Source organism: Proteus genomosp. 4 str. ATCC 51469 (assembly GCF_003144375.1).
In the GTDB taxonomy this organism is placed as follows: domain Bacteria; phylum Pseudomonadota; class Gammaproteobacteria; order Enterobacterales; family Enterobacteriaceae; genus Proteus.
The window spans coordinates 55,035-99,076 of record NZ_PENV01000017.1; the positions used below are offsets into that span (position 1 = coordinate 55,035).

Sequence of the window (44,042 nt, forward strand, 5' to 3'; positions counted from 1 at the left end):
CCTTGGTATATTGTCAGTTACCCCGAGGGGGATTTTCGTGAAATTCTTCCTCGAGGCGAACTTCCTCTTATTGGCCGTCCATTTGTGCTTGGTTTTACGGATTGCTGGGGTCTAATAATGAGTTATTTTAAGCAGACACATAATATTGTATTACCTGATTATCGTGTTGATTACCCGTGGTGGGAGCAAGGTGAAGATCGCTATATGGATAATTGGCAAGAAGCGGGGTTTATGAAAGTAGAAGGTGAACCACAAGTAGGCGATATGGTTGTTATGCAGGTTCAATCCAATGTTGCAAATCATGCTGGTATTATTCTGGATGATGGCATGTTATTACATCACCTTTATGGGCGATTAAGCCAGCGAGTTCCTTATGGTGGTTATTGGCGTGATCGCACAGTTATAATATTGAAACATAAAATAGCCATGACAAATTAATTAACCATAGATACCCTTGTTAAGGTATTTCTACTATTGGGATGATGTCATGAAAAATATACTTGTTATTTTTATAGCGTTATTTATTTCGGGTTGTGTGGCAAGACCCACGATGATAGAAGAGCAAAATGCTGATTATGGTGAAAAACCTAGTAAAGAATTTTATGAAGGAAAAATAAAATCATATCAGGAAGGGCGTTTAAAAGATCCCATGTCAGCAATATACTCTTTCACTGAACCAAGAAAAGGATGGTGTATATTCGATGGTAAAGTCAATTTTGGCTGGATTGTTAATTACACGCTAAATGCTAAAAATTCATACGGTGGTTATGTGGGGGCTAAACCTGAATTCACTATAATAGTGGATGATATATCATGGCATATGCCGTATCACTTAAAGAGTAATTGTAGCTACCAGTAATATTATACTGAATAACCCGCCAAGTGCGGGTTTTTTTATGGAGTTTTTATGCAAAAAGAAAAAATGGTAACAATAGAGTTAAGCGGAATATTAGGAAAAACATTTGGTAAAACTCATCAGCGCATAATTACGACAACATCAGAAGCAATCAGAGCACTTTGTTGTACCTTAAATGGATTTGAACAGTATTTAAATACCAGTAAATCACGAGGATTAACATACGCCGTATTTAAAGGGAAAAAGAATATTGGTGTTGATGATCTTAATTTCCCGATATCAGAAGAAATTATTCGTATCGTTCCCATTGTGATGGGGAGCAAAAGAGGGGGTGTTTTTCAGACTATTTTTGGTGCCGTCCTTGTTGCTGCCGCTATATGGCTACCTTGGGGTTCCGCATTATGGGCCAGTAACCTTTTATTTGCTGTTGGCGCATCAGTCGCTATCGGCGGTGTTATCCAAATGCTTTCACCTCAACCGAAAGGTCTTGCAATGCAAGATCAGGGTGAAAACAAACCTTCGTATGCGTTTGGCTCTCCTACTAATACCGTTTCTCAAGGTTACCCTGTGCCAGTGCTTTATGGCGAAAGAACTATTGGTGGCGCCATCATTTCGGCTGGTATCTATGTAGAAGATCAGCAATAAATCTATTTGGAATAATCTAATGAGAAAAACAATTCACGGCCAAAAAGGGGGCGGTGGTAGTCCTCGTGTGCCTGTTGAGCAACTTGATGATTTACAATCTATTGCTAAAGCAAAGTTACTCATTGCCTTGGGTGAGGGAGAATTTGCCGGAGAGTTAACGGCACAAAATATCTTTCTTGATGGTACGCCGTTAGAAGACACTGAAGGAAATGCAAATTTTAGTGGTGTGACGTGGGATTTTAGACCAGGCACACAAGCACAGACTTATATTCAAGGATTACCTAGCGCTGAAAATGAGATCAATGTTGGTTCAACGATTTCGAGTAAAACACCGTGGGTTCACACATTTACCAATTCACAATTATCAGCTATTCGAGTTCGTCTAAAGTGGCCTTCATTATTCAAGCAAGAAGATAATGGGGATTTGGTGGGTAATGAAGTTAAATACGCCATTGATTTACAAACCGACGGTGGTAGCTGGAAAACCGTTATTGATAGTGCCGTAAAAGGAAAAACGACATCAGGTTATGAGCGAGCACACAGAATTGATTTACCTGAATCGACAACATCATGGTCACTACGTGTTAGAAAAGTCTCTAATGATGCTAATAGCAGTAAAATCGGTGATACGGTTGTTTTGCAAAGTTACACTGAAGTCATTGATGCTAAATTCACCTATCCTCATACAGCGTTACTTTATATTGAATTCGACTCTAAACAATTCAACGGCTCTATTCCGCAAATAACGTGCAAACCGAAAGGACGCATAATCCGAATACCTTCAAATTACAATCCTATTGATCGCACCTATGCGGGTGTGTGGGATGGTTCCTTTAAATGGGCATGGACCAATAATCCCGCATGGGTTTTCTACGATATTGTCATCTCCGATAGATTTGGTCTTGGACAACGAATAAATCAACAACAGATTGATAAATGGGAGTTATACCGTATAGCGCAGTATTGTGATCAATTGGTACCCGATGGGAAAGGTGGTGATGGCACCGAACCTCGTTATGTCTGTGATGTTTATGTGCAAGATAGAAATGAAGCGTATAACGTGTTACGTGACTTTGCGGCTATCTTTCGAGGAATGACCTATTGGGGTGGCGGTCAGATTGTGACATTAGCAGATATGCCTCGTGATATTGATTATAGCTATACCCGAGCCAATGTGATTGATGGCAAATTTATTTATTCAAGCAGTAGCAGTAAAGAAAAGTATTCCACGGCATTGGTTTCGTATTCAGATCCGCAAAATGGATATGCTGATGCAATGGAGCCAGTGTTTGAACCTGATTTAGTTTCTCGGTTTGGGTTTAATCAATTAGAAGTTACCGCGATTGGCTGTACTCGACAAAGTGAAGCAAACAGAAAAGGGCGCTGGGGAATACTGACAAACAATAAAGACAGAATGGTGACATTCTCTGTCGGGTTAGATGGGAACATTCCGCAACCCGGTTACATTATCGCTGTTGCTGATGAACTGTTGTCAGGAAAAGTCACTGGTGGTCGAGTGAGTGCCATCGATGGCAGAAATATCACATTAGATCGCGTTGCAAATGCTGTAAGTGGTGATCGCTTAATTCTCAATCTTCCTTCAGGGCAATCGCAAGCAAGAACGATACAAACAGTATCAGGGAAGGTGATCACGGTTACAACGGAGTACAGTGAGACACCAGAGACAGAATGTGTGTGGGTTGTTGAATCAGAAGAACTGTATGCACAACAATATCGCGTTGTTAGTGTTACAGAAAATGAATCTAATCAATTTACTATTACCGCCATTCAGCATGATCCCAATAAATATGAACACGTTGATTCTGGTGCGGTGGTTGATGAAAGGCCTATTAGCGTTATTCCTCCTAATAACCAGCAAGCCCCGAAAAATATTGTCATTAATTCTTACTCAATCGTCAGTCAAGGCGTTAGCTTTGAAACAATGCGAGCACAGTGGCCACAAGTTGAAAACGCAATCTCTTATGAAGCGCAATGGCGTAGAAACGAAGGCAATTGGGTCAATATGCCTCGTAGCTCCATTAACTCTATTGAAGTTCCTAGTGTTTATTCTGGTCGATATTTAGTTCGCGTTCGAGCCATTAATGCCTCTGAGATCTCAAGCGGGTGGGGATATTCTGAAGAAAAAACGTTAACCGGAAAAATGGGTAACCCACCCAAGCCGGTTAACTTTAGAGCGTCACCATTAGTCTTTGGTATTAAGCTAGACTGGGGATTTGGTGAAAACACCAGTGATACATTAAAAACTGAAATTCAGTACAGTAAAACCAATGATGGTGAAGGTCTGATGCTGTTATCTGATGTTCCATATCCATCTAAAACCTATGAAATGGCAGGTTTGTCAGCAGGCGTAGCATTTTATTTTAGAGCAAGGCTGGTGGATAAAACCGGTAATCAATCTGAATGGACTGAGTTTATTCGGGGAGAATCGGAGTTTGATGTAGGTACGATATTGCCAGAGCTAGATGGACATTTCATGTCATCGGAAGCCGGCCAACAACTTAGTAAACGCTTGGATTGGAATGCTGAGACAGCACTTATTCTTAGTAACGCTGACTCTCAACTATCACGTAGTTTGTTAGTGAAACACGGTCAATCTCAAGCTGGAATTAAAGAACTATGGCAAGTTCGAGCAACGGATAACGAAGCATGGGCACAGGAAGTTAAAGAAATTTACTCTGTGGTTGGTGATAACACATCTGCAATTAAAGAGACTCAAACTTCAATTACTGAGCTAAATAAGGCGTTCGGTCAAACAACTACGGAGATCCGCACTGAGTTAAAAACAACTAATGATGCAACAAATAAACGCATTGATGGTACCAATCAAGATTTAGCTAATACTAATCAGAAGTTAGGCAATACAGATAAGGAAATGGGGCGTATTGCTGCGGATGTCGTGACAAATAAGGAGGCTATCAGTAAAACAAACGAAGCAATGGCTAAATCTGAAGAGCAGGTACAGGCTCAATTCGGTAAACAGCAGGGCATGATTAACCAAAAAATGCAGGCCGAGTTTAGTCAAACTGGTGATGGTGTTGTCACGCACTCAATTAATATCACGATTGTTCATGACAAAGTTAAATATAACGCAGCAGGGCAAGTGATTAGTGCTCAAGTTAAGAATGGCAAGCTTGAATCATTCTTTGGTTATAACGCGAATAATTTCGCTTGGTACAACCCCGCAAATGGCAAGATGGAATTATTCATGTATGCCAAAAATGGACAATTCTTTGTTCGAGATTTATTTATCGAAGATGGTTCTATTACAAATGCAAAAATAGGGGATGTCATTCAATCAAATAATTATGTGGCGGGAAAATCAGGCTGGATAATTAATAAAAACGGATACGCTGAATTTGATAATGCAAAATTTAGAGGAGAAATTAAAGCCACTAAAGGCACAATGAATAATGTGATTATTGATAAGGATTGTGAAATTAAGGGCACTTTAAAAGTAGAGAATATCGAAGGCGATATAGTTAAGTTTTATTCTCTTGGTAATGGAGAAACAATTACAATACCAGCACAATCCTTTGACCGTGTTATTCAAGTAGTCACCATAGCGACGACTCATAATAGTAAGTGGTGTCGATTATGGTTAAACGATAATAAGTTCTTTGAAATTAAAAATGGTGGGAATTATGAAGAATTTACTTATTGGAATTCTCCATCAACAACGTTAAAAGCGAATACGCCCGGCGTATTTAGGTATGACAGCGAAGATAGATATTTCAAAATAACACTATTAGCCTGCAAGCAATAAGGAAATAAATCATGATATACACAACAGGCACTGTTAACACAGTGTCAGGGTCTGCTATTGTCAAAGGCACTGGCACTAAATTTAAAAATAATAATCCAGCTATTAATATCGGAATGACTATTTTAATTAAATCGGGAAATACTAATATTCCGTATATGATTAAATCCGTTAATTCCGACACTGAATTAGTATTAGCACAACCTGCATTAGCCACAGCCACTAACACCACATTCTCAATTCATATTACTGAGCCAGATAATAATAGTGATGCAGCAAGAACAATGGTCGCTATTAATAGTTATGTTGAGTATTTCCTCGATGCAATGAACACATGGATGACTCAAACGGGCCAGACAAAAATTGAGATGCCAAATGGTGAGATTGTTACGCTAGATAGTATTAAGAAGATGCAAAGTGATATTGCAAATAAACTAGATCTTAAAACAGGGGGTAACGTTACAGGGAGAGTGTCTGCGAATCCAATCTCGGCAACTAGAGATAGTAAAGATTATTTAAACTTGTACCCTCCACGCTCCACAGACGGTAGTGATTATGGCTTCTTCCAATACAATCTAGGTAACTCATATAATGGGGTTTTAGGCATACCCAGAGTACCTCAAGGTGCTACTGAACATATAATTTATAGTGGAGTCAATGCATTAAGCGGCAGGGTGATGGCTTTTAAAGCACCAGACAATTCAAAAAGTAGCTATATTGAAAGCTTGAAATCTGATAACTCGCTTCGTTGGCGAATGGGATCTATGGATGCTTCCAATGAATTTCAAATAAATACAAATGGAAGCGGTAGAATTCATTTAACTAATACTGGTCTTGCAGTTAATGGGATGGACGTTGTCACAAATGTCACGCCAAATACGGTTAGCAAACAGTCCATAAATAGAAACGGATTTTATCAATGCCAAGATATTGAAGCATATAATGTAATGTTTATGGGTATGGCTTGCACTCATGTTACTAATGATCAGTATGTATTTTCATTATGGGGGCGAGGTAATAGATTTTTATTTAGTACAAAAGATGCAGGCGCATGGTTTGGTACATGGGAAGTTTGGACTACGGCAAATGCAAGATCTGATACAAACGGCTTTATCAAAAAAGCCTCCCCAATCATCGACATCAATCCAGATGGCTCGTTCACAACTAACGACGAATCCGAGGGCGCAACTGTTACTCGAGTAGCGAAAGGTGAGTATCTCATTGAGGGTGTACTTGGTTTTAACTCAGATGCAGGCTGGGGTGGAGTTGATGGCGGTATTGAAATTCCACTCGATGTTAATAAACAGCCACTGATATGGGTTAACTCTAAAGTTAACAAAGATGGTTCGATTCTCGTTAAGACCTATCACCGAACTCACCCTAGCGCACCTAAATTCGCTCGTAATGATATTAACGGTTTCAATGACGGCGACCCGATTGATATTCCTGATGGTCGTTTTATTTCCGTTCGTGTACAGATGCCTGAGCAATCAATCTATAACGTGAGAATGAGAGAGATGGCAGAAGCGCAGAAGGTGGAAGAGGAGCGTAGACAAAAACAAGAGGAAGTTTAATATAATAATTAGAGTGCTACACTAAAATATTATCATGTATAAGTTAGGTGTTTTATGAAGATTAGAGAAAATGATTTTTGGGTTTATTTTTCATCTAAAAATGAAAGTAATAACATAAATAACGACAAAATTGGTAAGTGGATGTATTTTTTTAATGATGCGGAGTTCACAGATAAAATATGTCAAAAAGCAATTTTAAATAGCGTAGTCGAGCATTGTAAATATACGAATAATGCTGAATCTGGAGTTGCGTGTTTTTACTTAAATATTGATGATATTGAAGGGCATAAAAAAGTTATTAAGTTTTTTTTAGATAATAAATTAATTCCCATAAATAAATCAGGTAAATTTAAGAATATATCATTCAAACTAGACATGCAGACAATGAATCGGGAATATGGAGACAAGTTTGAAGGTAAGTTGTCATTAGAGCATTTCATTGATTTGAGCTCTGGTATTTTTAAGTGATATAAAATCAGGACACCAATAAGACACCAGAAATTGATAACTGATTGATTATATAACTCGGTCGGTTCCATCGAGCATCGGCGCTACTCCGTTTTCAAATACTGCACTGAATTTCCGTCCGGCAATCTCTTACTTCTCTCACGATAAAACGCTAATCGTTCATTAAAATACTCGCGCAAATGTGCTGGTTGTTGTCGTTCAACGTCTACGGCAACAACTGGCATATTGAGTTTAGTTTTATATTTTATTGAAATAAAACATGTAACCGCAATTCGGACACAATAAGATTAGGTTTTTCTTAAGTTTATGTTTGTTTTGTTTGGCAACATAAGAACAACTTGGGCAGGTAACTTCTACTAGTGCGTCTTGAAACATTCTTATCACATTAAAAGCTTTCATATCTTTCACCCATTATAGGGATATCGTGATTCAGTGTACGTTACTTTGTACTAAAATGCTCAATTTTTGTTCTTTTATTTGTAGAGTTCAATGTTGATAACTGATTTCTATGACAATGACAGGCATATAGAGCCATTCTCATTTTTAGCATTCCTTATTGTGGGTTACATCTATCCGACAATAAGAAATTTAAATGATATATAAATACTATGCTTCTTTTAGAGACGATAGTTTTTCACACCATGTATCAAGCGTTTCTCGTTTTTCTCTTAAATAATCATATCTATCATAATGCTTTTGAGAAACTCCTGGTCTTTTGTGGTTTTGCACCATATCCCTTAACTCAGAACTTATTCCCATTTCTCCAGCCAATGTTTTGAATGTTCTTCTCACATCTCTAGGTGTAAATTTCTCAAACTCATTTTTCTTACAAAATTTATTTAATTGTTTAGCGTATTCAGACGTTAGCAAGTGTCTTTCTTTAGTATCAGCAGGGAAAAGATAATTTGATGTTGGATACAATAGTTCTTGGATATTAAGAATATCAATAGCAGGCTGTACCAGTGGAATGACATGATAATCGCCTGTTTTTGAAATATGAGGTGGAACCGTTAATGTATTGTTCTTTTTATCCCAATTGTCGCGAGTATTGGCCAGAATTTCCCATGGCCTTTGTCCTGCGGAATAAACGCAAAATAGAAATAGACGCGCATAATCTGAGTTAATAGGGCATTCGATGGTGGGCTTATTGAATAGCTCTAATAATAGCTTCAACTCATCCCATGATAAAAATCTATCTAACGCTTTATCTGCACCTTTTTGTCTAGGAACCACAGTGACAGGATTTCGTTCCAATCCATAAATAACGCGCTCGTTTATTTTTGCTGGATCATTATCGGCAAACAAACCGAAGTTGAATACCGCATGTAGATTTGCTCTTACTTTGTTCGAACCTGCCAAAGCACCTCGGGAGATAAACTCAGAAAGTATTCTTTTTATATGATCTGGAGTCACATCTTTTGCAGGCATAGAGGCATCAATATGCTTACTATCTAGAACCTGATTTAGTCTGTTTTGAGTTTTATCATATGAACGCTTGCCTTGTCGTTTTTGATCTTCAATGTAATCATCAAAAAGCTGTTTTACTGTGGCGTGTTCATATTTAATTCTCTCTGGGGATGATGATTCGGTAGCAGCTGCTACGGATTTTACTGCAGCATCTGCTAGTGATAAATTAGGGTAATCACCAAGCGATATAAATTTCTCTTTTCCATCTTTGAAGTAGCGGTAGACGAAAACTTTTCTTCCAGATGGATATGTTTTTACACCAAGGCGTCCAGTGCCTCTAGTCGCTGATGCTTGCCAAGTATAATACGCAGATTTCTTTGGTTTCAGTCCTCGTATTTTACTATCAGTCAGTAATACGCTAGCCATAACTAATTTCCATTTACGGGTTGTTTGCGGGTCAAGTAACGGGTCAAGTAACGAAGAAATGATATGAAACTAGCTGAAATCATGCAAGGTATATAAATCCTTGTAAATCAAAAAGATGAAATCTCATGAAATTATATAAAACTCAATGAAATCAGTATATAACGCCCTTCTAAGCCGTAGGTCACAGGTTCGAATCCTGTAGGGCGTACCATTTAAAATCAATTAGTTACATTCATTTTAAATTCTCTACTTTTCTCAAGTGGGACGCATTTGGGACGCAAGTGCCAAAAATAGTGTCTATTTGCTTTGCATGTTCAGTTAAATGATTAGGCGCTAGGTGTGCATACCTTCTAACCATATCAACTGATTCCCATCCGCCCATTTCTTGTAATACTGAAAGCGGCACTCCGGACTGAATTAACCAACTTGCCCAAGTATGTCTTAAGTCATGAAAGCGAAAGTTTTCTATACCAGCTCTTTTTAATCCAGCACGCCAGCCACTGTTGTCATCAACTCTCATTTTTCTGATTTGAGGTATCATTGTTCCATCAGGGCGTTTTTTTGACTCTGTATGAACAAAGACATATCTTGAATGCTTTCCTATCTGATCTCTTAAAACTTTACATGCGGTATGTAGTGGTTTAATACATTTGGCCACCCAACTGATTGTGGATCAGAACTATACAGTTGCTGATGTAATTAATGCCATGAATATTGGTATTTCCACTATGACTCGCTGGATAAAACAATTACGGGACGAAAGGGCTGGGAAAACGCCCAAAGCGTCCCTTATTACATCTGAGCAAATTGAAATACGTGAATTAAAGAAAAAACTTCAACGTATTGAAATGGAAAATGAAATATTAAAAAAGGTTACTGGTCCTTGATGTCAGACTCCCTGAACAATTTGCGTTAATCGGAAAACTCAGAGAGCGTTATTCTATAGTCACTTTCTGCCATGAGTTCGGGGTTTATCTCAGTAGCTGTAAATGCTGGAAATGTCGTTGTGTTGAGCCAGATAAAAGACGTATCAAGTTACGGAGCCAAGCTAATAGGAAAGCGTTGGGCATATCTCTCTGTTGTACTTGACTTGTTTGCCCGAAAACCGGTGGGGTGGGCTATGTCGTTTTCACCTGATAGTCGACTGACGATGGCTTGGGAAAGACGGGGACATCCAATGAGAGTCATGTTTCACAGCGATCAGGGTAGTCACTATACCAGTAGACAATTTCGCAGTAGACAATTTCGGCAGTTACTATGGTGTTATCGGATAATATAGAGTATGAGTCGACGAGGAAACTGCTGAGATAATAGTCCGATGGAGTGATTCTTCAGGAGTCTAAAAAACGAGTGGATACCGATGGATTACATAAGCTTTGGTGATGCAGATCGTGATATAACAGATTATATTATCGGATATTACCGTACACTCAGACCTCATGAATATAATGGTGGGTTACCACCAACCAAATCTGAAAAGAGATACTGGAAAAACTCTAAAACGATGACCAGTTTTAGTTGACCACTACAGTAAATTCTCAGGGAAATTAATTGATACAATTCAAGGTTTAGCTGTCTTGCCTGAAAATACTAATGCGGTAATGGCTAACGCTCAAGCGAATAGAAATATCTCTGTTCAGATTGGGGATACAACAATTTACCAAAGTATTGCATCAAGTGATCCTCAAAAAGCGACTTCACTTTCTTCTGATGCTTACAATAAAGCTAATAGGTTAACTTACCAAAATTTAATGAGCGCTATATCACCTAATTGATAGTTTTGCTTTCTTTTGCTGTTATTCATTATTATCCTTGATGAATCTTTTTAGGAGGTAAATGTGAAAAAATTTCTAACGGTAGCTGTGCTATCTTTATTTCTCATTGGCTGTGGCGAGGCTAAATTTAAAGCATCGTCAACTGATGAAATAAAACAATCAATGCAATCAATGAAGGAAGAATTGCCAGCAGAACAATTTGCTCAATTACAGAAAGCTGTATTGAAAACAATGTTTGAAGTTGGTAGCACGAAAGGAAGTGATCAAGAGAAACAGCAGTTATTCAAAGATAAACTTGATGGTAAAACAGCCAAAGAAATAATTGAAATGGCAGAAAAGAAATAGCAGTCAAAGTGCTATAAGTCGTATTTAGATTGTTCTCTGCATTTTTTGCTTGCTATAAGCCTTTATGATGGTTAAATGAAATTGTAAAGTTTTGTTTAATTATCATAAGGGTTTTTTGATGAAGAAAATATTTATGGTTGCTGTTATATCTTCCTTATTAGTTGGTTGTAAGGTTGATTTAGAAACAAAAATAAATACAGATGACTTATTATCTAGTGAGCAAAAAATTGTTAAAGGAGATATTAATTTCGAAGTATCTTCATGTAATGATTTTGAAGACTCCAGAAAGGAATCTAAATCATTAATAGAATTAAAAAATAAAGTACCTACAATTTTTAAAGATGCGGAATATGTTGAATGTTATAAGCAAAAATTTGATTCATTCGCACATTTCTCAATACCTGTTGGTGTTGGCAAGGTTGGAGAAGATAAGAAGATTATTGATACGGATCTAATGATTATCTCTTACAAAGATATATTGGCTGGTGTTAATGCTTCAGAAGGGTTAATTAAAAGAATCAAGCAAGCAGAAAAAGATTCACATCAAAAGATGGATTTTAGTATCAGCATTATTCTTATACCTGGTAACGTGAAAATTGATAAGGCAGTTGCGTTAGGCGTAACATTTACAGGAAGCACATCTAAAAATGACCCAGTGTTAATAAGCGGAATTAAATTTGACAAAAAACCACTGACTTTTAAATTATCAGATGTGTCAGTAAATGAATTAATGCAATATGGCCTTGTCCCATTCTTAGTAACTCCTGAATATTTCACACAATATAAGTGATATATATCATTATATTAAAGCCCTTTAACGATGAGTTGGGGCTTAATTGTGATGAGTAAATAGTCAATCATTGATAAAGTTGGTATTGGAATCGAGGTAACAGAATCACTAGGGTGGATGCGTAAGGTAGATACTTTCGTGAACAGTATGCGCGTAAGTGAAATGACTTTTCTAGTACGTTAAGAATCATGGTTTATGTATCTAACAGAAAATAGTTTTCGGACACGTTAGAAAAACTGTAAATATAGGGTGATAGCGACAAAAATAAATATTAAACCCTAACAAATCCTAACGTTTTTCTAATTCCTCAATCCTAAGTTTTCCTAAGGTTTATTAGCGTTGAATCTTTGGATATCTTAGATAAATGATAACATTTGATAACGTTTCAGATGATAAGGTTTGATAAGGTAAATTGCACACTGCGCAGGGGGCGAACTTACTCAAAGCCAGTCATAGTAATGATTAACGTAATTTATGCTCAAATTTAGATATATAGAAATGTTAAGGTAACTACGTATTCAATGCTAAGGTTTGCTAAGTTTTTACTATCAACTTAGCATTATGATTAGATAGCTGTTAACTTCAGCATATGTTGGGGGTAGCCGTAATAATAAAACTAATTTGAGAATAGAAATGCTAATAAATAAATTAAAAAATAAAAATGAGTCACCAGAAGACATTATAGAGAATTTGATATATGCCTATCAAAATTCAAGAGAAACATATGTTGAAAACAAGAGAGTGTTTCGTGGGCGTAGTCATTCTGTATCGGGTGTTTTTGAAGATCTATTTGCTGATTATTTATCAAAAAATTTACCTGATAGTTATCAATATTTCGTAGATCAGCAATTGTTTTCATCAACAGCAAATATACGATTTTTCCCAGATATATTAATTATGAATGATAGAGTAAGTAGTGATATCATCGACTTAAAGCTTGATTTTGGATGGTCTAGAAATGATATTTTTGCATTTTGTGATACGTGGAATAAAAAAATAGATAAATTAAAAGGAACGAGTTTCACTTTCAATGATGGGATAACTAAAGAAAAAAAGAATAGTTCTTTTTCTGATAATTTAAAATATCATGTAGTAGTTTCGACAAAATTAAATAATGGAAGTAATTTTATTGAAATAAAAGATAATGTGACAAAAAACTTGGAGCATGTTGAGTTATACATACTCACTGATAAGGTACATCCGAATGATTACAATAGCACCGCCGAAGAACGGGTGAAAAATATACATATATGCATGAGTGAATTTTCAAGGTTAATGAATAATTTATCATAATAATATAATTCTTTTAGCACTTAACGGACAAAAATATAGTTTAAATTGTCCGTTATTATAGATAGCAAAATTTGTAATAACAATTTTTATACGTTAAAATCAATAGTGGCTTTAGTCCTGCAAATAATTCAATTTATTTACTATATCCTTGTGCTGTTTCCACGCTGAATAAATATCCTTATCCCATGCTTTACCACCTTTCGTTTGATAGCCAGCATCGTTAATTCGTTCAGCGATAATACGCCCGTTATCTATACCTTCGGATAGCACCAAATTAACCACAGAAATGATAGCAGTCTCATTATAGGTATCTGCCTTGCCAGCAATGAGAAAAGCAAAATCAATCAGGATCACCACGTCAGGAACGGTAATAAAATTCCCTAAGCTAGTTAAAACAGCTACAGGTCGCTATGAATGGTTTAATGGTTATCAGCTAACAGAAGCACAGATAGTTACTGGTTAGTAAAACTTAGTATCAATAAGCTTGATTTGAAATCGAGAAATTTAAAAGAGGATATTTCACCTCTTTAAACAACTCAATATTATTAGCCTAGTTCGCAACTAACCCTCTTTAAGACGGCCAGTTTAGCTAATATCAAATAACTAATGTGATTCGAAATTATTTTGTTGAAAATAGCATCATTATATAATCATTAAACCCAGCTCACCATTTGATAGATGGATACTATCGTGATATTGGTACACATATTTATTAAGTCTACTTTGTGCTTTATTTTTATCGGTCTTGCTTGATTCTGTATAAAAACCGATACACCAAAAAGAGCGACTTACATCAGCAGATTGTCTTATAGATAATACCTTAGATACATCGCTTTCCATTTTTGATAGTAGTGAACAAGCATTTTTAGCACATTTTAATTCAATGAAAATATATGAATTTTTTTTACACCGTTTTTTCCTAAACTTTAGGTCAATAAACATATTAATATTGGTTTTATTCTTCCGTCTATCGCAAGGGTATCTAACTTCTCGTTCTATTTCTTTTATTGAGTCGTGATGAGACATGTAGAATTCCAGTTCTAGCTGAAGCCATTTTTCCCAGTCACTTATCTTATTGTTACAAATCATATCTAATCGATTCTTGATATGCTCTTGTTCAAGAAACATATGAATCAAGGCTTTTACAGTATTAAAATCAGCCCGCTCCATGGAAGTCCTCAATGTAGTACAACATAAAAATAACATGCAGATTAAACTGAGTTATCTGAATTGTGGAGTATTATTTTTCTGTACTAAATAATATTGCTTTAATCGGGGAGGTTCTCGGCAAAAGTCAAAAAAACGAGGGTGAAATATTTTTCAGCTGCTGTTGTTCTGTTTGAAATGAAGACAGTGAAAAACACGGGGAGGTTTATTTATAGTCGTTGTTTCATTATCTGCAATAAAATTACTATTGATGATATTTTTGCAATTATGATGGCTTTGGGAAAGCTGAAGCCTGAACCTCTTAATATTTAAGTCACAAAATAAAAAGGCAGCATAATTGGGGGCATGATACGAAATTGAATAAATTTAACAATTTGTCGTGCATGTTCTGTCAAATGGTGGTGCTAAGTGAGCATACCTTCTAACCATTTCGATACTTTCCCAGTCTCCGATCTCTTGTAATACGATTAATGAAATACTAGAGCAGATTAACATCTATTTAAGCAGTAAATATAGCCATTCACTAAAAGTGTAGTGTCAACGGGATCGCCCAGAAAACACACACATTCCTCTTATTAATACAATAAAATCAATAAAATAGATTGTAATAATTAAATTAGCACTATAATGAGAAAAAATTTAAATCCTGAAGATGATGCTAAGTTGCTAAAAAATACGAGCTAAAATTTCAATGCCAGCAACTTTTGTTGTAGATAATAATAAGGATAAGTTGAAAAAACTACTTATAGAAAATAAATGGTAAAACAGCTCAAGAAATAATTGAGGTGGGTGAGAAGAAATAACAAATCTCGTGAAAGGGAGCTTTACTCTAATATCAAGTCATCCGATTTATGGCGGCAAGATAAAATTTAAAATTTTTCCTTCGGATCTTATTTATTGGCTGGATGAGTATTTTAATATTGAGAAGTCGATGAGCTATCATCAGAAGAAATAGTAGCTTATTTGATAGAAGGCTCTAATAGAAAATTATCTCATGTACTAGAAATTCCATTAAAACATTCAGTTTCTAAAAATATTAACAATTGATTCTTTGTTTTAACAAAAAAATCAAGCGATTGATTATGTAAGTGGATAATATTTTATCTAATTGAAAGAAAGCAAAAAGTCGCGACGTTTTTTTTCGTTAAAATAGCTTAGATGTTAAATCAGCTAACGCTATAAAAATTTCTTTATTTTTTATTTAAGACTGCGACGTTTTCTATTTCTTGAGACAACAATATCACTTGATGATAAGGCTGTTTTAGCCCATGTATTTATCATGGGGGACATTACTTCAGAATGGATCAATAAACTTTGTGGAGAAACTCCTAATATTAGGGCTATGATAATTAATTGATCTACCGTTATTTTTATATGGCCATTTTCTAAACGTGAATAGTGTTGCTGGCTTATTCCGAGCTTTCGTCCCATTTCAACACCGCTTATTTTTAATTGTTTTCTTTTCTGCTTAATTCGTTGGCCTACCACAATACTAATTGCGCTCATATTTACTTCTCCTTTTTAAAAGATAGTAGCGTAAAAACACCTAAAGATCGATATTAGCGATCAAAAATCAATTATTGATAGCCATTGACTATTAATATTTGCTTATTAAAAGATTTAAACCGTTTTACCTAAATCAACTATTTAGATAAATTATGTCAGTATTTAATGGTTTTTTCGTTTGTTAATGACAAAATAAGAGTATTAAATAAGAATAATATTATTTAAGTAAATTTGGTATAAGAAGTGAAACTACTCTTTTTTAGAGTTGTGGTGATGAGATGGAGAAAAAAATACACTTATTTTGTGTTGATGCCTAATAAGCTAGATTTCAATGATTCAGGTTTTTATTATCAATTTATATTTTTGATATCTTATTTTTCTATCCAGTAATTAATTATGTCAATTATTTTTTAAAATAATCTTTATATTCATGTTAACGCAATAAAGTTGTTGTAATATCTTAATTGAAATAAATAAACATATTTAAATAAAAAAGACTATATAACTCATTATATTGCTTTGATTAATTTAAAAAATAAAATCAAAAAGAGCCCTATTAAAGGCTCTTTTTGATCACAATAATGATTTGTAGCCATTTAATGGGGATGGTGATAAAAACCATTTTATTTTTTCATCAGTATTAAATTTAATTTTCATTTCCAATAACATATTCTCTGATAAACAAAAAGGGAAAAAATGATAAAGATGTGAAACGAAAACAAATGCATCTCCTTCATTGTCAAAATAATTAATATCAATGGTTAAGGTTAAAGATAAGCAACGGTGTGGCTTGCCTTTTAAAATATAATCATAAGTATAACTATTTAAATCAATACATCCGTCTAATGAACTTTTTATTTTTCTTGTGATCTGTTTATCTAGTTCCGCATAAATTAAATAATCACTCAGCATATTTTTTATTGTTGAGATAGACATTAACATAAACGCATTAGCACTATAATGTGATAATAAATGCCAATAACATTTATCATCAACAATAGGAGGGAAACATTCTGATAATGGTGTGATATTTGTGAGTAATAAATTATCAGGCATATTTTCACTATGTGCATTTAATACACCAATACTGTTATCCTTATATTTTTCAAAACCAATATAGGTACAAGAAAAATGTAAACTGGGTGGCGAGATAAGTGCTTCACCTTTGTTATCATAAAAATGAATAATGTAAAATGTGCGTCCAGTAATATCTTTATCTATAGTTAATGAATAGAAAAGAGAATTTTGATATTGAGGTAGTAGACGAGATGCTGAAGTTAACTCTGTTATTGAATAAAAATGACAATAAATACCTCGTTCTTTTTCATGAGGTTCAAGTGATAGCATGATTTCAGATAAACTTGAAAGATAGTGGTTATCAGGGATCGGTAATAAATAAGACGACTTATTCTCTTGAAAATCAATAATAACAGTATGTTCTTTCTCTTTATCAACGGAAGGAACACAATTAAGTAAGAAGCAGTTTTTACACTGTTCTTCTGTTAGTGAAATTTGCTTATTTAAATAGATATTAATCGTAAATTGAGAGCTTTTTTGCCAATCTAAGTTCTTTATAATATTTGGAATATCTAAGCTAATAAAGTGATGAACATGAGGAAGATACAATCCTTCAAGTAATTGTTGTGGTGCTTTTGGGGTATTTTCTGATTGTGAAAAAATAGGATATTTTTCACCTATTTGAGTATTAAAACAAAATGTTGCGTTATCACCATGATAATTTTGATCTGCGTGTTTTAATTCAATATAGTCAAAATGTTGAGTTAATCCAAGCAACAAAGTATCTGCAATATTTTTTATTGGACTGAGAAATAAATTAAGAGAACAAGATTGTGTATGTTCGATATTACCAAGATATTTAAAGGTTAAAGAAATACAGCTTTTATTGGGTTGATGCGTCACTTTTTTCTCAGTAAGAGAATAAGGCTCAATATATAAATCACGACAACTTGAAAAGCATGTATTATTGTCACCTAATGCACTGCTATTTTTAGGAATAAAATAACTATAATTAATTTCTTTTTCACAGCTAATTTGAATAATTGATGTTGATGGCACACCTTTAATTGCCTGCGAGCCTAATCGTTGTAATAAAGGAAGTGTAATTTCAGGGAATGCATCATCAATTTTTTCTTGCAAATGAGCAGAAAGAAAAGCAAATCCTTCCATTAAATAACCTGTTTGTGGATCGTCTGGTTCTAAGACTTCTGCTAAGTGTGGTTTTTTTTGTGCGTAGGCTTTTGCCAGTTTTTGTAGGTATTGTCTTTCTTTTAAGTATTTAATTTCACTCATGTTAATCTAATATCTACCTTATTAATAATAAATAATATCTGCCATGATTTTTTGTTGTTTTTAATAAGAGTAAGGCTTTAATCCTAATTCTTCGGCTTCTTTTTGAAGAAAATAATATCGTGCTAATAATCCATTAACGTCTGCATCAAGATTATTAATTAATGCGGGTGAAATAATCTGCTCTTTATTTATTGTCTGTAAAAATTCATACAGTTTGTTTTCAATTGGAATAGCTTTATTATGACTTTTTTGTATTTCGTAAACAGCGGTTTTTAAATAAGAAAGAGTGAAACTGCTTCGATTACGCTCTTGTTGAACAATTTTGTCAGAAAGTTGTTGAATTAATTTATTGGTATCAGACCAACTGCTGTCAATAGGCGCATTTTCTAATCGTGTAGTGAGAATATTTTGCCATTGTCGTGTTGCGTAAGATTGATCAGCATTATTAGGCCAAAGCTTTTTAGCTATTTCCAGCATATGATCTGATTTTCTTAAAGCAAATAGAGGAGACTGTTTTTCCATTAAAATAAGGTTATTTGCGTATGAACTAATATTCGGTTGATATAACCACTGTGTAATGGCACCTTCAGGTTGAGATGTAATGGCAGATAACTCTTTTTGCATCGGCAAATACAGCGATACACCAATAACAAAAAAAATAGCGCTGCTAGTGAATAATCCAATAAAAAAACCTTTTTTTGCACTCATTGATTTTTTCTCAATAGGAGTATCGTCATATAAAACGACTTCGGTGATGGGATTAGGTTTAGACGTATTATTTTCTTTTATCTCATCAGATGGACTGATATAGACAATAGGGGGGATCTTAACCGTAGCATTATTACTTTTTTGTGTTGTATTTTTTGTTGTTTGCTCTAAGGTTTTTGCTGCATTTTGGAAAAACCAGAGTAAATTTTCTAGCTTTGGTAATTTCGGCCAATCTGTATGAGCAATTTGATCAATAATTAATTGTAGAGCTCTTTCTGAACGATAAATTAAACGTAAATCAGAAGGAGAAAAGGTTAATTGACGTAATAAAGCCCCTGCTTTGGTATTAAACCAATTCAATACATCACATCGATGGTTTGATTGGAAAGGCCAAAGGTTATCCCATTGACTCACCACAATATTGGCAACCAATTCACATCCTTCAGTAAAACCATTTAGCCCATTAAGATGAAGGCGAGCAAGCGTGTAATAAACGCCACTTTGCAAGTCGATACCGTGAGTTTTAAATAACGTTAATGAAAGAGACTCAATAAGTGTCCAACTGATCTCAGGCTGAGAAGGATGATTGAGTTTATTAAATTCCGCTTTTAATGCGATAAATTCAGGGATATCTAAAGGAGAGCCTGCAATTTTTATCACAAATTTTTCTTTTGGCGTATTCATGAAAGATCCTATCCCCTCATAAATATGAGGGGAAATCAGTTAATAAAGGGTTTCTGGTAATTTGAAACGCGTAAATAATCCACCAAAGAAAGGATTATTAGATTCATCGATTGTGATCCGATATGTCATATCGCCACCATCAAGAGTGAATTTCACATCGAAAGAATGTGGTTTTATGTTGGTAAGTCTGCCGCCATTAATCAGTCGCATTTGTGCCCAAGGACCACTAAATAAAATAGCTCGCGGTGATTTATCGCCAGAAATGGGTACTAAGGTGAGTTTGCTTTCAATATTTGAACGCATTGAATTGGGCCAAACCATATGCACGGTATGACTTCTGCCGTGTGAATAATCAAGCAATTGACCATCAAGATTTAAAACACTACGACGCTTATTACCTGTTAGTGATAGCGCTTCAATAGCAAATTGCGCTTCTAAATTGCCTTGTGCATTAAAGAATGTATTTCTAATTCGATTTGCTATTTCAAGTTGTTCTAATACATCTGGACGAATAAGTGATTGACCATCGCTGTTTTCAATTAAGTTATTTTCAACAAAAAGGCGTAGATTTTGCTGGTAGAAGCTATCTAATGTACCGTTAGGCTTAAAAAAACGTTCAAACTCACTTAAAGGTACATCTTGTGTAGCCGCTGCGTTAAACGGATAACGACCTATAATGTAGGTATGATATTGCTTAACAACGGTTTCATTCCACTCAACTTCCATATAGCGAATTGCTTCTTTTTGTACAACATTCCAAGCTTGATCGGCTAATTGGCCTACCCAACGATTCATTGGTTCAGGTAATGTTTTAGCTGATTGAGATAATTCAAAGATAATGTCACGATTATTATCGTCAAGACGGGATGTCACCGCTTTTAATGCGGCTTTACCTGGAACGGGTGAATTATAAATGCCTAATAAATAACGATGTAATTCATTTAATTTTTGATTAAGATTTTGCAGGTTTTCACCATTATTACTGACTAAAATTTCAGTTTGAGGAGCAAATTCTTTATCTAACCGTATGAGTAATTTATATTTTAATTCATCCATTAATGCTTTTTGGTCAGCAACAGGTAGTGAACTATCTATTTTTGGTAATGTTGTATTATCTCTTAATACTTGTAATGCTCGTCGTATTGGTTGTTCACCACTAATAATTTGTTCTAATGCATTAATTTCATCTTGTAGTGATTCAAACTCCCTTATTTCAAGGTTACTGATGGCGGCACGCCATTGAGCTGTATAATCATTAAGATATTGTTCTGTGATTTGGCGTTGGATCTCTTTTCGATCATTTTCACTATATTGAGTGTTTGTACTTAAATTTAAGACCCATGCATCTAAAAAGGTCAGATCCACCAGCTCATCATTATGTTGAGTAAAGTAGTTTGTTAACCCATACAGTGTAAGAAGCTGAGGCATTTGAAGTTTATCTTCATTTATAGCAGTAAAAATACTGTCAAAACTAGGGCCAACTTGATGACGTATATTTAATGGTGATGAAAGCACTTGGTTTGCTTTAAGGCGTAGTGTTTGGTAAACACGTTGATAAAGAGGTAAACGGCTCAGCTCTTTTTGTGCTGTATTAATGGGTTGAGTAAAAGGAACAAAAGCATTAATTGCCGTTGCTTCTCCAGCTTTACGTTGAGCTTGCCAATCGGTATGTTTTAATGCGTATTGTAAATGTGACATTAATTGAGATTGGATATCACGCTGGCCTGTAAATAAGTGACTCCAATAATTAGCCATAAAGTTTTCAACAATCTCATTATTGCGTCCACTTTTGTCTTCAAGCATGCGCATAATGCGTAATATCTCTAATTTTTCCTCACTCCCTGCTTTGGCTTTATTTAACTCAACAAGTAAAGAATTCATTATTGAAGGCAAATAATGTTCTGTTATTAATTGAAGGTAAACATTTTCGACATAAGGGCCGACATTCTTTCCTTGATATAGCCCAAGATCAGAAAATAGGTCACTTTTCTCACGATAATTACCATAAGCTAATGTGGCATCTAATAACGGATTTAATACAGCAAGTTGCTCTTTTCCCGCAGTATTTGTCGTTATTATGGTATCAGAAGCGCGAAAGGCTTTTACTTCATTAAGTACATTTTCACCAGACTGATAGTTTTTGCTGTAATAGTGGCTCCAGCCATTCCACAAAGCGATAATCCCAACAAAACTGATAACAGAAGCTAATAGAACTCTTCTACGATGTTTTTTAAGCCAGAATTGACTTTCAGCAGCCAAGTTGGGCTCTGATAGTAAAACATCTTGAAAAAGCGATTGTGTAAAATAGCTGTGAGTTTCAGCAATTGGCCAAGTGGCTAAAGGTGCTGTTGGTAAATGATATTGCACAGATGCTGTTTGGCTAAAGATATTATCAACTTGCCCGACTTGTGTTGCTGATGTGAGATATACACCACGTAATTGAATATCTTGTTGTTTATCACTAGATGTTAACGCATCAATTAGATTGATTACGTTGGTTTTCAACCCTTGAATTTGTCTGATAAAGCTAAATAACTTAGTGCGTTGGCTTTCATCTACACGATTAATCATCATCTCAGGAAGGGCGCTATTCATTTGGCTTACCCATTGTTCCCAAAATGTATTCAGCTCTTCTTCCCAGCTATTTTTGTTATTTAATTGAAATGTCACACCCAAAATTTCATCACGTTGTTTCGTTTCTAATGATTGAAACATCGCATCAAATCCCTGTAATAAATCGAGTTTTGTAAATACGATATAAATAGGTAATTGACTATTAAATGCGATGCGAATTTCTTGTAACCGCATATGTAATGAGGCAATAAATTGGCTATTTTTCTCTTTGTCGTTTGTCAGTAGTTGTAATATATCGATAGTAAGAATAATGCCATTCATTGGTTGGCGGGCACGATGTTCATTCAACCAACCTAGTAATTCATTCCATAGTCGGTGATAAAGTTTTGGTTTTTCTAAAATGAGGTTAGGCTGTGTAATTAGCTTCCCTTCAGGTATTAATAATATCGCTTGATCGGCGAGTCGCATTTTTATATGTAAAGGCAGTTTTTGTTCGCTAACAATATTTTCAATAGGCGCAATATCTAAGGTATTTAAGCTATTTTTTAATAAGGTATTTTTGCCACTTTCATCAGTACCTAAAACAAAATACCAAGGTTTTTGATAAAGCGCATTGGTGTGCCCATTTTGATGTTTAATAAACTGCGATTTCCAGTAATTTAAATAACGAGTTTGGTGTTCAATATCATTACGGACAGGGTCAACAATGGCTAATTCTACCTCTAATTTCAGCCCTTCAAGTTTTTTAACTCGAAGCCATGTTGCAATTCCAACCCAACTGACAACCACTAAAATAGTGATAACAGTAGCTAACCAACGTGCGCTAAGTGAGCGTAATGGATAATCACCTTTAAATTCATAGTTTGCTCCCCACCACCAGATCCAAATAACAAGCAATGCAGGAATTAAAGCAACTAAAAGTAAAAATAGGGATTTAATTTTTGATTTATCAGAAAAGAAAAATTTTTTTATAAAATCTGCTATTTTTTTTCCAGAAAGAAAAGACCAATTCATTATTATTATTCCCTATGAGAAAACGAGTTCTGTTGATGTTCCATTTTTGATGCTAATTGATTTAATAAATTGGGTTCCCACTCTGATAATGAATATCGAAGTGCATCTTGATAAAGCTGATCAAAATAAACATTTGCGATGGAACTCATTTTTGATGCTTCAAAAAGTTGTGCAGAAAGTAATTGTAGATAAAACCGTTGACGGGGTTCAGTCGCTACTGAAATAGCGTTATCAATCATTAATAATGCGGCATTAAGCCCTTCTTGTTCAAAGCAATCCATAATTTCTTGTTGCTCATTGTGTAGTGATAACGAAGGGCTTACTTTATTGTTAGCTTGGTTTTCTAAACTCCCCAGCCATAGATGAGTTTCTTCTGAAATAAAGGGAGTCATATCAGAGAAATAGAGATGATTAAGCTGAGGTAATCTTATTAAAAATAATGAAAGCTCTTGAGCAATTGCTGATGAAACATCAATTAGCCCTAATAATTGTGCGGTTTGAGCTGCCATAAAATGCCCATCTAACCAATAAGGTGCTAGCGTTAAGCTTTGCTCAATATCATTGAGTAATGAGATAGACGGCTGTGAGAGTTGTGCTTTGTAATCAGTTATTCTATCAATCGCCACAGCAGCTAAAGGGGTTTTACCTTGTTTATCGCTTATGGGAAGTGTTTGAATATTGTGCCAGATAGCATATCGGCGTAAACGATAACCCACAGCATCATTTTGCGCTTGTTCACAAAGAATGCCTGCAACTTTTAATAATGTCTGTTTCCATTGGCGATCATCACTTTGATTAATTTCAACATGAGGTTGCTGTATTACAGGGGCAGCAGTCATGTTCACTGATGTTTCTGGTGGTGTTTCTATTTCATTTGCAGTTTCTACTTTGACACTTTCGGTAACAGTGAGGGTGGGTTTTTGCGTATTTTCTATATGTTGATATGCTCGGCTTAATTCATCCACTTGTGTTGATAAATTAGGCTGATTGTTGTGCCAAAATTGTGCTAAATAAGCAAATTCACCCAAAATATTATCACGTTGTTCAGGTGTGGCTTGATGGCAAAAAATGTTTTTGACTGATTCAAAACGTTTAAGAATTTGTTGTGCTAAACGAAGTTTTAAACGTGGATTACTAGGGTAACTGGTATCCCAATAATGTTGCATATAGGTACTTGTAATTGTTGATGCAATCACAAGCTCATCGGGAATACCTGCGTGTTGTAGCGTTCTTAAAAAATGGACAAGTAAGCGAAAATCTTTAGTTTGTGTAGCAAAGAGTTGTAATGCTCGACGCTGAATATCATCAATATCTAAAGTGCTGTGGCTTAGTGAACCAAATTTTATCATTTCACTTTCGATATATTCCCAATCAGGGTTATTTTCCTCAAGTTGGCTACTCACTTTGGTTTCATCCAAAGGTGCTAAAAGCTGTTCTCGCCATGCACAGAGCGTTTTTGTTGTCATCATTATCACCAATGACAGGCTGAACGAAGAGGTTTTATCTCTTCGTTAATGCCTGAAATATTAAAGGTTAGTTGCTCATCATTTGCTAATTTGATGGTTAATTTTGTGCTAGAGAGCAGTTGCTTGATTTCATCAATACCAGGAAGCCCGCGACTCGCCTCAAGCAGATAACCGTCTTCCCGTAGAAACCATTCACTACTTAATTGGGTTTTATCTGTTACTAGCAGGATATTTCCGGCTGTTTGTTTTTTTACTAGTGCAATTTGCATACGGGTAATGTTATCGATACAACTCAACATAAGAATGGGGCGAGGTGGCAAATATCCCATTGCTGGAATAGTCATAATAACGGGATAAGTACCTTTATTATGAGCTGTGACCATAAACCCAGCGGTGTGATTTTCACGTTTCATTTCATGCTCTAGCGCTAAACGCCAAATATCGCCCATCGCACTTACATCAACAGTAGAAACGGATTTATTTCCAACGTTAATTTGGTCATAGCAAGATAAACGCATAAGTTGAGATGTTTCTTCACGACACTTAAAGAGAGCTTGTTCAGTAAGGTTGGTTTTATTTTCTTGCTCTTGTGCAAAAACGTGACTTATTGAGAAGAGAGCGAGAAAAATGAAATAAACTGATTGTGAATAAATCATTTAAGACACCCATATTTTTTTAATTTATATAAAAGCGAACGCTTTGAAATATTTAAATTTTCAGCGATTAAATTGAGATCATCATTATTGTTTTCTTGTTGGTAACGCAGAATTGACTCCTCATAACGTTCAGTAGCTAAAGTAAGATCGTTTACCTCAGCAAAAGAATGAATTGGAATCTGTGTTGGAGTGAAATTTGATACGGATAATGAAAGTAAGGTTTTATTTATTTTCTCTTCTTTTTCTTGTTGTAATTTTAATAAATATTGCAGATCGGCAATTTTCTGTTGTGATTGAGAAAATGCCAAAATGCTTTTTAATTGATGATGAAATACATTGCAGTAAATAGAAAAAATACCTTGCTCATAAACCGTTTCATCGAGATTTTCCCCTAACATAATAATTAGCCCGTAAGGTTTATTATTAAGATCAACAAAGGGAATACTAAATAACCCACAATGCACAGGTTGTTTGGCGATAAATTGCTGTAAAGCATGATCGCTAATATAACTGCCTTGTTTTAGATCATTCCAGAGAATCGGTTGTGGTTGTGATAGAAGCTGGATCAACGGGTGATCCGCTTCTGTAATATCGACATCCAAATGTTTTTTCTCTACTTTTTCACTAAGATCAATACTCCAGCTCTCTAAACGATTCTCTGATTTATTAATCATTGAAACAATGAGTGCGCTGAATGGACTACGAGGCATACTCAGCTCAAGAAATTGGCTGATCAGTGAGTCCACATCTAAACAAGTTAAGAGAGAGAGCGCATTTTTCAGTCTGTGCTTCATAGTTCTACATTTACCTCTGCAATGAATTGGTTATCTTGTGTTGATAACCGTATCGTCCTGATATCTTCATTCTTTGCACTGTGTTGCAACAGAAGAAGTGAAAGAGGGGGTAATAACGCACCATCAATAATGGATTCTAAAATTCTTGCACCGTTTTCTGCTCGTGAAGCGCGTTGTAATATTTCATCGGGAACGGTCTCTTCCAGCTTGATCTCTGCATGAAAACGTTGCGTAAGTAATTGAGTTAAACGAGTTAGTTTGTGATCAATAATTTCTTTGAGAATAATCTGCGTTAACGGTAAGAATGGGATCACTTCCATACGCGCTAAAAGGGCGGGTTTAAAGAAGGTGGTTAATTCGGGATAGAGCGCATCATGTAATTCATCCGGTTTGTCGGCATTAGCCATAATGACGTGATCACCTAAATTAGACGTTAGGAAAAATGCAACGTTTTTACAATCAATAACACGACCTTCACCGTCGGCTAATTCTCCTTTATCAAAGGCTTGATAAAACAGATTTAAAACATCGGGATGTGCTTTTTCTACTTCGTCCAGTAGTACAACGGAATAAGGCTTTTTGCGAATAGCTTCGGTTAATATTCCGCCTTCACCATAACCTACATAACCTGGTGGTGAACCAATTAAGCGAGAAACAGTATGTTTTTCTTGAAACTCTGACATATTGATCGTGGTGAGATATTGTGTTCCGCCAAACATCAACTGAGCAATTTGAATTACTGTTTCTGTTTTACCAACACCACTTGGCCCAGCTAATAAGAATGCCCCCAATGGACGGCCTGAACGGCGTAAATCGGCACGCGCTGTTAATAAATGTTTATGAAGATGTTTGATTGCAAGTGATTGGCCTTTAATACTTTGTTCAAGGTAGGTTGGTAGCTCTGTCACTATTTGTAATGCATCTTGTGATAAGCGATTAAGAGGTACTCCTGTCCATTCCGCAATCACGGCAGCAATTTGTTTTTTATCGACATGAGGGGAGACCAATAGAGAGTGTTGATGTAATTCGTTTAGCTCTTCATTTAGTGCATTTAATCGAGATTTCAGCTCATCACTGTTATTTTCAACACTTTCATTGTTTGCTTCTTCTTCAAGTGATTTAGTTAATATTGATAATAAAGTTGACCGTAATTCGATAATTTCACGAACAATATTTTTCTGTTTACCCCACGCTTGTTGAAGCATTTCAATTTGTTTTTCAATCTCAATAGACTGATTTTCTAATATCGCCAAACGCTCTGAATGATCTTTTAAACCTACTTGCTGTTCACGGGTTAATACATCACGTTCTATCTTGATTTGATGGCGTTGCGTTTTTAATGCTGATAGCTGTTTAGGCGGAGTTGAAAGATTGATAGCAGCACGAGCACAAGCGGTATCAAGTACATCAATGGCTTTATCTGGAAGTTGGCGTCCTGAAAGATAGCGCTCACTTAATTGTGCTGATGCACAAAGTGCTTCATCATCAATAAAGACGTGATGTGCTTTTTCATAAATAGAGCGCAATCCACGCATAATAATAATGGCTTCGTCTGCGGTGGGCTCTTTGACTTGAACAAGTTGGAAACGGCGCGCTAATGCTGCATCTTTTTCAAAGTATTTTTTATATTCACTCCATGTGGTTGCGGCAATGGTACTTAATTCACCACGGGCTAATGCAGGTTTTAGCAAATTGGAAATATCTAAGCCACCTTGCTGATTTCCAGCTCCAATCAAGGTATGGGCTTCATCAATAAATAAGATAATAGGAGTCGGTGATTGTGCCACTTCTTGCATAATGCCTTTAAAGCGTTTTTCAAATTCCCCTTTAACAGCAGCGCCTGCTTGTAATGCACCTAAATCTAGTGTTAACAACTCACATTCTTTAAGTTTTTCGGGAATTTCACCCGCAACAATACGCAAAGCTAACCCTTCAATTAAGGCACTTTTACCCACACCTGCTTCACCAACTACCACGGGATTGTTTTTCCGACGACGACAGAGAATATCAATCATTAAATCAATTTCATGGTCGCGACATAAAACAGGATCTAGCTGGTTATCTCTTGCTTGTTGCGTCATGTTTTGTGTAAAACGCGCAAGCATAGAGTCCGATTGAACATGACGATTGGATGATTTATTAGCTTCTGTTATTGGTGCTTCTGCTGATGTTAGAGTCCACTCATCAAAGTTGAGCTTGAGTTGCTCTCTATTGATTTGAGAGAGTAATTCAACTGCTGCTTTTGAGAGATAACGATGGGGCATTTGCAATAAAGTGAGTAACAAAGCGCCTGAGCGTAATTCATTATGGCTAAGTTCTGCTGAAGCCAATAACCAGCTATCTTTTAGCCATTCGACTAATAGAGGTGAAAAATTAGGATAACTTTGTGTCACGCTCTGTTGTACTGTGTGGAGATTTAAAAACTCAGTTAATTCGGTGGGATTGATATCAACTTTATTAAAGATAGTACGGATATCCGTTAGTGGTGTTTCCAGCAGTTGTTGTAATAATTGGTCTACTGTAATTTCGAGTTGCTGGTGGCTTACACAAAACGCAGCCGCATTTTCTAAAGCGTGTTTAGCAATAGGGTGAAGTCTATTAACTAATGTTGAGAGATCAATCTGGATCATAATGGCGTCCTAGCTAAGAAGTGTATTAAGCTGTTCCAAAATATTGAGAGTTTGATGTCTCAATCTAGAAGCATAAACAGTGTAAATAATGGTGGCGAAGATCAGTGAGCCAATGGCGATATAACGAACACCAAAGCGTTGTCCTAAACGATATTGATGTGATTTATTGCCATTTTCTTTGTATAAAATAACAGACTGAGGATCGCCTTTAAGTTGTTGGATTTGTTTTTGAAGTTGGCGAAGTAATTTATTAAAGTCATCCCCATAGCCATTGCTGACTTTATAGCGACCGCGATAGCCAAGGCATAAGCAGAGATAAATAAACTCTAATAAATCGAGGTAGCGTTTAGGCTCACCTAATAAGCGTTCTATTAATACGAAAACCTTTTCACCACCCCATGATTCATTATGAAAATGAACTAACAGGGATTGTTTTACCCAATCGTTATCTTGATCCCAGCCTAACTCTAATGCTGCTTCATCAATAAATGTGCATAACACATAGCGGAATGAAACAATGGCGCCCGGCTCATAACCGTGAGTTTGAAGTTGTTGTTCAATGGCTTGAATGTCAGTGACCACTTGTTGAAAAAGCTTTTCTGATAGCGGAGTTGCTGACATTGATTTCATTCTGATCACCATACCCAGCAACGGCGTTGCGGCATCAATCATTGGATTGATGTTGTTACCACGTAATAGCAATTGATATGATTTATGGCTCACCTTTTTTTCAGCGATCTCTTGGATTAATGATTGATCACTCATGTTGGGTTCCACTTCTTATTGCCCAAAGTTGAATATCAAGTTCAGGGAATTGTCCTGATACGTGAAATGCAATATTTCCATGTTTTTGTATATCAGCCCAAGACTCACCTTGTGGATCTAAGCGGAAATAGGTATAGCCTGAATGATAAGGCAACTGGCGAGGTGCTGTTGATAGGGCAATAAAACCAACCCCCGGCATCTGAACACTAACTAAATCACGGATTTGATTCACTGAAGTCACTTTAGCCTGTTGTGCGAATTGTCGGCGCAGTTGCTCTTGAGGTAACTGAGCGCGCACTGCAATAATAAATTCAGCACTTTGCAGAAGTTGTCTATCATGAATTGTCGCAACTCGAATCCCATGTTCTTGTTTTTGTAATGGGATCGGCACGGCTCTTGGTGTTAAAACAACACTTAATGCTTGTCGAATAGATTTAATCAGAGGCAAAAAGCCTGATGCTAAATCATAGTGACGATAAATCGGTAATTTATCAGGCAAACGGGAGCCATTAGTAAATGTTTGAATTTCTCCACTAAATTGTAATAGTTCCCTGAAAAGCTGTTCTGGATGAACCACTGTCTGTTTAGATAAATGTGAAAATTGAGGATAAGCGCGATTAAGTAGCTGTAGCATCATAAATTCAGCCACATCGGCAATTCCTTGCTGACCTGGAGAGCCAATTCTTTCGGCTATTTGGCGGCCTCGTTCAAATAATGCGCCTTCAACTTCAGCTAGAAATTCCGATAAAATAGGGCAAATTCTTGAGTTTAAGCAGGTAGGAATAAAGTTTTTATCTAGAATTAAACTCCCATCAGCACTGATTTCTCTTATTTTGCAAATTGGAAGCATTACATAAGCGTCTAACTCTGTTTTCCCTAATTTTAAAATAGGGTTGAGCTTCGCAATATTAAGCTGGCTAATATCCCCATTCTCAGTATGCAAATCACGTACTTGTGTTAACACCTCGCTATAACGGGCTAACAAATGATTGCCATTATGGGAATGAGAGATTTCACTGACTGTACTGTTTTGTAATGGCAATGCTAAATAAACAACATTGTCACTGCCTTCATGAATTTGTGAAATATCAATAGGTGAAGGAAGGTTATCTTGTTGTGGAATAGAAAATAGCGTGCCATCAGGCATAATGCCGGCGGCTTCTTTCAGTCCAATACGACCAAGATTTAATAATTCAGTATTTAGCGTTAGTTGGCTCAGGCCATAGTAATGAGCGTGATAGGTTTTTATCAGCGTTTCAATAATATAATCTTGATAACGTTGCTGTTGCTGAAAATGTTGAGGTTTAATAAACAACCCTTCATGCCATATCACTTTATTTTTTGTTGACACTGTTATTGTTCCTCTTCTTTTCTAAATTCAATTTCATTTTCTTTGATATGGACTAGTAGATTGTAATGACGACCAATTCCATTGATTTTCAATACTTTTTTCCATTGAGTAATATTGACATCAGAGTAATAAGCAATGATCCCGATATACTTATTCTTTTTATCCAATTCAATGAGATCGAGAGGCTTATATTGATCAGGCAAAAGAGTGTAATCTTGGTGATCGATATAATTTCTTTTTAATAGCTTTTTCAGATCGCAATCTTCTTCAATAATTTGGTCTTGATCTAAAGAGGCAAAGATCGAATCTTCATTCATATAAACAATTTGTAATTGAACAGGGGTTGCCTCTCCTTGATCGTTAGGATTGATTTCAGGCTCCGCTAATAATGTGAATGCAACGACTGAAGGTTGTTCTTTTTCTGCTCCTACAGGCGTTGAAGGGTCCCACATGACTTTGCCTATTTTTGATATTGCTTCAATAGGGCCACTACACCCACTAAGTTGAGTGCTTGCAAAAATAAGAAAGAGATAAGTCGTAAGTGTTTTTATCGACATATCACACCTCATCAAGCCCTTTTCTTAAGGCTCGGTCATAAGCGTGGGTATAAACCTCGTAAAATAGCTTCTCAAAACCTTTTTGGCGGGATGATGCTAACTCATTGTAATAATTGGTATACATATCCCAAGCCCAAGCACTGTCTTTCGGATTGTTATCGTAACTACGGCGATATTGAGAAAAGCGTTTTAATAAATGCTCTGGCGAAAATGCATCTAGTAGGGTAGCTAATGCAGCTGAAATAGCCTCTTGATTGGCATGATAATGTAGTTGCACATTATGTAGGCTTTCCGCCACTGCTGAAGGTGCAGATAAATGCACTGGACTACGTTCGTCCGTAAACATTAAGCGCATTACACTGTCATATTGGTTATTTAAACGAAGAGGATTATCTTCGATTGGTCGCAATTGTTTATCTTGTAAATTTTCTTGCTGTTGTAATGCCAATAAACCTTTAATTGCTGATTGTGTTGTTTTTCCTAACTCAATGAGAAAATCATTCGCTTGCTGAGAATTTTGCAAGTTAAGGTGTACACCTAACCCCTTCATTAATGGATTAATTGCAACATAGTCAACATCTGTATTTATCTCATTATCCAGGGATGTCATTTCGGGTAAATCCATAAATTCTTGAACCATAAAAGCTCCCTGATTATCTGAATGAGGCGAAGAAAGCGAGTGGTGGTGTGAGTTAGAAGATGATGACTGAATAAGCTCTAGGCTTTCGCTTTCAAGGGCTTTTAATGGATCATGCGTCATTGCACCTGAAACCGTTGGGGCTAAAGGCATATAATTTTCTGTTTTATAAGCAGGGGGCGTGTTCTTTTGTAGTAAGGGATCTAGCGGATTATCATCAGTCACAATCAAAGATTGTGGTGTCATTGCCATAAGATCCTGTTTGTCGTTTTGCGTTAAATTAATATTAACGGACAAGACTAATTGACCGATCCTGATTTGATCGCTTTGAGATAAACAAACAGCGCCAATATCTATGGGGATCAGGGCATTATTAATATAAATAGGCTCTGAAAGCGTTTTTAAACAAAACTGCTTATCTTGCCAAACAATAGCGCATTGTGTGGCAGCAATAGAAGATTGAGTATCTTGTATTACCCAGTGAGATTGTTTACTACTACCAATTGTGCCACCAAGCTGGGTAAATTGACTATTTGGCACATAGCCACTTTCAAGCAACTCACTATTGATTAAGCGAAAAGAGATTGTGGGTAAATAATTATCCATAAATATTATTCCAAAATAGTCATTGTCACACTGGGATTGGCTTCAGGTTTTCCTAGAAAGCTTTGCCAACCTAATTGATTGTGTTGCGCTCTGCCTAGGCAAATACCATTCGTTTGTTTGTCCGCAATACGTAGGCGTAAATCCCACGCAAGTTGCTCGTGCATGATGTAAGAAACAAAAGTAATGAGTGACAAAAAATCTTTGCCATTGGGAAGAAATGACATATAGCGTTCAATAGATAACTCACTGATTTCAATGGTGCATTTTCCATTACAATCATAGATGTGAGAGCCAATATTAAAATTTTCACCTAAAACCATTTTAGGTCGAGATTTCTGTCCTGAATGACGAGTAACAATGCCTAAACGATTTTGTTGATCTTCTGGGATAGGCACTTTGCGTATTTCCCATCCAATTAATTCAACTTTTTCTAAATCAAAACAGTGAGAAATTAAGCTACAAATAACATCAGGAGAACGACTTGGACTAGCAAGTAATCCGGCATAAGCAAGCATTTTGCTGTGGTTGATATTCATCATGCCACGATTGGTTTCACTTCCTAATCCCACAAGTGAAAACATATAACGAGAAAATGCATCATGGCCACCATCTTCAAAGCAAATGTAATAGCGATATTTACGCCATATACGATGAAGTAATGTGACTAAGCGATGATTAAATAAATTAAGATAATCCGTTAATTGATTTACTTGCTGCGCTTCCTCCCAGGCGAAATGATCAAGGTAATAACCGGGTAATGGTGATTGGCTACCATGTAATCCTAAAAAAGAGACTTCTAAATCAAACTTACCTTGTTCATCTTGGCGCAAGGAAACAACATCTCGAGTTGGAAATGCCGTATTAGCACTTGATCTAAACTGAATAAAGTTTTCATTATTGAATGCTGTTTTTTGAGAGTGCAATTTATTAAGCAACTCAACTAATTGATAGAAACTATATTCAGTAACAGATTTGCCCGCTTTTTTATTTAGCCAGCTTTGTATTTTCTCAAGATCTGTTATTTGAGTATTTGCTGATTTATTTTCGCTGGCCAAAGATAAATTTCCTTATTATCTAAATTAATAACTTCCAATTCATGAAACATATTAACGCTGGTATAAAGAGTAAAAAATTGTGCTAATACAGAACAAAATAGATACATGGCGCCTTCTGAAATAAACGCATTTTGGTGTATTGATAATGTTGTTTTTACACCTCGGACAGGCAAACCTTTATATAAGTATTCTATAGACTCTGTTTTTAAATCAGTGATTGCATCAAGACACTTTTGAGACTGACGTGCAGATTGTTGAAAAAAACTCGCTTTAAAATCATACAATTGTAAAATTTGTTTAAGTGCCGTCAAACTTAATAAAGATTGATAATTAATGGATAAATTAGTCAACTCAGACCAATACAGCGTATTTCCTAATAAAGGATAAAGCGCTTTTGTTGGCTTAATAATATTGCTGGTAGATGAAATGCCAGCAATAGCAGTATGTTCATCAAACTTTATTGAATGAGACGACAATGAAGAGGCTAAAGTACGATTAGTACAGTTCATTGAGACTGAAATACTCTCTTCACAGTTGAGTAAATTTTCTTCATTATTTCGTACAAAAGACAAGGTATGTTGATAACCATAATTAGATTTATGGTGTGCGATTTTTAAGCGATAATAGCCTGTTCTTTCTGGGTTTTCGTGATTATTTTGATGATGAAAACTTTCAAAAGCAGTGTAACGAGTAATATAGGACTTCTGATTAGGAATATAACGCCAACCTTGAATGGTATTTATTGAAAAAATATCATAGCAATCTTGTTTTTTATGGCTTTTATTCAGAACATATTCCGTTTCTTTTCCCGTTAAATTAATTGCCTCACTCTCAGATTTAAATAAATTAACTGCAGGTACGCAATTAATCTTGATACTCTCTTCAGTGATAAGCATTGCTTCTGGAATATCACATTCAAATTGAATTGATAATGTAAAAGAATCCGACCTTAAGGCAGGAGGGAGATTGTCTAATCCCTTTATGGCAAGAGATAAAAATGCTTCAGGAAAACAAAAATACTCCTGTAATAAGCGATATCCTTCATAGCTATTTTTAGGATAAGGTAAAAGGGAGTCTTCAGCATGAAAGCCAATAGGCTCAACAGAAAAATGTTCTAATGTAATTTGATGTTTAACTGTAGTTATTTTTGCTTTCTTGACTTTGCTATTTAATAAATAAAATAATTGGGTCGTTGTATAAGAGAGCCCATTAAGGTAAATACACAGTTTCTCTAAGCCAACTGCTACTAGCGACTGTAATTGGTTTAGAGAAAAATGAATATCCAACGTATCTTTATTTTGAGTAATATGTGTTATTTGCATGGGGAGAACCCACAAATCGCGACATTGTGTAAATTGGCATTGATGCCAATTATCATCATCATTTTGAGCCAAGTCATTTTGAACATATAATGGGCGACTAATAAACGCTTGCCCTTTGGCTATTTTAATAGCGTGTTCTTGAGATGGCTCTGTTCGATATTCCATAACTGTCATACTAGGAAATGGACGTGCGTAAGCAGGCCATAGCATATTCACTAAACTGTTTGTTAGTTCAGGAAATTGTCTATCTATTTGTTCTCGTAAATTACCTGATAAATAAGCAATACCATCTAAAAGGCGAGCGGCATCAGGATCACGCACTTTTTCAGATATTTGATTAATAAGTTGCGGTTTTTCAGTTGCAACATACTGCTCAAGCTTATCGAGATAGCTTAATTCATTATCAAAATAGTGATTTGAAGACATATTAAAATTGCGTCAATTGGTATCTACGGTTGTTGTCTAATTGCACGTTAAATTCAATAAGTTGCTTTTGATTTTCTAATACGATAAAAGCAGTAATACTAAATTGCAGTGACAATGGTTCTGCTTCATTTTCTATAAAATGAACTGTGACATTAGTTATTCTTGGTTCATAAGTAGTAATGCAATCCGCAATAATATTGGATAAATGAACCTTGAAATCGACTCCTGTTAATATCGCATCATTTAAATCAGGAACGCCTAAAGCGGGAGTACTTTGGCAACCTAAAGGTCTACTATTTAAAACCTGATTTAAATTTTGCTTAATTGACATGAGCAACGCTTGGATTTTTGCGCGTTGGGAAGAGCCTACGCTCTTCCCTTGTATGCGCTCAAATAAACTGGAAGCGGGGTTATCTTCCAAGTTATACAGAGCTGTCATCGCACTTATTCCTTATCTAAGCGACCAACAAGAGATAATTCAAAGTTTGCACCCATATATTTAAAATGAGGGCGAACTTGAATAGCGACTTGATACCAACCCGGATCGCCATCAACATCCAGAACTTGGATTTGAGCTGAGCGTAGAGGGCGTCTACTACGAACGTCTGCTGGTGGATTTTCCTGATCTGCAATATATTGTTTTAGCCAGATATTAAGCTCTCGCTCAAGATCTTGACGCTCTTTCCATGAGCCAATTTGTTCGCGCTGTAGTACTTTAATATAGTGAGCTAATCGATTGATAATAAACATGTAAGGAAGCTGAGTTCCTAACTTATAGTTAGTTTCTGCTAATTTTCCTTCACGCGTATTAGGGTAGTTTTTCGGTTTTTGCACTGAGTTTGCAGAGAAGAATGCGGCATTATCACTACCTTTACGCATGGTTAAAGTGATAAAACCTTCTTCTGCTAATTCAAATTCGCGTCTGTCAGTAACTAAAACTTCTGTTGGAATTTTAGTTTGTAATTCACCCATAGCTTCAAAATTATGCACAGGTAAATCACTAACAGTACCGCCACTTTGAGGACCAATAATATTTGGGCACCAGCGATATTTGGCAAAACTATCATTAATGCAACTTGCTAATAAGAATGCAGTATTGCCCCATAAATAATGCTCATGATCTTGCTTCACATCTTCAGAGTAATTAAATAACTTAATTGGATTCTCTGTCGGTGAATAAGGTAAGCGCACTAAGAAACGAGGTGCTGTTAAGCCTAAATAACGTGCATCTTCAGATTCTCGCAGTGAACGCCATTTCGTATGAGCTGGGCCTTCAAAAACAGATTTAAGATCTTTAATAGCTGGCAATTCAGCATAGCTATTAATACCTAAGAAATTAGGTGATACAGATGAAATAAAGGGAGCATGAGCCATTGCACCCACAGCACTAACATATTGCATTAATTTTAAGTCAGGCGTGGTGTTATTAAATGCATAGTTACCAATGACTGTCGCGACAGGTTCACCACCAAACTGGCCATAGCCAGAAGAGTAAACATGTTGATAAAATCCGGATTGAACAATTTCTGGAGAGAACTCAAAATCTTCTAATAGTTCTTCTTTTGTTGCATGTAAGATATTGATTTTAATGTTTTCACGGAAATCAGTACGATCAACGAGTAATTTTAATGAACGCCATGATGACTCAATTTCTTGAAATTTTGGTGCATGTAAAATTTGGTCAACTTGAGCACTTAATTGAGAGTCCAACTCAACGAGCATTTTATCAATCAAAAGCTTATTAATAGGCTCTTCTTCTGACGGATTAGCAAAAATATTACTAATAAAAGCAGCAACGCCTTGTTTAGCAATATCATAGGCTTCCGTTTCTGGCGACATTCTTGATTGCGCCATAATTTCGTCAAGTAAAGAACTGCCAGATATTGCCGCTTGTTCTTGTTGGGCTTCATTAACTAAAGACATAAGGTCATCCTCTGTAAACATTATTTTTGTCTAGCAATATCAAGTTCTTTCAGTAATTGTTCGCGCGTTGCTTCATTTTCCAGAAGTTCTTGCAGACGTTTTCTAAAAGCGGGGATATTGCCAAGAGGGCCTTTTAACGCAACGAGCGCTTCTCTTAGTTCTAATAGTTTTTTTAGCTCAGGAACTTGGCGCGCAATATTATCAGGAGAAAAATCTTGTAGTGATTTAATCTCTAAATTGACGTTAAGATCAGATTCACTTTTTTCATCTAAGGTATTTGGAACCGCAATATTAAGATTAATACCTGCGCTTTCCATAACTGAATTAAAGTTGTTCTGATTAATAGAAATGGTTTTACGATCTTCAATAGGGGTTTCTTCGGTCTTTCCTTTCATATCGCCCACAATAAGCATATTTAAAGGCAATTCGACTTCAGATTGAACACCGCCATCATTAGGGATATATTTGATATTAATACGTTCTTTGGGGGCAACACTACCAAGAGTATTTTTACTCATTTAAACTAAGCTCCTTATTTAGCTTAAGTTCTTAATTAAATGCTCAGCGTATTGATGAATAATTTAAATTAAGAAATACCTATCCTAGGCAATAATATAATTACCTTATATGAGTTCAATTTTCCTGGTATAAATAAAATAATAACTAAAAATAAAATAATAAGTAATTTTTTCTAATATATGCATTTAGTTTTATATAAAACAGTTCTTGAGTCAATAAGAAATATTTAACGATTTTTACTTTCCCTTACATTTAATTAGCTTTGCATTTGATTTAAATATAATGATTTATCTTTATAAGTAAGTTTTTTTATCTGTTTTACTCATATTATGCAACTCGATAGGAACAAATTAATTTATATTTAATTTAAATTGCAAATATTAAAAATTAAAATTTCATTATGAATTATTTATTCCGAAATTCTATAAATATAAGATATTTAACGTTAATTTGACTTTAATTGCCGTGTGGTTATTTATTTTGCTTTTTTATATACAATGTTTTTTTTAATGAAAAATAGAACCGAGATATAAGTGAAAATAATGTAACCTAGCGTTATTGTTATGGTTGAAAGTTAAATTTAATATAAGGAAACAATATTAAGTGAAATTATTTAATAAAAACAAGAAAGAACTCTTATGTCTTTTTGAATATGACTGATAAAAAGTGGAGCAAAATATTATTTATTTCTATTTCTAGAGAATATCTTATTTCACTTAATGGAATATAATTTATCCGTTATTATTATCTTTTATTTCGTTTATGGAATGCTTTCCACTCGATATCATTATTGAAATTTGAACAATAATGGCAGGCGATAGAGCCTGAACAATTCCACGGATCGTAAGATACGCCGATATGCATTTTTTGACTTGCAATCGGGAGCTTCATTCTGGTTTCTTGGTGAAACCATTGTTTTAGATTGTGGGTTATTTTTCCTTTAGGGCTATTTTGTATTCCATCCATTAATTTTTCGGGTGCCAAGTACCATGAACTTAGCAAGGCGTTTTCATTTGCGGGTGATGTAAAATGAGTGACTAAAAATAACCGACCATATCGGTTTTTCGCTTTACCTAAAACTAGCCGATAAGCAACAGTTTCGCCTTGGGAGTCGGTTATCCATTTTTCCCAAGGATAAAGGGAAGTGATGATATCTTTCAGGGTACAGATAGGAGTTAAGTAGATATCGTTATTTATGATAATTGTATTATTTTTTTCGTATTTAATCATAGGGGATAATAAGGTATTTATTGCTAATAGTCTTAGTATAATTTAATAAAATAAGAATAAAGTTGCTATGAGGATGAGTCTTAAAGAGTAATAATTGTTGAGCCTTTTGTTATTTACTAGTACTAATAATTTGATCAATAGAATAAAAAGTATAGTAATAGCTTTGATTATAATGTTCTACATGATCTGCTAATGTGCGTAGTTGCTTGTTTTGTATTCTTTTTCTAACTAAGCATGAATAATTAGCTAATTCCATTCTCAATCGACTTAATGTATATATTTTGCATGATTTATCATAGATAAGTTCTTTAGTACTCTTTAATAAACAAAGAATATTCAATACTTCTGTATGAGTTAAATATCCTTTTTTAACTGTTTTTATATATAAATAAGAGAAGGTATTATTATGTTTTTTCTTTTCAATTTCTTCTAATTGAAGTATTAATTTATCCGTCAATGATTTTTCTTGTAGAAATATTGTTACGTTTTCCCATTTATCACATAATCCCCTAGCAATAGATAAATCTGTTTGCCGAAGATAAGCATAGAGTATAATTAATAAATCATCATCATAGCAATATAAAGTATCCAAGTGTTTTATATCCTAAACTATAAAGTTATTTATAACTTATTCATGAATAATAGAAGTATATTCTGGTGCTTCTTTAGATATATTTCGGTATGGATTTTTTTCATCATCTTTCCATCAATCAACTTGAAATTTATCCAGAGATTTAAATCCATAAATTGCAAAAACTCCCAATAATCCACAAGGAGTATCACTAATAAAATCCCATCCCTTTTTTTCATCATACTAAGCGCGATATCCTTTTTTATCTAAAATATTTAAAGTAGTATTATAAACATTAGTATATTCAGACAGTGCTGGCACTTTAAGCTCCTCTGGTTTAGTATTTAGTTAATTTTAATTATATTACAATTATTTTTTAGTAAAATCTCTATAAAGACATCATAATAATTATAACTACAAGGGCTTATTCTCTCTAAAAATAATTTTAATTTTTTCTCATCTTTGATATAAATATTCATCTTAGCATGTAACTCACTTAGTTGATCATCAAATCCGTGAAAATCTCTACCAATATAGCCTTTTCTTCCCCAGAATGCTTCTCCTAGCATACAGAAAAAATCAAGATAATTGTTAACGTTATCTAAATTTAAGTTAACATCAATAGATGTTTGCTTGTTCTTAGGAAAAAGCTGTTGCCAATATAGACATGAGGTTAACCATAAGCTTTTAGCCTCTTTACATCTATTATCTTTCCAGTAAAAAATTTCATTTCCATCTGCCCACTCTTTCAAAATGGTAGAAACAGTTAATGGTGGAAAATCTGTTGTTTTCATTAATAATAAAAAAGGATTTTCTTTCTTTAAATTTACTTCATTTTCTAATATATAACCGCTTAACTCATAAATACAGATGTTATTTATATAAAAAGAGATATCAATGATATCTTCTTCTCTTATTATTATATCCCTATTTACTTTTAGGTTTGGTTGTTTAATTAATAAAGTTTGAAATGTTTGGTGATTTTCTTCACTTAAGTTATAAAAATAGAGGTTATCACTAGAGGTTATTCTTATATTATTGATATATATATAATAGATGCTATTAATTTCTTTCATTGTTTTTTTAATTAAAATCCAACTCTAAAGTAATACAAGGTATCATGTAATGAAAACTTTATAAAAGATTGTTTTTTAAACAGAGTACACTATTCACTTCTTTTAATTCACTAGTACCCAATTTCATAAATAAAACTTCTAATGATTCCCAAGGATATGGATGCTCATAAATGATAATCTCTATTTCCAAGTTTTCAATATCAATTTCATTTATTCTCCATAAAAACCAAAATCTATTTTCAGGCTCTAACCAATATAACCAATTATCTAGGCTCCAATCATCGGGGGTAGTAGAATTTAAAAAAGAATTAATAAACTCTTTAGGCAGAATAGAATACCATTCATCAATTGTTGGCCATTTTGAAAACTATATTTTTGTATTAATAATAATATATTTTTTGCTATGTTAGCTATTTGGCTGCTATTTTTTTCATTACAATAAGTTGTGTATCTCATGATGAAGTTATTATTGTTTTTCTCAAAATAGGGAGATAGTATTCTTTTTCTTTCTTCAATTAGGTCTTTTTTTATACTTTCTGATAGCATCATAATGGTACCTTTGATAAATAATTTATATTACTATTAAAACAAAATATTTTATTTTAATTCTCTATAAAAATATTGCTATTAATTAAATTAAATTTAACAAAAAAATTAGAAGTTGATTGAAAATAAACTATATTTTCTTTTCGTTCTATATTTATAAATGGGTTTGAAGTTGTTGAATATAAAAACCATAATATATTATTATTTATATCTGTTTTTACAATAAAACCATCACTACCCATTTCACCTTCACCACATAATAGAATGTATTTATTATCAATCAATATTTTATTATTTATCTGAATTTCAGACCAAAGATCATCATCACTTTGAAGCAAGTTATCGACAGTTGTTTCACCTTTATATGAAAGGAAATATTCCTTTTGATAGGAATGTATTAATTGAGGATTATCAATAAAATCAATGTCGATAAATCTTATCAATCCAGAAGGCTCATAAACAAGATCCAGCCCGATTAGCTGATTATTTATCCATTTTTTTTGGATGGGGTTAATTGGATTTTTCATAATTTATAGCATGTTAAAAATAACCATTTGGAAAAATTTCTGATAAACTTTTTTTATAAAATTCTATTTTTTTAGAATGACTGATGTTCCCACATGCTCTATTAAAATATTGGCTTAACCAGTAAGCATGAATGTAATTAAAATACTCATGTGGATTATTTTCTGAAAAATTTATGATAGATTCTAATGTTTCTATAATCTGTTTTTCACTAAAAACCTCATTATAAGATTGTACAATGATATTTTTTAATTTCATATAAGTTTTATTAAATTTATTTACACTAAGAGGATCTTTTGATTTATCGTAATTAATAAATAACGCTGACTCTATATCATAAATAAAAAGTTCATCAATTAAAGTAAGTTTGTTTTTTAGTTTTTTAATATAATTAACAAAACTTTCACTTTGAACGGATTCTATAACAGGGATGATAATAGTGTCATGATATAAAATTTCAAGATATTTATCTTCAACTGTACTGTATAAATTTATAAGGAAATCGCTATCAATATCTATCAATTCTATAATCGGCCAAAAAAAAGATTCATTTAAATTAAACCACAAATTAAATGAAAGAATTTCATCACATTTTTCTTTAATCTTATAAATTCTGTTTTCCATATTAATCCAATGGTGACTAATTAAGAGCAGGCTGTATTATAACTAGATAATAGTCCGATAGGTTAAAGTTATTAAGTTCATCTGATTTTTATAAAAATCAAGTCTTATAATGGTTTTTTATTATAAAATTATACTGTTAATGTAAAAATCCTAGTTGTGTATTTTTATTATTTTCTTTATTAAATTTCTTTAATTTACATGAAAATTTATCCCTGAACAATTATTTTATATTCAATAGAGTCTGCAATTATATGTACCCATTCTTTTGAAGAAAAAAACTCTGCTAAAAATGAAAATGAATACTTTCCACCTAGATGAAAATATTTTTGGTAGTTTGGCGAGTGTTCTAGAAAATGTATTCTATCAGTAACTTTTATAAATTCTCCATTTGTTGTATCTATCGTCCATGACAGCGGTGCATCAATATAGCTTACATTTCCAAATTTTAATTCAATAAAATAATTTTGGTCTGTTATATCCAAACATCCTTTAACGATTAGAGCATTTTTATGGAAGCCACATATTTCCATATCACACCAATCATTTTCTTTTAAAATAAAGCTTATTTTTTCTATATTCATAATATAAACGATATTTTTAATAAGATATATAAGCGGTAAAATATTATAACTACTGTTTTCTACGCTTAATCTTAAGCAAAGAAGTTATCATATATCAAATGATAATTTAATGCATGAATTTATTCGTTTATAGTTGAATCATTCTGGCCCATCCCATTCAAGTTTATCTTTTAAATTTTCCGGAACTAATTTAAATAATAATTTAATGTTTTTTTTATGAGAATTGTAGTTGTTGAAATGTTGTGGGCTAGCATTTTCTAAATAATAACGAGCATGGTGATTAAGAAAATATACATCATGCTCAGTCATTTGTGGATAGGATAGTGATTTGACAATATCATGCAACAATTCTGCTTCTTGATAACAAGTCTTGTCTAATGCTTTTTTTAAGGCAGACAGGGTTTGAATGTTTCTTATATAGGATAATACCTTGTTAAGCATGTCAATATATATATTTGTTTTGTCCATTAAATTTAAATCCCTGTTTGTTTCTTAATAATTTACATGATCAGATAAAATATATCTTTTCGTGTCCTCATCATAGTAGAAATAATGATTGTAATATAGCTCATTTTCTTTATCTTCATATTACTCAGTAAAATAAAAATGATATTCAGTATTGTTATCGGCATAAATCTGGATTTCTTGCACCATTTGGTCGCCAGAACACAGGTAATCAACACGCTGAATACGTTTATTTTTAAAGGATGAATAGGGCGGTGTAATAGGGCGATTATTGACTGTTCTGCGCAACTAAATCAGGACACTTTTCTTAAGGAATTTTGTTCATACTCAATGGGGGACAGATCACCGTTGGCAGTATGAAGCCTTTCTAGGTTGTAATAGCGCATATACGCGA

At 34.5% G+C, this 44,042-nt stretch carries 42 protein-coding genes and 4 pseudogenes (1 of these 46 only partly in view); 12 read left to right on the forward strand and 34 right to left on the reverse strand.

Annotated elements, in window-relative coordinates:
• The 6 genes in view from DK866_RS15595 to DK866_RS15620 are tightly spaced (at most 54 nt apart) and all read left to right on the forward strand, a layout consistent with a single transcriptional unit that may run on beyond the window.
• Window positions 1-438, forward strand: the 3' portion of a protein-coding gene (locus tag DK866_RS15595) for a C40 family peptidase (protein ID WP_109409668.1). 273 nt of this gene lie to the left of the window's left edge; only the last 438 of its 711 coding nucleotides appear in the window; the start codon falls outside the window, past its left edge; its stop codon occupies window positions 436-438.
• Window positions 439-487: 49 nt separating this feature from the next.
• Window positions 488-859, forward strand: a complete 372-nt coding sequence (locus tag DK866_RS15600; protein ID WP_109409630.1) for a hypothetical protein — start codon at window positions 488-490, stop codon at window positions 857-859.
• A 48-nt stretch (window positions 860-907) separates the two neighbouring features.
• Complete coding sequence (locus tag DK866_RS15605; protein ID WP_243733306.1) at window positions 908-1,501, forward strand: tail assembly protein; 594 nt, start codon at window positions 908-910, stop codon at window positions 1,499-1,501.
• A gap of 19 nt (window positions 1,502-1,520) precedes the next feature.
• Window positions 1,521-5,285, forward strand: coding sequence for a TipJ family phage tail tip protein (gpJ, locus tag DK866_RS15610; protein WP_109409631.1), 3,765 nt, complete (start codon window positions 1,521-1,523; stop codon window positions 5,283-5,285).
• A 41-nt stretch (window positions 5,286-5,326) separates the two neighbouring features.
• Window positions 5,327-6,856 (forward strand): hypothetical protein, encoded by a 1,530-nt coding sequence (locus DK866_RS20220; RefSeq protein ID WP_244179716.1) that lies wholly within the window; start codon window positions 5,327-5,329, stop codon window positions 6,854-6,856.
• Between the two features lie 54 nt (window positions 6,857-6,910).
• Complete coding sequence (locus DK866_RS15620; RefSeq protein ID WP_109409632.1) at window positions 6,911-7,324, forward strand: hypothetical protein; 414 nt, start codon at window positions 6,911-6,913, stop codon at window positions 7,322-7,324.
• 83 nt (window positions 7,325-7,407) lie between these two features.
• On the opposite strand, the gene DK866_RS15625 is transcribed toward DK866_RS15620, so the two are convergent.
• From DK866_RS15625 to DK866_RS15635, 4 genes and pseudogenes are all read right to left on the reverse strand, one after another.
• Window positions 7,408-7,596 carry a DNA polymerase III subunit theta gene (locus DK866_RS15625; protein WP_347876377.1) on the reverse strand — a complete coding sequence of 63 codons (189 nt, stop codon included), beginning with the start codon at window positions 7,594-7,596 and terminating at the stop codon, window positions 7,408-7,410.
• The gene (locus tag DK866_RS20360; RefSeq protein ID WP_215534280.1) at window positions 7,562-7,723 is read right to left on the reverse strand and encodes a YnfU family zinc-binding protein; all 162 of its coding nucleotides are present in this window, start codon (window positions 7,721-7,723) and stop codon (window positions 7,562-7,564) included. Before DK866_RS20360 ends, DK866_RS15625 begins: the two co-directional genes overlap by 35 nt.
• A 207-nt stretch (window positions 7,724-7,930) precedes the next feature.
• On the reverse strand, window positions 7,931-9,157 hold the full coding sequence (locus DK866_RS15630; RefSeq protein ID WP_109409634.1) for a tyrosine-type recombinase/integrase: 1,227 nt from the start codon (window positions 9,155-9,157) through the stop codon (window positions 7,931-7,933).
• A gap of 232 nt (window positions 9,158-9,389) precedes the next feature.
• Window positions 9,390-9,788 (reverse strand): annotated as a pseudogene (locus DK866_RS15635) (site-specific integrase); the annotation flags it as partial.
• A gap of 13 nt (window positions 9,789-9,801) precedes the next feature.
• Here DK866_RS15635 and DK866_RS15640 point away from each other — a divergent pair.
• The 5 genes and pseudogenes from DK866_RS15640 (at window position 9,802) to DK866_RS15660 (ending at window position 13,360) form a co-directional block, all read left to right on the forward strand.
• Window positions 9,802-10,679, forward strand: a pseudogene (locus tag DK866_RS15640) (DDE-type integrase/transposase/recombinase).
• 55 nt (window positions 10,680-10,734) lie between these two features.
• The gene (locus DK866_RS15645) at window positions 10,735-10,932 is read left to right on the forward strand and encodes a hypothetical protein (RefSeq protein ID WP_109409636.1); all 198 of its coding nucleotides are present in this window, start codon (window positions 10,735-10,737) and stop codon (window positions 10,930-10,932) included.
• Between the two features lie 63 nt (window positions 10,933-10,995).
• Window positions 10,996-11,277 (forward strand): DUF6694 family lipoprotein, encoded by a 282-nt coding sequence (locus tag DK866_RS15650; protein WP_109409637.1) that lies wholly within the window; start codon window positions 10,996-10,998, stop codon window positions 11,275-11,277.
• Window positions 11,278-11,395: 118 nt separating this feature from the next.
• Window positions 11,396-12,067 carry a DUF7424 family protein gene (locus tag DK866_RS15655; RefSeq protein WP_109409638.1) on the forward strand — a complete coding sequence of 224 codons (672 nt, stop codon included), beginning with the start codon at window positions 11,396-11,398 and terminating at the stop codon, window positions 12,065-12,067.
• A gap of 633 nt (window positions 12,068-12,700) precedes the next feature.
• Window positions 12,701-13,360, forward strand: coding sequence for a hypothetical protein (locus DK866_RS15660; RefSeq protein WP_109409639.1), 660 nt, complete (start codon window positions 12,701-12,703; stop codon window positions 13,358-13,360).
• Between the two features lie 111 nt (window positions 13,361-13,471).
• On the opposite strand, the pseudogene DK866_RS19855 reads toward DK866_RS15660, so the two are convergent.
• Window positions 13,472-13,696: pseudogene (locus tag DK866_RS19855) on the reverse strand (hypothetical protein); the annotation flags it as partial.
• On the opposite strand from DK866_RS19855, the gene DK866_RS19860 reads away from it, so the two are divergent.
• Window positions 13,677-13,823, forward strand: a complete 147-nt coding sequence (locus tag DK866_RS19860; protein ID WP_162557018.1) for a hypothetical protein — start codon at window positions 13,677-13,679, stop codon at window positions 13,821-13,823. The pseudogene DK866_RS19855 and the gene DK866_RS19860 overlap by 20 nt on opposite strands.
• 179 nt (window positions 13,824-14,002) lie before the next feature.
• Here the strand turns inward: DK866_RS19860 and DK866_RS15665 are convergent, their stop codons facing one another.
• From DK866_RS15665 to DK866_RS15805, 29 genes and pseudogenes are all read right to left on the reverse strand, one after another.
• Entirely contained in the window at window positions 14,003-14,530 is a 528-nt protein-coding gene (locus DK866_RS15665; RefSeq protein WP_109409640.1) for a hypothetical protein, read from the reverse strand.
• 305 nt (window positions 14,531-14,835) lie between these two features.
• Window positions 14,836-15,001, reverse strand: a pseudogene (locus DK866_RS20365) (hypothetical protein); the annotation flags it as partial.
• Window positions 15,002-15,724: 723 nt separating this feature from the next.
• Window positions 15,725-16,033, reverse strand: coding sequence for a helix-turn-helix domain-containing protein (locus tag DK866_RS15675; protein ID WP_109409641.1), 309 nt, complete (start codon window positions 16,031-16,033; stop codon window positions 15,725-15,727).
• 573 nt (window positions 16,034-16,606) lie between these two features.
• On the reverse strand, window positions 16,607-18,343 hold the full coding sequence (locus DK866_RS15680) for a type VI secretion system baseplate subunit TssF (protein ID WP_109409642.1): 1,737 nt from the start codon (window positions 18,341-18,343) through the stop codon (window positions 16,607-16,609).
• Between the two features lie 60 nt (window positions 18,344-18,403).
• Window positions 18,404-19,735, reverse strand: a complete 1,332-nt coding sequence (locus tag DK866_RS15685) for a VasL domain-containing protein (protein WP_109409643.1) — start codon at window positions 19,733-19,735, stop codon at window positions 18,404-18,406.
• 39 nt (window positions 19,736-19,774) lie between these two features.
• Window positions 19,775-23,323 carry a type VI secretion system membrane subunit TssM gene (gene tssM / locus DK866_RS15690; RefSeq protein WP_109409644.1) on the reverse strand — a complete coding sequence of 1,183 codons (3,549 nt, stop codon included), beginning with the start codon at window positions 23,321-23,323 and terminating at the stop codon, window positions 19,775-19,777.
• 5 nt (window positions 23,324-23,328) lie between these two features.
• Window positions 23,329-24,789, reverse strand: a complete 1,461-nt coding sequence (gene tssA, locus DK866_RS15695; protein ID WP_109409645.1) for a type VI secretion system protein TssA — start codon at window positions 24,787-24,789, stop codon at window positions 23,329-23,331.
• Between the two features lie 5 nt (window positions 24,790-24,794).
• Entirely contained in the window at window positions 24,795-25,445 is a 651-nt protein-coding gene (gene vasI, locus DK866_RS15700) for a type VI secretion system-associated protein VasI (RefSeq protein ID WP_109409646.1), read from the reverse strand.
• A complete protein-coding gene (locus DK866_RS15705) occupies window positions 25,442-26,239 on the reverse strand; it encodes a Fis family transcriptional regulator (protein ID WP_109409647.1) in 798 nt (265 codons plus the stop codon). Before DK866_RS15705 ends, vasI begins: the two co-directional genes overlap by 4 nt.
• On the reverse strand, window positions 26,236-28,869 hold the full coding sequence (gene tssH / locus DK866_RS15710; protein WP_109409648.1) for a type VI secretion system ATPase TssH: 2,634 nt from the start codon (window positions 28,867-28,869) through the stop codon (window positions 26,236-26,238). Before tssH ends, DK866_RS15705 begins: the two co-directional genes overlap by 4 nt.
• Window positions 28,870-28,878: 9 nt before the next feature.
• Window positions 28,879-29,634: a type IVB secretion system protein IcmH/DotU gene (gene icmH / locus DK866_RS15715; RefSeq protein ID WP_109409649.1), complete on the reverse strand. Its 756-nt coding sequence runs from the start codon at window positions 29,632-29,634 to the stop codon at window positions 28,879-28,881.
• A complete protein-coding gene (gene tssK, locus DK866_RS15720) occupies window positions 29,627-30,985 on the reverse strand; it encodes a type VI secretion system baseplate subunit TssK (RefSeq protein WP_109409650.1) in 1,359 nt (452 codons plus the stop codon). The genes icmH and tssK overlap by 8 nt, the downstream gene beginning before the upstream one ends.
• A gap of 2 nt (window positions 30,986-30,987) precedes the next feature.
• Window positions 30,988-31,542: a type VI secretion system lipoprotein TssJ gene (gene tssJ / locus DK866_RS15725; RefSeq protein ID WP_109409651.1), complete on the reverse strand. Its 555-nt coding sequence runs from the start codon at window positions 31,540-31,542 to the stop codon at window positions 30,988-30,990.
• Window position 31,543: 1 nt separating this feature from the next.
• On the reverse strand, window positions 31,544-32,785 hold the full coding sequence (tagH, locus tag DK866_RS15730; protein ID WP_109409652.1) for a type VI secretion system-associated FHA domain protein TagH: 1,242 nt from the start codon (window positions 32,783-32,785) through the stop codon (window positions 31,544-31,546).
• 5 nt (window positions 32,786-32,790) lie between these two features.
• Window positions 32,791-33,840 (reverse strand): type VI secretion system baseplate subunit TssG, encoded by a 1,050-nt coding sequence (tssG, locus tag DK866_RS15735; RefSeq protein ID WP_109409653.1) that lies wholly within the window; start codon window positions 33,838-33,840, stop codon window positions 32,791-32,793.
• The gene (gene tssF, locus DK866_RS15740) at window positions 33,804-35,588 is read right to left on the reverse strand and encodes a type VI secretion system baseplate subunit TssF (RefSeq protein ID WP_109409654.1); all 1,785 of its coding nucleotides are present in this window, start codon (window positions 35,586-35,588) and stop codon (window positions 33,804-33,806) included. Before tssF ends, tssG begins: the two co-directional genes overlap by 37 nt.
• A gap of 1 nt (window position 35,589) precedes the next feature.
• On the reverse strand, window positions 35,590-36,027 hold the full coding sequence (gene tssE, locus DK866_RS15745) for a type VI secretion system baseplate subunit TssE (protein ID WP_109409655.1): 438 nt from the start codon (window positions 36,025-36,027) through the stop codon (window positions 35,590-35,592).
• Window positions 36,028-36,032: 5 nt separating this feature from the next.
• Window positions 36,033-37,511: a type VI secretion system contractile sheath large subunit gene (gene tssC, locus DK866_RS15750; protein ID WP_109409656.1), complete on the reverse strand. Its 1,479-nt coding sequence runs from the start codon at window positions 37,509-37,511 to the stop codon at window positions 36,033-36,035.
• Window positions 37,512-37,531: 20 nt separating this feature from the next.
• Window positions 37,532-38,029: a type VI secretion system contractile sheath small subunit gene (tssB, locus tag DK866_RS15755; RefSeq protein ID WP_109409657.1), complete on the reverse strand. Its 498-nt coding sequence runs from the start codon at window positions 38,027-38,029 to the stop codon at window positions 37,532-37,534.
• A 745-nt stretch (window positions 38,030-38,774) separates the two neighbouring features.
• The gene (locus tag DK866_RS15760) at window positions 38,775-39,260 is read right to left on the reverse strand and encodes a hypothetical protein (RefSeq protein WP_109409658.1); all 486 of its coding nucleotides are present in this window, start codon (window positions 39,258-39,260) and stop codon (window positions 38,775-38,777) included.
• A 109-nt stretch (window positions 39,261-39,369) separates the two neighbouring features.
• Entirely contained in the window at window positions 39,370-39,852 is a 483-nt protein-coding gene (locus DK866_RS15765; protein WP_109409659.1) for a hypothetical protein, read from the reverse strand.
• Window positions 39,853-40,175: 323 nt separating this feature from the next.
• The gene (locus DK866_RS15775; protein ID WP_109409660.1) at window positions 40,176-40,907 is read right to left on the reverse strand and encodes a hypothetical protein; all 732 of its coding nucleotides are present in this window, start codon (window positions 40,905-40,907) and stop codon (window positions 40,176-40,178) included.
• Window positions 40,908-41,204: 297 nt separating this feature from the next.
• A complete protein-coding gene (locus DK866_RS20225; protein WP_109409661.1) occupies window positions 41,205-41,456 on the reverse strand; it encodes a hypothetical protein in 252 nt (83 codons plus the stop codon).
• Window positions 41,457-41,509: 53 nt separating this feature from the next.
• Window positions 41,510-41,980, reverse strand: coding sequence for a hypothetical protein (locus DK866_RS15785; protein WP_109409662.1), 471 nt, complete (start codon window positions 41,978-41,980; stop codon window positions 41,510-41,512).
• 13 nt (window positions 41,981-41,993) lie between these two features.
• Window positions 41,994-42,602 carry an aminopeptidase gene (locus DK866_RS15790; protein ID WP_109409663.1) on the reverse strand — a complete coding sequence of 203 codons (609 nt, stop codon included), beginning with the start codon at window positions 42,600-42,602 and terminating at the stop codon, window positions 41,994-41,996.
• 206 nt (window positions 42,603-42,808) lie between these two features.
• Entirely contained in the window at window positions 42,809-43,183 is a 375-nt protein-coding gene (locus DK866_RS15795) for a hypothetical protein (protein ID WP_109409664.1), read from the reverse strand.
• Window positions 43,184-43,321: 138 nt separating this feature from the next.
• Window positions 43,322-43,651, reverse strand: coding sequence for a hypothetical protein (locus DK866_RS15800; RefSeq protein ID WP_109409665.1), 330 nt, complete (start codon window positions 43,649-43,651; stop codon window positions 43,322-43,324).
• Between the two features lie 120 nt (window positions 43,652-43,771).
• Window positions 43,772-43,936 (reverse strand): hypothetical protein, encoded by a 165-nt coding sequence (locus DK866_RS19870; protein ID WP_162557021.1) that lies wholly within the window; start codon window positions 43,934-43,936, stop codon window positions 43,772-43,774.
• 5 nt (window positions 43,937-43,941) lie between these two features.
• Window positions 43,942-44,042 (reverse strand): IS3 family transposase (locus DK866_RS15805; protein WP_162556975.1); only part of this gene is annotated, 101 nt, incomplete at its 5' end.

Bases quoted from the DNA above. Each gene is read 5' to 3' on its own strand.
- DK866_RS15600 (WP_109409630.1), top strand. From the start codon at position 488: ATGAAAAATATACTTGTTATTTTTATAGCGTTATTTATTTCGGGTTGT.
- DK866_RS15605 (WP_243733306.1), top strand. From the start codon at position 908: ATGCAAAAAGAAAAAATGGTAACAATAGAGTTAAGCGGAATATTAGGA.
- gpJ (WP_109409631.1), top strand. From the start codon at position 1,521: ATGAGAAAAACAATTCACGGCCAAAAAGGGGGCGGTGGTAGTCCTCGT.
- DK866_RS15620 (WP_109409632.1), top strand. From the start codon at position 6,911: ATGAAGATTAGAGAAAATGATTTTTGGGTTTATTTTTCATCTAAAAAT.
- DK866_RS20360 (WP_215534280.1), bottom strand. From the start codon at position 7,723: ATGAAAGCTTTTAATGTGATAAGAATGTTTCAAGACGCACTAGTAGAA.
- DK866_RS15630 (WP_109409634.1), bottom strand. From the start codon at position 9,157: ATGGCTAGCGTATTACTGACTGATAGTAAAATACGAGGACTGAAACCA.
- DK866_RS15655 (WP_109409638.1), top strand. From the start codon at position 11,396: ATGAAGAAAATATTTATGGTTGCTGTTATATCTTCCTTATTAGTTGGT.
- DK866_RS15660 (WP_109409639.1), top strand. From the start codon at position 12,701: ATGCTAATAAATAAATTAAAAAATAAAAATGAGTCACCAGAAGACATT.
- DK866_RS15665 (WP_109409640.1), bottom strand. From the start codon at position 14,530: ATGGAGCGGGCTGATTTTAATACTGTAAAAGCCTTGATTCATATGTTT.
- DK866_RS15675 (WP_109409641.1), bottom strand. From the start codon at position 16,033: ATGAGCGCAATTAGTATTGTGGTAGGCCAACGAATTAAGCAGAAAAGA.
- DK866_RS15680 (WP_109409642.1), bottom strand. From the start codon at position 18,343: ATGAGTGAAATTAAATACTTAAAAGAAAGACAATACCTACAAAAACTG.
- DK866_RS15685 (WP_109409643.1), bottom strand. From the start codon at position 19,735: ATGAATACGCCAAAAGAAAAATTTGTGATAAAAATTGCAGGCTCTCCT.
- tssM (WP_109409644.1), bottom strand. From the start codon at position 23,323: ATGAATTGGTCTTTTCTTTCTGGAAAAAAAATAGCAGATTTTATAAAA.
- tssA (WP_109409645.1), bottom strand. From the start codon at position 24,789: ATGACAACAAAAACGCTCTGTGCATGGCGAGAACAGCTTTTAGCACCT.
- vasI (WP_109409646.1), bottom strand. From the start codon at position 25,445: ATGATTTATTCACAATCAGTTTATTTCATTTTTCTCGCTCTCTTCTCA.
- DK866_RS15705 (WP_109409647.1), bottom strand. From the start codon at position 26,239: ATGAAGCACAGACTGAAAAATGCGCTCTCTCTCTTAACTTGTTTAGAT.
- tssH (WP_109409648.1), bottom strand. From the start codon at position 28,869: ATGATCCAGATTGATCTCTCAACATTAGTTAATAGACTTCACCCTATT.
- icmH (WP_109409649.1), bottom strand. From the start codon at position 29,634: ATGAGTGATCAATCATTAATCCAAGAGATCGCTGAAAAAAAGGTGAGC.
- tssJ (WP_109409651.1), bottom strand. From the start codon at position 31,542: ATGTCGATAAAAACACTTACGACTTATCTCTTTCTTATTTTTGCAAGC.
- tagH (WP_109409652.1), bottom strand. From the start codon at position 32,785: ATGGATAATTATTTACCCACAATCTCTTTTCGCTTAATCAATAGTGAG.
- tssF (WP_109409654.1), bottom strand. From the start codon at position 35,588: ATGTCTTCAAATCACTATTTTGATAATGAATTAAGCTATCTCGATAAG.
- tssE (WP_109409655.1), bottom strand. From the start codon at position 36,027: ATGACAGCTCTGTATAACTTGGAAGATAACCCCGCTTCCAGTTTATTT.
- tssC (WP_109409656.1), bottom strand. From the start codon at position 37,511: ATGTCTTTAGTTAATGAAGCCCAACAAGAACAAGCGGCAATATCTGGC.
- tssB (WP_109409657.1), bottom strand. From the start codon at position 38,029: ATGAGTAAAAATACTCTTGGTAGTGTTGCCCCCAAAGAACGTATTAAT.
- DK866_RS15760 (WP_109409658.1), bottom strand. From the start codon at position 39,260: ATGATTAAATACGAAAAAAATAATACAATTATCATAAATAACGATATC.
- DK866_RS15775 (WP_109409660.1), bottom strand. From the start codon at position 40,907: ATGAAAGAAATTAATAGCATCTATTATATATATATCAATAATATAAGA.
- DK866_RS20225 (WP_109409661.1), bottom strand. From the start codon at position 41,456: ATGATGCTATCAGAAAGTATAAAAAAAGACCTAATTGAAGAAAGAAAA.
- DK866_RS15785 (WP_109409662.1), bottom strand. From the start codon at position 41,980: ATGAAAAATCCAATTAACCCCATCCAAAAAAAATGGATAAATAATCAG.
- DK866_RS15790 (WP_109409663.1), bottom strand. From the start codon at position 42,602: ATGGAAAACAGAATTTATAAGATTAAAGAAAAATGTGATGAAATTCTT.
- DK866_RS15795 (WP_109409664.1), bottom strand. From the start codon at position 43,183: ATGAATATAGAAAAAATAAGCTTTATTTTAAAAGAAAATGATTGGTGT.
- DK866_RS15800 (WP_109409665.1), bottom strand. From the start codon at position 43,651: ATGGACAAAACAAATATATATATTGACATGCTTAACAAGGTATTATCC.